Origin of the sequence: Paenibacillus aquistagni (assembly GCF_900177815.1) — a bacterium.
GTDB classification, from domain to species: Bacteria; Bacillota; Bacilli; order Paenibacillales; family Paenibacillaceae; genus Paenibacillus_B; species Paenibacillus_B aquistagni.
Map to the genome: position 1 here is coordinate 1 of NZ_FXAZ01000011.1, position 57671 is coordinate 57671.

The 57671-nt window shown below is 47.6% G+C and carries 58 protein-coding genes, 1 rRNA gene and 2 riboswitches (1 of these 61 running past the window's edge); of the genes, 55 read left to right on the plus strand and 4 right to left on the minus strand.

From position 1 onward, the window contains the following. Positions 1 to 95, plus strand: a 5S ribosomal RNA gene (gene rrf / locus B9Y93_RS23250); the annotation flags it as partial. Between the two features lie 118 nt (positions 96 to 213). Here rrf and B9Y93_RS23255 read toward each other — a convergent pair. Next, positions 214 to 1083 carry an SDR family oxidoreductase gene (locus tag B9Y93_RS23255; RefSeq protein WP_085498780.1) on the minus strand — a complete coding sequence of 290 codons (870 nt, stop codon included), beginning with the start codon at positions 1081 to 1083 and terminating at the stop codon, positions 214 to 216. A 134-nt stretch (positions 1084 to 1217) separates the two neighbouring features. Next, positions 1218 to 1742, minus strand: coding sequence for a hypothetical protein (locus tag B9Y93_RS23260; protein WP_085498783.1), 525 nt, complete (start codon positions 1740 to 1742; stop codon positions 1218 to 1220). A 232-nt stretch (positions 1743 to 1974) separates the two neighbouring features. Between B9Y93_RS23260 and B9Y93_RS23265 the strand changes: the two genes are divergently transcribed. The 10 genes from B9Y93_RS23265 to rsmI all read left to right on the plus strand — a co-directional run bounded on the left by B9Y93_RS23265 (position 1975) and on the right by rsmI (position 9663). After that, on the plus strand, positions 1975 to 2160 hold the full coding sequence (locus B9Y93_RS23265) for a sigma factor G inhibitor Gin (RefSeq protein WP_085498901.1): 186 nt from the start codon (positions 1975 to 1977) through the stop codon (positions 2158 to 2160). Between the two features lie 271 nt (positions 2161 to 2431). Beyond that, positions 2432 to 4075: an aminotransferase class I/II-fold pyridoxal phosphate-dependent enzyme gene (locus tag B9Y93_RS23270; protein WP_085498785.1), complete on the plus strand. Its 1644-nt coding sequence runs from the start codon at positions 2432 to 2434 to the stop codon at positions 4073 to 4075. Positions 4076 to 4100: 25 nt separating this feature from the next. Continuing rightward, positions 4101 to 4748, plus strand: a complete 648-nt coding sequence (tmk, locus tag B9Y93_RS23275) for a dTMP kinase (RefSeq protein ID WP_244903553.1) — start codon at positions 4101 to 4103, stop codon at positions 4746 to 4748. 107 nt (positions 4749 to 4855) lie between these two features. Continuing rightward, complete coding sequence (locus tag B9Y93_RS23280) at positions 4856 to 5185, plus strand: cyclic-di-AMP receptor (RefSeq protein ID WP_085498787.1); 330 nt, start codon at positions 4856 to 4858, stop codon at positions 5183 to 5185. A 28-nt stretch (positions 5186 to 5213) separates the two neighbouring features. Beyond that, entirely contained in the window at positions 5214 to 5657 is a 444-nt protein-coding gene (locus tag B9Y93_RS23285; protein WP_085498789.1) for a YaaR family protein, read from the plus strand. Positions 5658 to 5673: 16 nt separating this feature from the next. Next, positions 5674 to 6657: a DNA polymerase III subunit delta' gene (holB, locus tag B9Y93_RS23290; protein WP_085498791.1), complete on the plus strand. Its 984-nt coding sequence runs from the start codon at positions 5674 to 5676 to the stop codon at positions 6655 to 6657. Further along, positions 6658 to 7458: a PSP1 domain-containing protein gene (locus B9Y93_RS23295; protein ID WP_085498793.1), complete on the plus strand. Its 801-nt coding sequence runs from the start codon at positions 6658 to 6660 to the stop codon at positions 7456 to 7458. It begins immediately after the preceding gene. A 36-nt stretch (positions 7459 to 7494) separates the two neighbouring features. Continuing rightward, positions 7495 to 7884, plus strand: a complete 390-nt coding sequence (locus B9Y93_RS23300; protein WP_085498795.1) for an initiation-control protein YabA — start codon at positions 7495 to 7497, stop codon at positions 7882 to 7884. A gap of 117 nt (positions 7885 to 8001) precedes the next feature. Continuing rightward, entirely contained in the window at positions 8002 to 8763 is a 762-nt protein-coding gene (locus tag B9Y93_RS23305) for a tRNA1(Val) (adenine(37)-N6)-methyltransferase (protein WP_085498797.1), read from the plus strand. Beyond that, complete coding sequence (rsmI, locus tag B9Y93_RS23310) at positions 8764 to 9663, plus strand: 16S rRNA (cytidine(1402)-2'-O)-methyltransferase (protein WP_085498800.1); 900 nt, start codon at positions 8764 to 8766, stop codon at positions 9661 to 9663. It begins immediately after the preceding gene. A gap of 241 nt (positions 9664 to 9904) precedes the next feature. Here the strand turns inward: rsmI and B9Y93_RS23315 are convergent, their stop codons facing one another. Continuing rightward, positions 9905 to 10159 (minus strand): AbrB/MazE/SpoVT family DNA-binding domain-containing protein, encoded by a 255-nt coding sequence (locus B9Y93_RS23315; RefSeq protein WP_085498802.1) that lies wholly within the window; start codon positions 10157 to 10159, stop codon positions 9905 to 9907. Positions 10160 to 10515: 356 nt separating this feature from the next. On the opposite strand from B9Y93_RS23315, the gene B9Y93_RS23320 reads away from it, so the two are divergent. From B9Y93_RS23320 to nadA, 39 genes are all read left to right on the plus strand, one after another. After that, positions 10516 to 11799 (plus strand): HD domain-containing protein, encoded by a 1284-nt coding sequence (locus B9Y93_RS23320; protein ID WP_085498805.1) that lies wholly within the window; start codon positions 10516 to 10518, stop codon positions 11797 to 11799. 38 nt (positions 11800 to 11837) lie between these two features. Further along, positions 11838 to 12605, plus strand: coding sequence for a TatD family hydrolase (locus B9Y93_RS23325; protein ID WP_085498807.1), 768 nt, complete (start codon positions 11838 to 11840; stop codon positions 12603 to 12605). A 192-nt stretch (positions 12606 to 12797) separates the two neighbouring features. Continuing rightward, a riboswitch (cyclic di-AMP (ydaO/yuaA leader) is annotated at positions 12798 to 12994 on the plus strand. Between the two features lie 301 nt (positions 12995 to 13295). Continuing rightward, positions 13296 to 14432 (plus strand): resuscitation-promoting factor, encoded by a 1137-nt coding sequence (locus tag B9Y93_RS23330; RefSeq protein ID WP_085498810.1) that lies wholly within the window; start codon positions 13296 to 13298, stop codon positions 14430 to 14432. 144 nt (positions 14433 to 14576) lie between these two features. Next, positions 14577 to 15140 (plus strand): ribonuclease M5, encoded by a 564-nt coding sequence (gene rnmV / locus B9Y93_RS23335; protein WP_085498812.1) that lies wholly within the window; start codon positions 14577 to 14579, stop codon positions 15138 to 15140. Between the two features lie 70 nt (positions 15141 to 15210). Next, positions 15211 to 16107, plus strand: coding sequence for a 16S rRNA (adenine(1518)-N(6)/adenine(1519)-N(6))-dimethyltransferase RsmA (gene rsmA, locus B9Y93_RS23340; protein ID WP_085498904.1), 897 nt, complete (start codon positions 15211 to 15213; stop codon positions 16105 to 16107). A gap of 89 nt (positions 16108 to 16196) precedes the next feature. Continuing rightward, the gene (yabG, locus tag B9Y93_RS23345; protein ID WP_085498813.1) at positions 16197 to 17105 is read left to right on the plus strand and encodes a sporulation peptidase YabG; all 909 of its coding nucleotides are present in this window, start codon (positions 16197 to 16199) and stop codon (positions 17103 to 17105) included. A 160-nt stretch (positions 17106 to 17265) separates the two neighbouring features. Then, positions 17266 to 17541, plus strand: coding sequence for a biofilm formation stimulator Veg (veg, locus tag B9Y93_RS23350; protein WP_085498815.1), 276 nt, complete (start codon positions 17266 to 17268; stop codon positions 17539 to 17541). A gap of 206 nt (positions 17542 to 17747) precedes the next feature. Beyond that, positions 17748 to 17936: a small, acid-soluble spore protein, alpha/beta type gene (locus B9Y93_RS23355; protein ID WP_085498817.1), complete on the plus strand. Its 189-nt coding sequence runs from the start codon at positions 17748 to 17750 to the stop codon at positions 17934 to 17936. Between the two features lie 247 nt (positions 17937 to 18183). Beyond that, positions 18184 to 19038, plus strand: a complete 855-nt coding sequence (gene ispE, locus B9Y93_RS23360; protein WP_085498906.1) for a 4-(cytidine 5'-diphospho)-2-C-methyl-D-erythritol kinase — start codon at positions 18184 to 18186, stop codon at positions 19036 to 19038. 141 nt (positions 19039 to 19179) lie between these two features. Next, positions 19180 to 20010 carry a pur operon repressor gene (purR, locus tag B9Y93_RS23365; protein ID WP_085498818.1) on the plus strand — a complete coding sequence of 277 codons (831 nt, stop codon included), beginning with the start codon at positions 19180 to 19182 and terminating at the stop codon, positions 20008 to 20010. A 72-nt stretch (positions 20011 to 20082) separates the two neighbouring features. Then, positions 20083 to 20466: a RidA family protein gene (locus B9Y93_RS23370; protein ID WP_085498821.1), complete on the plus strand. Its 384-nt coding sequence runs from the start codon at positions 20083 to 20085 to the stop codon at positions 20464 to 20466. A gap of 150 nt (positions 20467 to 20616) precedes the next feature. Next, positions 20617 to 20901 (plus strand): septation regulator SpoVG, encoded by a 285-nt coding sequence (gene spoVG / locus B9Y93_RS23375; RefSeq protein WP_006678208.1) that lies wholly within the window; start codon positions 20617 to 20619, stop codon positions 20899 to 20901. 120 nt (positions 20902 to 21021) lie between these two features. Continuing rightward, entirely contained in the window at positions 21022 to 22428 is a 1407-nt protein-coding gene (glmU, locus tag B9Y93_RS23380; RefSeq protein ID WP_085498822.1) for a bifunctional UDP-N-acetylglucosamine diphosphorylase/glucosamine-1-phosphate N-acetyltransferase GlmU, read from the plus strand. A gap of 109 nt (positions 22429 to 22537) precedes the next feature. Continuing rightward, positions 22538 to 23491 (plus strand): ribose-phosphate diphosphokinase, encoded by a 954-nt coding sequence (locus B9Y93_RS23385; RefSeq protein WP_085498824.1) that lies wholly within the window; start codon positions 22538 to 22540, stop codon positions 23489 to 23491. 122 nt (positions 23492 to 23613) lie between these two features. Further along, positions 23614 to 24174, plus strand: coding sequence for an aminoacyl-tRNA hydrolase (pth, locus tag B9Y93_RS23390; protein ID WP_085498826.1), 561 nt, complete (start codon positions 23614 to 23616; stop codon positions 24172 to 24174). Positions 24175 to 24251: 77 nt separating this feature from the next. After that, positions 24252 to 24482 (plus strand): anti-sigma-F factor Fin, encoded by a 231-nt coding sequence (locus B9Y93_RS23395; protein WP_085498828.1) that lies wholly within the window; start codon positions 24252 to 24254, stop codon positions 24480 to 24482. A gap of 172 nt (positions 24483 to 24654) precedes the next feature. Continuing rightward, the gene (gene mfd / locus B9Y93_RS23400; protein WP_085498830.1) at positions 24655 to 28182 is read left to right on the plus strand and encodes a transcription-repair coupling factor; all 3528 of its coding nucleotides are present in this window, start codon (positions 24655 to 24657) and stop codon (positions 28180 to 28182) included. Next, a complete protein-coding gene (locus B9Y93_RS23405; protein ID WP_085498832.1) occupies positions 28169 to 29299 on the plus strand; it encodes a peptidylprolyl isomerase in 1131 nt (376 codons plus the stop codon). Before mfd ends, B9Y93_RS23405 begins: the two co-directional genes overlap by 14 nt. 726 nt (positions 29300 to 30025) lie before the next feature. Further along, the gene (spoVT, locus tag B9Y93_RS23410) at positions 30026 to 30568 is read left to right on the plus strand and encodes a stage V sporulation protein T (protein ID WP_085498834.1); all 543 of its coding nucleotides are present in this window, start codon (positions 30026 to 30028) and stop codon (positions 30566 to 30568) included. A gap of 217 nt (positions 30569 to 30785) precedes the next feature. Continuing rightward, positions 30786 to 32408 carry a putative polysaccharide biosynthesis protein gene (locus B9Y93_RS23415; protein WP_244903554.1) on the plus strand — a complete coding sequence of 541 codons (1623 nt, stop codon included), beginning with the start codon at positions 30786 to 30788 and terminating at the stop codon, positions 32406 to 32408. A 225-nt stretch (positions 32409 to 32633) separates the two neighbouring features. Next, complete coding sequence (gene yabN, locus B9Y93_RS23420; protein ID WP_085498836.1) at positions 32634 to 34142, plus strand: bifunctional methyltransferase/pyrophosphohydrolase YabN; 1509 nt, start codon at positions 32634 to 32636, stop codon at positions 34140 to 34142. A gap of 204 nt (positions 34143 to 34346) precedes the next feature. Then, positions 34347 to 34619: an HU family DNA-binding protein gene (locus tag B9Y93_RS23425; protein WP_085498839.1), complete on the plus strand. Its 273-nt coding sequence runs from the start codon at positions 34347 to 34349 to the stop codon at positions 34617 to 34619. Continuing rightward, a complete protein-coding gene (locus B9Y93_RS23430) occupies positions 34619 to 34894 on the plus strand; it encodes an RNA-binding S4 domain-containing protein (protein WP_085498841.1) in 276 nt (91 codons plus the stop codon). The genes B9Y93_RS23425 and B9Y93_RS23430 overlap by 1 nt, the downstream gene beginning before the upstream one ends. Before the next feature lie 9 nt (positions 34895 to 34903). Further along, positions 34904 to 35101 (plus strand): hypothetical protein, encoded by a 198-nt coding sequence (locus B9Y93_RS23435; RefSeq protein WP_085498844.1) that lies wholly within the window; start codon positions 34904 to 34906, stop codon positions 35099 to 35101. 39 nt (positions 35102 to 35140) lie between these two features. Beyond that, positions 35141 to 35184: riboswitch (PreQ1 riboswitch) on the plus strand. 169 nt (positions 35185 to 35353) lie between these two features. Continuing rightward, positions 35354 to 36016, plus strand: coding sequence for a 7-cyano-7-deazaguanine synthase QueC (queC, locus tag B9Y93_RS23440; RefSeq protein ID WP_085498911.1), 663 nt, complete (start codon positions 35354 to 35356; stop codon positions 36014 to 36016). Further along, a complete protein-coding gene (queD, locus tag B9Y93_RS23445; protein WP_085498846.1) occupies positions 36013 to 36498 on the plus strand; it encodes a 6-carboxytetrahydropterin synthase QueD in 486 nt (161 codons plus the stop codon). Before queC ends, queD begins: the two co-directional genes overlap by 4 nt. Continuing rightward, positions 36495 to 37292, plus strand: coding sequence for a 7-carboxy-7-deazaguanine synthase QueE (gene queE / locus B9Y93_RS23450; protein ID WP_240968284.1), 798 nt, complete (start codon positions 36495 to 36497; stop codon positions 37290 to 37292). The genes queD and queE overlap by 4 nt, the downstream gene beginning before the upstream one ends. A gap of 205 nt (positions 37293 to 37497) precedes the next feature. Beyond that, positions 37498 to 37989: a preQ(1) synthase gene (queF, locus tag B9Y93_RS23455; protein ID WP_085498849.1), complete on the plus strand. Its 492-nt coding sequence runs from the start codon at positions 37498 to 37500 to the stop codon at positions 37987 to 37989. 104 nt (positions 37990 to 38093) lie between these two features. Then, positions 38094 to 38378, plus strand: a complete 285-nt coding sequence (gene yabP / locus B9Y93_RS23460) for a sporulation protein YabP (RefSeq protein ID WP_085498851.1) — start codon at positions 38094 to 38096, stop codon at positions 38376 to 38378. Further along, positions 38375 to 39040, plus strand: coding sequence for a spore cortex biosynthesis protein YabQ (yabQ, locus tag B9Y93_RS23465; protein WP_085498853.1), 666 nt, complete (start codon positions 38375 to 38377; stop codon positions 39038 to 39040). The genes yabP and yabQ overlap by 4 nt, the downstream gene beginning before the upstream one ends. A 16-nt stretch (positions 39041 to 39056) precedes the next feature. After that, on the plus strand, positions 39057 to 39428 hold the full coding sequence (locus B9Y93_RS23470) for an FtsB family cell division protein (RefSeq protein WP_085498855.1): 372 nt from the start codon (positions 39057 to 39059) through the stop codon (positions 39426 to 39428). A gap of 182 nt (positions 39429 to 39610) precedes the next feature. Next, on the plus strand, positions 39611 to 40081 hold the full coding sequence (locus B9Y93_RS23475; protein ID WP_085498857.1) for a S1 domain-containing RNA-binding protein: 471 nt from the start codon (positions 39611 to 39613) through the stop codon (positions 40079 to 40081). Positions 40082 to 40554: 473 nt separating this feature from the next. After that, positions 40555 to 43044: a stage II sporulation protein E gene (gene spoIIE, locus B9Y93_RS23480; protein WP_085498859.1), complete on the plus strand. Its 2490-nt coding sequence runs from the start codon at positions 40555 to 40557 to the stop codon at positions 43042 to 43044. 93 nt (positions 43045 to 43137) lie between these two features. Further along, entirely contained in the window at positions 43138 to 43923 is a 786-nt protein-coding gene (locus B9Y93_RS23485; protein ID WP_085498916.1) for a vWA domain-containing protein, read from the plus strand. Further along, positions 43907 to 44932: a serine/threonine protein kinase gene (locus B9Y93_RS23490; protein ID WP_085498862.1), complete on the plus strand. Its 1026-nt coding sequence runs from the start codon at positions 43907 to 43909 to the stop codon at positions 44930 to 44932. The genes B9Y93_RS23485 and B9Y93_RS23490 overlap by 17 nt, the downstream gene beginning before the upstream one ends. Before the next feature lie 47 nt (positions 44933 to 44979). Continuing rightward, the gene (gene tilS / locus B9Y93_RS23495; protein WP_085498865.1) at positions 44980 to 46515 is read left to right on the plus strand and encodes a tRNA lysidine(34) synthetase TilS; all 1536 of its coding nucleotides are present in this window, start codon (positions 44980 to 44982) and stop codon (positions 46513 to 46515) included. A gap of 104 nt (positions 46516 to 46619) precedes the next feature. Beyond that, the gene (gene hpt, locus B9Y93_RS23500; RefSeq protein ID WP_085498867.1) at positions 46620 to 47168 is read left to right on the plus strand and encodes a hypoxanthine phosphoribosyltransferase; all 549 of its coding nucleotides are present in this window, start codon (positions 46620 to 46622) and stop codon (positions 47166 to 47168) included. 91 nt (positions 47169 to 47259) lie between these two features. Further along, positions 47260 to 49383 (plus strand): ATP-dependent zinc metalloprotease FtsH, encoded by a 2124-nt coding sequence (gene ftsH / locus B9Y93_RS23505; RefSeq protein ID WP_085498869.1) that lies wholly within the window; start codon positions 47260 to 47262, stop codon positions 49381 to 49383. A gap of 353 nt (positions 49384 to 49736) precedes the next feature. After that, complete coding sequence (gene nadA, locus B9Y93_RS23510) at positions 49737 to 50681, plus strand: quinolinate synthase NadA (protein WP_085498871.1); 945 nt, start codon at positions 49737 to 49739, stop codon at positions 50679 to 50681. Between the two features lie 125 nt (positions 50682 to 50806). Here the strand turns inward: nadA and B9Y93_RS23515 are convergent, their stop codons facing one another. Beyond that, a complete protein-coding gene (locus tag B9Y93_RS23515) occupies positions 50807 to 52528 on the minus strand; it encodes a methyl-accepting chemotaxis protein (protein WP_085498873.1) in 1722 nt (573 codons plus the stop codon). 461 nt (positions 52529 to 52989) lie between these two features. Here B9Y93_RS23515 and nadB point away from each other — a divergent pair, with 461 nt between their 5' ends. From nadB to B9Y93_RS23540, 5 genes are all read left to right on the plus strand, one after another. Further along, on the plus strand, positions 52990 to 54606 hold the full coding sequence (nadB, locus tag B9Y93_RS23520; protein ID WP_085498876.1) for an L-aspartate oxidase: 1617 nt from the start codon (positions 52990 to 52992) through the stop codon (positions 54604 to 54606). After that, on the plus strand, positions 54599 to 55471 hold the full coding sequence (gene nadC / locus B9Y93_RS23525; protein ID WP_088549950.1) for a carboxylating nicotinate-nucleotide diphosphorylase: 873 nt from the start codon (positions 54599 to 54601) through the stop codon (positions 55469 to 55471). The genes nadB and nadC overlap by 8 nt, the downstream gene beginning before the upstream one ends. Further along, entirely contained in the window at positions 55468 to 56241 is a 774-nt protein-coding gene (locus B9Y93_RS23530) for a type III pantothenate kinase (protein ID WP_085498879.1), read from the plus strand. Before nadC ends, B9Y93_RS23530 begins: the two co-directional genes overlap by 4 nt. A gap of 56 nt (positions 56242 to 56297) precedes the next feature. Beyond that, positions 56298 to 57221, plus strand: coding sequence for an Hsp33 family molecular chaperone HslO (gene hslO, locus B9Y93_RS23535; RefSeq protein WP_085498881.1), 924 nt, complete (start codon positions 56298 to 56300; stop codon positions 57219 to 57221). Positions 57222 to 57421: 200 nt separating this feature from the next. Continuing rightward, positions 57422 to 57671 carry the 5' portion of a peptidylprolyl isomerase gene (locus B9Y93_RS23540; protein WP_085498883.1) on the plus strand. The gene runs 695 nt beyond the window's last position, so the window shows 250 of its 945 coding nt (coding positions 1-250); its start codon is at positions 57422 to 57424; its stop codon lies beyond the right edge, outside the window.

The following is a 57671-nucleotide window of genomic DNA, read 5'->3' on the forward strand; positions in this document are numbered from 1 at the left end:
TTCCACGCGTACCCATCCCGAACACGACCGTTAAGCCTTTCAGCGCCGATGGTACTTGGACCGCAGGGTCCTGGGAGAGTAGGACGTTGCCAAGCAAGAATTGCCCACTGACAACAGTCAGTGGGTTTTTCTTTGTGCTTATTTAATTCGATATTGAGTTCATGCAATGTGGTTATCTTATTCGATTACTTGTCTCCTGAGGATGAAACGGATTTAACCATTTACAACTTCTCCGCCGTTAATATGAATCATCTGACCCGTAACGTAAGAAGAATCCTGACAAGCAAGATATACATAAGCAGGAGCCAGTTCTTCAGGTTGTCCGGGCCGCTTCATAGGAACATCACTTCCAAACTGGCTTACTTGATTCGCTTCTGCAGTAGACGGGATTAAAGGTGTCCAGATTGGTCCTGGAGCAACGCCGTTTACGCGAACACCATCTTTAACGAGGTTGGCCGACAAGGACCGCGTGAACGCTACAATAGCCCCTTTTGTCGCTGAGTAATCCAGCAGGTTTGCACTTCCTTTATAGGCGGTTACCGATGCCGTATTAATAATGACACCTTTATGCTGTCTTAATTGAGACATAGCAGCTTTTACCATATAGAACATGGCAAATATGTTTGTGCGGAACGTTCGCTCTAGCTGTGCGGAGGAGATATCCTCAATTCGCTGCTTAGGCTGCTGCTCTGCTGCGTTATTTACCAAAATATCGATATGGCCAAGCTGCTGTACGGTTTCCTCTACGATCTGCTGGCATATTGATTCTTCACCTATATCTCCTGGAAACAATATACAATTCACGCCATGCTCCTCAACTGCAGCCTTCGTGAGTGCTGCATCTTTATCTTCATTTAGATAGGAGATGGCCACATGAGCTCTTTCCTTAGCAAAGGCAACCGCTACTGCTCTGCCGATCCCACTGTCTCCTCCCGTAATTAAGGCTACTTTGTTATGTAATTTGCCTCCAGGATGATAGGCATCGCCTTGAAACTTTGGTTGAGGATTCATGTCTGACTCAATACCCGGCTGTTGGTTTTGATGTTGAGGAGGCACGGTTTGCGTCTTTTGTTGCGATGTCATATGAAGCACTCCTTTTTAACTTGGCACATTAATATCTGATATCTCTACCAAACAATGTTGAGATAAGACCGTTAAGGCTAACATGCCCATTAACAACAAAATCCACCCTGCCAAAATCGGGTGGATTCGGATATTTATGCTTTGTAGATGAGACATTGCTGCGGTTGGATCTTCAACAGCTTATCATCAGGGATTGACAGGACCGCAATCAAGACATACAAGCGGGGAATGAGAAGCCAGATATGCCAGAACACAAATTGCAAACTGAAGCTGATTGGCAGCCATGGCGTTAGAATTAAAATAATGACAAAGCCGATCAGCAGGGTATGCAGATTCACCTTGCGCATATACCGATCGCTGATGTACTGTTGAGGCAGTGGAAGAAATCCGATCCAAGGAAGCTTCATCTGAAAGCCCCAGCGTTTCTTATACGTATAGCGGTCCATAATAAATATAGAACGTGCAATGACGTAGTGAATCCAGATCACGATTGTCCATGCTAAGAAGGCATATATCAAGCCCATAATCGAACTGGACCAAACTGCTGCAGCAACCCCAATAACCGCCAGAGCCAAGTATATCCCCAAAATGAACCTATTAAAATGAATTTTGCGTAGCAGCTGGTAATGGTAGAAGGTTCGTTCTGTGCGCGCTGGCATGAGATGTTGCTCCTCTCTCTTGAGTACCTCAGTAAACTATATATCGGCTTCGCAGAAAAGAGAATGAAGATGGGGGTTCAGAAAAATAAAGCGATTCCCTTATGTACATACACCTGCCCATTGACATGAGCATATGCTACAGCAACTATTTGAAAATAATCTATGAAACAAGGTATAGGCATTCTATGAAATGGACATACTAGTTTAAAACAGGAGTAAAGGCGGGATGGTCATGGAACATGATGCAAAGCAGCAGTGTATTGTGTGCAATGAGGAGAAGGCCGAAGGCATTGTCGTTGTTGACCAATTTATATGTTTGGATTGTGAGCAGGAAATGGTTCATACCGATGTAAAGGATGCAAAGTATCCCTTTTTTATTGATCAGCTGAAGCGCTTGTGGATGAAGCTTCATGCCTAGAAGAGGCGTGAATGCCGCTCTCGAAGGACATCCATCATATTGACAGAATCTAATGGGATTGGAACCCATGTTTATTATTGTTATCTAAATTTTTTTAAAATAAACCTTGCTCCATTTATGAAAATGAAATAGCTTAGAGCCCTTAGGGGCTCTTTTTGGCATAGAAGCATATCGGGGTTGAATATTAGGGGCCCCTCTGTGATTAGACACTGAATCTGTCTTTCATTTTCGGTACAATAAGGTCATAACGGAAACAGAATGAGGATGAAGCATGAACGATAAACGAATGACAGCACCGCTTATGGATGCCCTTGAACAATACAAGCATAAGAAGCAAGCTTCTATGCATGTCCCTGGGCATAAGAATGGAGCAAGCTACCGGCAATGGGCAGCATGTACAACAGGCAAAGCTAAAGAGCGATATGACGCTTTCGCCAGCTTCCTGGCATATGATGTAACCGAGGTGGACGGTACAGATGATCTGCATCAGCCCGAAGGTGCGATTCAAGAAGCGCAGGAACTGGCAGCAGCGTGCTTTGGAGCGGAGGAAACCCACTTTCTTATCGGGGGGAGCACAGTAGGCAATCTTGCGGCCATTCTTACTTGCTGCACAAAACAAAATGATCTTGTCATCGTACAGCGCAACGTACACAAATCCATATTAAATGGCCTACGCATGGCCGGAGCCAGAGCGGTATTTATTAGTGGGAGAGAAGACAAGAGGACGGGGCTTATTAGCGGTCCCCCGGTAGAAGTCATTCGAGAAGCTTTAGAGCGTTATCCAATGGCAAAGGCAGTGATTGTATGCAATCCGAATTATTATGGCATGGGCATTGATCTTAAGCCAGTGGCTGAAGTGGTGCATCATTATGGCGTACCGTTGATTGTGGATGAAGCGCATGGTGCTCATTATGGCCTGCATCCGCAATTGCCTCACTCTGCATTGCAGACAGGAGCGGACCTCGTGATTCAGTCGACGCATAAGATGCTAACCAGCATGACCATGAGCGCAATGCTGCATGTACAGGGAGACCGAGTGGATCGTCAACGGCTCAAAAAAATGCTGACGATGCTCCAAAGCTCCAGTCCGTCCTACCCTTTAATGGCCTCATTGGATCTTACACGCTATTGGATTGACCAGCGGGGCAGCACATGGCTGGAGAGCGGACTGTACGCCGCAGAGCAAGTAAGGCAAGCGGCAAAGCAGTCCCCGATGTGGGGGATTCTCGATGTTAGCGACGATTCGGAAGCGAGCGCTCGCGGCAAAAGTACATCGGGATACTCTTCGGGATTTGATACCTTGGACCCCTTCAAACTTGTCTTGTGGGACAAGATAGGGCGGTTAAGCGGCTACGAATTGTTGGACAAGCTGCAGTCAGCCGGAGTGGTTGCGGAGATGGCGGATCCTGTGCATGTCGTATTAATTATGACCTTGTCAGATACAACAGAAGAGGCGGATCGAGTCATACGGTGCCTTAAGCAGGTTGAACAGGAGCAATGCCTTCATGATTTCGCCTCACCATCCTCGATTGAACATACGGAAGATTTATGTGCGCCGTACCGCTCATGTCAAGATATGTTACAATCAAGTGAAGCTGTTTATGACATGAAAGATCAGTCGGTATTCGCTCAGCTTACGATCTCAGAGCCCGTTCGATTCACCCTGTTCGAGGAGGATCGTCAGGTGATCACGCTTCCTGTGGAGCAGATTGAGGGCTATGAGGCCGCTGAAGCGGTTGTACCGTATCCGCCTGGCATTCCAATCATTATTCAGGGAGAACGGTTAACCGCTCGTCATATCACCCTGCTGCAGCAGCTGGCTGCGGCAGGGGCTAAATGCCAAGAGGTGACGGACAAGCATCTTCGTACGTTAAAAGTATGCGCATCACCACATAACAGCCAAGGGGATAGCTGAGGAACCTAGAAGGGATAGATGGAATATGATGTCTACAACCGGGACATTTATCACGTTTGAAGGAGGCGAGGGTGCAGGGAAGACGACAGCGATTAACTTGCTTGCAGAGAGGCTTAAGGAGCTCGGCGTGAAGGTGCTCGTTACGAGGGAGCCTGGAGGCATACCAATCGCAGAGCGCATCCGAGAAGTCATCTTGGATACGAGCCATACATCCATGGACCCGCGCACGGAAGCGCTGTTGTATGCAGCAGCAAGAAGACAGCATCTTGTCGAAAAGGTTATACCTGCGCTTAATCAGGGTAATATCGTATTATGTGATCGCTTTGTTGACAGCAGCCTTGTCTATCAGGGTTTTGCAAGAGGCCTCGGCATGGATGCCGTGGAAGAGATTAATGCTTTTGCCATTCAGGATACGATGCCAGAGCTTACTTTCTGGTTTGATATTAATCCTGTCATTGGACTCGCCCGAATTACCTCCAATGATGGCCGAGAGCTTAACCGTCTCGATCAGGAATCCATGTCCTTTCATTTGAAGGTGCGAGAAGGGTATGCCCGATTAGCGAAGAAGCATCCTGAGCGTATTGTTTGCATAGATGCTGCGGTCAGCACAGAGGAGATCGTAAAGCAAATGATAGACATTTTGCGTGAAAAAACAAGGATTTTGGACATTTGATGTATAATTAAAGGGGTAGCATTGTTTTTTAATGAATCCTATATGTTCACAAAGAAAAATCGAGAATTTCGGTGACATCACCCATATAACATGAGGAGGAATACGGCATGAAACTCATAGTAGCCATTGTACAGGACAAGGATAGCAATCGTTTGAGTCATGCATTGGTTAAAGCCGAATACCGCGCGACCAAACTCGCGAGTACTGGTGGATTCCTACGTGCAGGCAACACGACCTTTATGATTGGTGTTGATGACGAGCAAGTGGATGATGTGCTTGAACTTATTCGCACGAACTGCAAAGTAAGAGATCAGTTGGTGACGCCAGTGACGCCAATGAGCGGCTCCACAGATTCCTATATTCCACTTCCTGTAGAGGTGCAGGTAGGCGGAGCAACCGTATTTGTAATGCCAGTTGATCGATTTGAACATTTTTGAATCCATTGATAAGGACAGGTGATGATCGGTGAAGATTAATCCGGGCTTTCGCCCATTAGGACCGGACTTGCGTGTGGGCGATTCCGTGGCGAAGCCGGTCACAACAAAGTCATTTGCAGATATGATGCAGCAGCAGGATCGCAATGCCTCGAATGAGCAGCTCCAGCAGCGGCTCCATGAGATACATCAACAGGGAGAACGGTTAGCAAAATCGATGACCGTTCGTGAGCTTCATCTCTACAAGACGATGGTGAAGCGCTTCTTGGAGGATACCGTTCGCCGTGGAGTAGGAATCAAAGATACTCGCGGCTGGGACCGCCGTGGACGCAGCAGACGATATCGCCTGGTCGAGGAGATTGATGAGGTATTGCTTGCGCTTGCTGATGAATTGCTTCAGACTGAGCAGGGAAAGATTGATTTGCTGAACAAGGTTGGGGAAATACGCGGAATGCTGATTAACTTAACCTTCTAGAAAGGTAACGGTGAATATGTCGTTTCAACGCATTCTTGGCCAGCAGCAGGCTAAGAAGATTCTACAGCACGGATTAAGGGCCAATAAGATCTCCCATGCCTATCTATTCAGCGGGCCGGTTGGGACAGGCAAGCTGCAAACCGCTATGACCTTCGCTAAGGCGTTATTTTGTGAGCGGCTTGAAGATGATTGCTGTGACGAATGCCTGTCCTGCCGGAAGATCAACCATGGCAACCATGCTGATGTCCAAATCATAGAGCCTGAGGGACAATCCATTAAGATTGATCAGATTCGGGAACTACAACGTGAGTTCTCTTATCGTTCAGCCTCCTCAGATGCCCGCAAGATATATATTATGAAGCAGGCTGACAAGATGACGGTGCAAGCGGCCAACAGCCTGCTCAAATTTTTAGAAGAACCGACAAGTCCGACGGTTGCCATACTGCTTGCCGATAACGGACAGGCCATGCTCCCAACCATCATTTCTCGCTCCCAATGGGTACCTTTTACACCTCTTCATTCAAGTCAAATCTGCGATAAACTCACTGAAGAGGGCGTATCTCTAACCTTAGCGCGTGCTGCGGTTCAAATCGTGAACGGATTGGATGCCAGCAGGGAATTGTGCCAACAGAATTGGTTTGCAGAACTAAGAAACGTAATGATACAATTAGGTAAGGAGACTGGGGGAAGTGTGTCCTCAGCTCTTGTGATGGCACAGCAGAATGTATTCAAGACGGAACTGGCTGAGCATGTGGACATGCTCTTCCGCTTATTCCATCTCTGGTTTAGAGATATGTTGAACTACCAATTGAACCGACAGGACAGTCTCGTGTTCATCGATCAGCAGGAATTGATGAGCAAGATGGCGTGGACAAGGACAGCCGAAGGCTGGGTGTCATGCATGCAGCTTGCCCTGGAGGCGGAGAAGCGCATGCGTGCAAATGTCAGTCCTCAGCTTGTACTGGAGCAGTTTCTAGTTGGCGTGCAAGGAGGTACTTAATTGTATAATGTAGTCGGCGTCCGTTTTAAGAGAGCGGGCAAAATCTATTATTTCGACCCGGTCGATTGGCCGGTCCAGAAGGACCAGCATGTGATCGTCGAAACGGCGCGCGGCATCGAATACGGCAAAGTCGTCATCGGGCCCAAGACGGTCGGCGAACATGATGTGGTGCTTCCGTTGAAGAAAGTCATTCGGATAGCCACAGATGTTGACGGGCAGCTCGTAGAGAATAACCGCCAAGCGGCAAAGGATGCCCTTGGTGTTTGTTTGGACAAGATTCGATCTCATCAATTGAAGATGAAGCTTGTCGATGTTGAGTATACGTTTGATCGCAATAAGATTATTTTTTATTTTACAGCTGAAGGTAGAGTAGATTTCCGTGAGCTGGTTAAAGATCTGGCCAGTGTGTTTCGCACTCGTATTGAGCTTAGACAGATTGGTGTACGAGATGAAGCGAAGATGCTTGGTGGGATTGGCCCTTGTGGAAGGGTACTGTGCTGCTCCTCTTGGCTCGGTGATTTTGAACCTGTATCGATCAAGATGGCGAAAGACCAGAATTTGTCCCTTAACCCAACCAAAATATCAGGACTTTGCGGCCGTTTAATGTGCTGTTTGAAATATGAGCATGATAACTATGAGAGCGTGAAAGAAGAACTGCCATCTGTGGGCAAGCTTGTCGTTACCTCTTACGGAGAAGGCAAAGTTGTAGGCCTGAACAACGGAGAACGGAAAGTGCATGTACAGCTGTTTGAACTTGGTAAAGTGAAGGAATTGCTATTTGACGATGTAGTCGTGAAATAGTTATTACGACATCCGTATGGACTCTGGGGTGGGAACTTGGAGAAGAAAAATATATTTTCACAATTTCATGAGCTAGAAGCGAATATGGGAGACCTTCACCAAGAAATCGGCACGCTCAAGCTGGTTGTTAAGGAACTGCTGGAGGAGAATCAGCGGCTAATGATGGAGAATCAGCAGCTGCGTAGAGTGCTCCAACAGGAGAATCCATTGCAAGAGCAGCAGTCCGAGACGCAAGCCAAGAGCGAGCAGGATTCACAAGAAGCTGAGGAGGCGTCAGAGGGCATACAGCCAGACAACCCGGTTGGTGAAGGTTATGACAACTTGGCTCGACTGTATCATGAAGGATTTCATATTTGCAATGTGTATTATGGTCATTTAAGAACAGAAGGAGACTGCTTGTTTTGTCTCTCCTTCCTGAATAAATAACAGCTGCCGTAGGCGAGGGACCTGCTTCCTTGTCTACGGCTTTGTCATATTTATTGTGAAAAACAGGGCGATTTGCACGCGAGCGAAGTGCAGTGATATAAAGGAGACTATATTTGGATGACAAAGGTAACCTTACAACCGGCTGAGCGTCTGGATGATCTGCTGACGCATGAGCTGAAGATTATTCAAAGCGAGGAAGTATTTAGTTTCTCCATGGATGCCGTACTGTTGGCTAGATTCCCGAAGGTCCCCGCAAGAGGACGCATTCTTGATCTGTGTACAGGCAATGGGGTGATTCCTCTTTTGTTGACAACACGGACCGGGGCCGACATTGATGGAGTAGAGATCCAGCCGCGGCTTGCAGATATGGCTAAGCGCAGTGTGGCGTTTAATGCATTAACGGAGCGGGTCCATATTATTCAAGGCGATCTCAAATCATTTGTGCCAGAAGGCAGCAGACCTTATTACGATCTAATCACGGTAAATCCTCCTTATATGCCGCTTACAGCAGGAGATATCAAGGAGAACGAGCATATCGCAATGGCAAGGCATGAGCTGGGCTGTACGCTTGAGGATGTTCTTCATACTTGCGCAAGGCTTACACGTACAGGAGGGAGAGTAGCTATGGTTCATCGCGCCTCGCGGCTTGTCGATATTATGAGCTTGATGCGTCATTATCGGATAGAGCCAAAGCGGATTCGCTTCGTTCATCCGAAGGAAGGGGCGGAAGCCAATATGGTTCTCATCGAAGGCATTCGGGATGGGAAGCCAGACGTCCGTTTGCTGCCTCCCTTAATCGTTTATAATAACAATAACGAGTACTGCAAGGAATTAATGGATATATACTATGGAGAACAATCGGAATTGGGGAATCAATAGATGATGTGGAATGTGCAGAACAGTTATGAGGAAGTTGTGCGCGACAGGACGACGGGCAAGCTCTATCTTGTTGCGACTCCAATCGGCAACCTTGAGGATATGACCTATCGAGCCGTTCGAATCCTACAAGAGGTTGAGATTATTGCCGCAGAGGATACGAGAGAGACGAGAAAGCTCTTATCCCATTTTGATATCCAAGGAAAAAAACTTTACAGTCATCATGAGCATAATAAATGGTCAAGCGGTCCAGAATTGGTACGGCTCATGGAAGAAGGACAATCGATTGCACTCGTATCAGATGCAGGGCTGCCTGCCATTTCTGATCCCGGTGCAGAGCTGGTGCGCTTATCCATTGATGCGGGCATTAAGGTCATTCCGATACCTGGGGCTAATGCAGCGCTAAGCGCATTGATTGCCTCAGGGCTTGGCACAGAGCGATTCTTATTTGTAGGCTTCCTGCCGAGGGACCGCAAGCGAATGGATGATGCGCTGGAATCGTTCAGACTGGAATCTGGCAGCTGCTTGCTCTATGAATCGCCGCATCGTGTTGTGAAGACCCTAGAACGGATGCTGGAGGTGCTAGGTGATCGCCAGGTTGTGCTGGCAAGAGAAATAACCAAACGCTATGAACAGTTTGTGCGCGGCTCCATAACGGAATGCCTGGCTTATTTGCAGGATCATGCTCCGCTTGGAGAATGTGTCTTGGTTGTCGAGGGCATGTCCGAGGAGTTGAGGCTTCAAGAGCCTGATGCGCTTTGGTGGAACAGCTATTCGGTAAAAGAACATGTTGAGCATTATGAACAGCAGCAGGGTCTAACACATAAGGAAGCGATGAAGGCAGCAGCGAAGGATCGAGGAGTATCGAGGAGAGATATTTATCAAGAGCTTCTAGCGGAGTAGGAACGTCTATGTTTACAGTATTTTTAGAAAAGTTTTAGAATGTTGTGTTCAAATATAAGACAGAGCTGTTGGATAATAATAAATAGAGATAAGGGAGAAGCGGTCCAGCCCTCCCTCTATTTCGCATGATATAAGTAAAAAAAAGACCTTTATGGTTGGGTTCAGAACCATAAAGGCAAAGGAAGATATGAAAAAGGTTAGAATTAACAGATGTAAGTAAAATTATTATAACCTATTTTTCTTATTTTGTCACAGGTTGTGGGATTTCTGAAATGCAATCGTAACAAACAATTTTTCCTTTGAAGTATGTAACATTTTCTGCATTGCCGCAGAAGATACAAGCTGGCTCATATTTCTTGAGCATGATGCGCTCGCCGTCTACGTAAATTTCAAGTGCGTCTTTCTCTCCGATGCCTAGTGTGCGGCGTAATTCAATCGGAATAACGACACGACCAAGCTCGTCAACTTTACGGACGATACCTGTAGATTTCATCATAAATCATCGCTCTCCTCTTTATAAGCTCAAATATGTCATGATTCGACAAAATTCTATGTTTGCTGGTATATATCGTACCAACCATTCCCATATTCGTCAACTACTAAAAGTGTACAAATCGGTGCTAATTTATGGTTGTTTTCATAGAATGTGCTTGTTTTTAGGCATTTTCTGTGCTTTATTCAGGTAAGAACTATCATGTTTGAACAACAGTGGAAGTTTTTATCAAGGATTAATAGCAAGAATAGCCAGTATATGTTTATTCGACAAAGCTGCCGTTCGTGTCGGAAATTTGTCGAATTGGTAATCGAATATGAACATATATTCAATATTTTTACAAGGTTAGGAGGGGGATTATGCTTTTAAGGGAAGAGAAGGTGTTTAAAGACCCTATTCATAATTATGTCCATGTGCAAGATCGCACGATATGGGACCTCATTAATACGAGGGAATTCCAGCGGCTTCGGCGCATTCGCCAGCTAGGAACGTCGTATTTAACGTTCCATGGGGCTGAGCACAGCCGCTTCTCTCATTCACTTGGCGTCTATGAGATTACAAGGCGGATTATCTCTCAGTTCGAGCGTCATCATCTGGAGGAATGGGCAGTGGAGGATCGCCTTGTTGCTCTTTGCGCAGCATTGCTTCACGATGTGGGGCATGGTCCTTTCTCCCATTCTATAGAGGATGCTTTTCAAGTTCATCATGAGGATTGGACCTGCCGCATCCTATTAGAAGACACCCATATTCGGGCAGTGCTGGAACAAGTCAGTCCTGATTTCCCAGAACAGGTGGCTTCAGTCATTCAGAAGACGCATCCGCATCCCATTGTCGTCAACTTGGTATCAGGACCTCTCGATGCTGACAGGATGGATTATTTGCTAAGAGACGCGTATTATACAGGCGTTCATTACGGGACGTTCGATCTTGATCGCATTCTTCGGGTGCTTAGGCCTTATCAAGGGCGAGTTGTTGTCAAAGAAAGTGGCATGCATGCGGTAGAGCACTATTTAATGAGCCGTTATCAAATGTATTGGCAAGTCTATTTTCATCCTGTGACAAGGAGCTCTGAGCTGCTGCTTCGCTTTATCTTCCAGCGAGCGAAGGAACTTTATGAGAGCGGATACCGCTTTCGTTATTTTCTGCCGCCGTTAGAGGCATTGTTTGAGAATCGCATGGATGCTTTAAGCTATATTCAGTTGGATGAAGCTTTTGTCCAGACGATGTTTATGCAGTGGATGAATGAAGAGGACAGTCGATTAGCTGAGCTGTGCCAGCGGTTTATGGAACGCAGGCTTTATAAATATGTTGAGGTGGATTATTTGGACGAGGAGCGCATGGAGTATCTTCGCAGACAATGGATCAATGCCGGACTTGATCCTTCGTATGATCTATGGTTTGATGTGCCGACGGATATGCCGTATGATGTGTATCGTGCAGGGGACAAGCCAACCCTTCAGCATATTATGCTGCTAAGCGATTACCAGCAGGAACTGGTGGAGTTATCTAAGAAGTCAGACATCGTGCGTTCGATCAGCGGACTTCATCGAGGGAAGCATTATATTTACTTTCCGATGGACAAGGTGAAGCAAGTCATGCCTGTACTCTCAAAGGAGACGTGCCATCTCTTAAAGTTGACATAAAGAAGAGCAACCAGGAATTCTCAAGGAGTGAATAAAGAATGATTTTTGATACTCATACTCATCTTGATAATGAAGCATTTGATGAAGATCGTGATGAGGTAATTGCACGAGCAGTGGAAGAAGGCGTCAGCCGGATGGTGAATATCGGCTTTAATCGCGAGACGATCCCGACGACGATGGCATTGGCCGAGAAGTACCCTTTTATTTATGCCGCAGTAGGGTGGCACCCTGTGGATGCAATCACCATGGAAAAGGGAGATATCGATTGGATTGCAAAGCTTACGGAGCATGAGAAGGTAGTTGCTATCGGCGAGATTGGGCTTGACTATCATTGGGACACATCTCCCAAGGATGTGCAGCAGCGCGTATTCCGTGAGCAGATCGGGCTAGCCCGCGAGCTTAATATGCCGATTATTATTCATAATCGGGAAGCCCATGAGGATATTGTCCGGATTCTGCGCGAGGAGAATGCGAAGGAAGTGGGCGGGATTATGCATGCCTTCTCTGGGAGCTGGGAGACCGCAAAGATGTGCTTGGATATGGGATTCTATATTTCTTTTGGGGGACCGGTAACGTTTAAGAACGCGAAGCAGCCAAAAGAGGTGCTGAAGCAGGTGCCAATGGACCGTTTGCTCGTTGAGACGGATTCCCCTTATCTGACACCTCATCCATTCCGAGGCAAGCGCAATGAATCCTCATATGTGCGTCTTGTTGCAGAGATGGGAGCTGGATTAAAAGACATGGATTTTGAAGAATTTTGCAAAATTACGACGTCGAATGCACTTACATGTTTTGACATACGATGAAAAACAGAGAAAAAGGCATGAAATTTTAAACTACAGCGATAATTAAATGAGTTTTATTTATGAAATGGTAAATTTCAGCTTTATTTTGGATGTTTTTCATGAATAACGGTTTTGCGGAAGTCTTTACAACTTTGTCATAAACACGATATGATTTCTCTCAGAAGTTCGAATGAACTTGAATATTGTTCCAACGAACCAGTAACGCTGAATCTTCTAGTTCATAGAAGAGCGGGGGAACCAACAGCTAATCTGCGAGTGCCGCGCAGACAGCGGAGTGTATCCTTGGGGTGAATTACGAACGATCGAGCCATGAGCCGGTCCGTTCGGATAGGGCGACTCTCAGTCCCGAATCCGACAGCTAACCTCGCAAGCGTATGGAGAGAGGTCCTCGTGTAGAGTCCTGAACATTGGAGTTTTGTTTGGGTCTAAGAAAGAAGCCACGAAAGAGATCCCTCTTGCGGTAGGCTTCTTTGTGTTTTTACGGCTTACGATCCTTGCATCCATGTGACGAGCATAATGGTTACAATGTGTTCATAGGTTGTAAGAACAGGGGGTGGCAGCAAGCAACTGGCGTTGGGGTGAAGAAGAGCATTGGGCACAGCGCTCGTTTTTCACTAAAATACTTAATAGTCGCGTCAGATGTATCATGCATAACTCTCGACGGCGGGACTATGTAAGGAGGACCGAGAAATGGGAAACCTCGTGAATAACGAACCCCATGATCCCCGATCATCCAGCAAGTCACTCGCATTAAAGTGGAAGCATGAAAATGTGCGTGTTGTTTCAGTGATTGTTGTTGTTGCTATAGCCATTACGCTTGTTAGTGTGCTGGTTGGATTTAGTTATCAAAAGAAGACGGTCGCTCTGTTCATTGATGGACAAGAGAACACGATAGAGACACGCAAGGCCACGCTTCGCGATGTTTTGGATGAGCATGCGATAGCATTAGGGGCACATGATAAAGTATCCACCTCGTTGGATACCGAGCTAGAAGATGGTGTATCGGTAAGCATTAAGCGTGCGAAGCCGGTGCAGGTCACAGTAGATGGCAAGACCAATACGTTGTATACCACCGAAGATCATGTATCTGAGGCTCTAAAGGGATTCAACGTGACTGTAAATGAATTGGATAAGATCTTCCCAGACGCAAGCACTGCCATCTCCAATGAAATGGAGATCAAGGTGGTCCGCATTACAAAAGATGTGGAGAAGCGTGAGATCAAGGTTCCTTTCCAAGTCGTCAAGCAGGCGAATGGGGATATGCTGAAAGGAACGACCAAGGTTGTCCAGCAGGGGCAAGAAGGAACAATTATTCAGAATATCGAGAATACGTATCAAGATGGCAAGCTGGTGCATTCTGAGCTCGTAGAGAAGAAGGTTCAAGCCAAGACTGTCAATAAGATTGTTGCTTACGGGACGAAGAAGAAGCCTGAGGTTCAAGTATTGTCTGCGACACCATCTTCCAAGAAGAGTGCTGCATCAGGCAGTGTGTTGAAAAATGGCATTAATTTTAAATACAAGCAAAAGCTTACGAACGTGCAGCTTACTGCGTATACGGAGGAAGCGGGTTCTCCTGGTGCAAAGACGGCATCTGGAACGAAGGTAACCGAAGGACGCACGATCGCGGTTGACCCTGATGTGGTTCCGCTTGGCTGGTGGGTATATATCGAAGGCTACGGTTTCTACCGTGCAGAGGATACAGGTGGAGCCGTTAAAGGCAAGATCATGGATATCTACTTCGATAATTCAAGCCAAGTGAAGCGCTTTGGACGCAAGAAGGGCAATACTGTATATGTGATCGGCCCAGTGAAGCCTGAGGCAAACTAACAGGCTTGACGCGGCGGATAAGCACGTAGATCATCGCTGTGTTTTTATGATATAGTAATCCATAATCAATTATGTCATGCTAAGAAGAGGGGAAGCCCTCTTCTTTTGTATTTTATTTGTAAAGTTAAGAAAGGAGCGGTTCTATTGATCCGCGAAGTAATTGTCGTCGAGGGAAGAGACGATACGGTTGCGATAAAACGAGCAGTGGAGGCAGACACCATTGAGACGGGTGGCTCTGCACTGAATGAAATGACTTTTAAGCGAATCGCGTTGGCGCAGGAGCGTCGAGGCGTCATTATATTTACCGATCCTGATTTTGCAGGAGAGCGCATTCGTAAGGCTGTCGCTCAGAGAGTGCCCGGCTGTAAACATGCGTTTATAACAAAGAAGGAGGCACTGGCTAAAGGAGATATCGGCGTGGAGAACGCCTCGCCTGAGGCGATACGGCATGCCCTCGCCAATGTACGCTCGGAGATGCCCTCTCCAGACGGACAGCCTCTTACTTGGAATGATCTTATGGACGCAGGGCTAGCGGCTCATACAGGCTCATCAGAGCGCCGTATGAAGCTTGGAGAAATATTAGGGATCGGTTATTGCAATGCAAAGCAGTTCTTGAAGCGCTGCACCGCTTTTCAAATCAGCCGTGAGGAATTTGAGCAGGCGCTGCGTGAACTCAATATGCAGCATACGCCTAATGAAGATGATTAATCGCTAGACATTACGTAAAAGCTGTACGATGTGAATGAGATTGAAGGACTATGGAAAGGCAGGAACGGCTATGAAGCAGCACAGCATGGATATCGCCACACCTTCTAGAACGAAGGAGATTATCCGTAAACATGGCTTCTCATTTAAGAAAAGCCTGGGACAAAATTTTTTGATTGATATGAATATTATGCGCCGTATTGTAGATGCGGCTGAGCTTGATGAGCACACAGGCGCGCTTGAGATTGGTCCAGGCATTGGCGCCCTAACCGAGCAGCTGGCCAAAAAAGCAAGCCGTGTCACAGCGGTGGAGATTGATAACCGGCTCATTCCGATTCTTCATGAGGTTATGGAGCCATACCCCAATGTCTCTGTTGTTCATGGGGATGTTCTGAAGGTGGATTTGCATGCGTTGTTCCAAGATCGCTTCCAGGAGGTTGAGCGTGTTAGCGTCGTAGCGAACTTGCCTTATTATGTCACAACACCGATTATGATGAAGCTTCTTGAGGAGCGTCTTCCGCTCAAGAATATTGTGGTCATGATTCAAAAGGAAGTTGCAGAACGCATGGCAGCCTCTCCTGGAGGCAAGGAATACGGCAGCCTAAGTGTAGCTGTGCAATATTACTGCGAGCCTGAGATCGTCTGTACGGTGCCTCATACGGTGTTTATCCCTCAGCCTAATGTAGAATCAGCGGTGATTCGTCTTAAGGTCCGTGAGGAGCCTCCTGTTCGCGTCAGCGATGAGGCTCTATTCTTTGAGGTTGTGCAAGCGAGCTTCGCACAGCGCCGCAAAACCTTATGGAACAATCTCAAGGCTCGATACAATCAGCTCATGGGCACTGAAGCCCTTCAGGAGGCCCTAGAGGAGGCCCAGATCGAGCCTTCACGCCGAGGGGAGACACTCTCGCTTGATGAGTATGCTCGCCTTAGCGAGGCTATTGGCGCGAGAATGGCTTCTAACGAAGCTTGAGCATATGAAAACGGGTTCCAATTGATTTTGAAGAATAACGCACCAAAACCGACTCCTGCCCATAGGATAATCGAGAGGTGATAGAGCCTATGAAGTCAGGAGATTTGGTCGTTCGCAAATCGTATGGTGGGGACATAACGTTCCGAATTGAAGGCATATACAACGACATGAGCTTGCTGAAGGGAGTAGACTATCGGCTTATTGCCGATGCCCCTTTAGAGGACTTGGTGAGCGCTTCAGACACCACCGTAAGGCGCCGCACACGCCAGGCTCAGATCAAGATGATTCAATCCGTAGAAGCCTTGGAGCTTGATCGCCGGCGCCAAAAAGAAAAAAGGCCTATGGAAGATGTGTTCCAGGGAACACAAAACGGATCGGTAAATCCCCAGGTTTCATATTTTGAAGTACCGGGAAAGGTGCTGCATTTAGACGGGGACCCCAATTATCTGCAGAAGAGCATGGCATTGTACCGCCAGCTTCGAGTTCCAGCCGAGGGGCATTATATACAGGAGAGCTCGATGGCAGAGGCTGTCTATCGTCTTCTTCCGCAAACAAGGCCTGATATTGTGGTAATCACAGGACATGATGGAGTGCTAAAACATATCAAGCACCGGGATCTGTACAGCCTGCAGAGCTACAAGAACTCTCAAAACTTTGTGAATGCCGTCAAGAACGCAAGACAATACGAGAAGCATCTCGACATGCTTACGGTAATTGCAGGCGCCTGCCAGTCTCATTTTGAGGCGCTGATCGGTGCCGGAGCCAACTTTGCAAGCAGTCCAGGACGGATTATGATCCATGCGCTGGATCCGGTCTATGTGGCTGCTAAGGCGTCTTATACCTCGATTCGAGACACGGTGAATATCGCGGATATCGCGCCTCATACAATGACGGGAACAGAAGGTTTGGGCGGTGTTGAAACGAGAGGAAGCTTCCGGGTAGGCATGCCAAAATGGAAGGATCTGTCCACGCTTCAGGTGACACCTTCCATCGTTTAATCAAAAAAATGCATAAAATACGGGATAATTGCACATTCTACAACGTTATATAAAAAATCTTATTGACATGTTTTATTGTTGATTGTTATAATAATTTATTTAATTTGACATTACCACCTCATTTGTTTTATAATGGACAAGGAAAGAGGTGGTAGTTGTAATGGCAAAAAACACTTTGCTGGAAATTCGTCGTAGTCTAGAAGCTCATGTCGGCCAGAAGATTCTGCTTCGAGCCAATGGCGGCCGCCGTAAGATGGTTGAACGTTCAGGTGTGTTGGAAGAAACCTACCCTTCTGTATTCATTGTAAAGTTAGATCAGGAGCAGAATGCTTTCAAGCGTGTCTCCTACAGCTATGCAGATATATTAACAGACGCGGTTCAAGTATCGGTCTGTGATGATAACGGCGAGATGAAGCTTGATTTCATCCGTAGTTGATCTCATTTACGAAGCAGCCTAGAGGCTGCTTTTTGTTTTTGTCTCCAATGTTCAGGCTGCCAATTGATTTTTACCTGACCTAATGACAAAGGCCCTTATGCCCTTCATGCATAGCTTATGGCTCAGCGGCACAATCTAATCATGAGCATTATCTTTACTTTGCGTTAAGGCTCATCTAATTTCAGCGCATGAGGAGGCATAAGACGATGGGAAGACGCAGACGCAGTGTGATGTCAGAAGAGCTCAAATATGAGCTTGCCAAGGAGCTGGGCTTCTATGATACGGTCCAAAAGGAAGGCTGGGGCTCGATAAGCACCAAGGATGCAGGCAACATGGTCAAAAGAGCGATTCAAATGGCTGAGCAGGCCGCGGCAAACAAGTCCTCATTCAAATGAACATGATTTTAGGTTAAATGAAAGCAGACCCATTCGTCGTTCGTGATGATGAGGTTTGCTTTTTCTATTCGCACTCGAATAGATCCGATGGGAATAGGCAATAGCTGTTGTTAACCATAAGGAGATATCGCCAGTTTGCACGTCCCTTTTTAGGGCTTGCATCGTCTGGTATCGCCCCATGACTTGCAGGAAAGAGTCTGTTATAATAACGGAAGCGATTCGTAGGGTAAAGAAGGGTGAAATGCCAGTGAAAGTATACGAGAAGGCACCTGCCAAAATAAACTTGATGCTAGACGTATTGCGTAAGCGCGAAGACGGTTATCATGAGGTCGAAATGGTTATGACCATGGTCGATCTTGCTGATCGTCTAGAGATGGAGGAGCTTCCTCGTGATACGATTATCATATCCAGCCAAGCGGGCTACATACCGTTAGATGAGAAGAACCTTGCTTTTCAAGCCGCAAAGCTGATCAAAGAGCGTTATCAGGTGAAGCAGGGGGTCTATATTCATTTGGATAAAAAAATCCCCGTTGCTGCTGGACTAGCTGGCGGCAGCAGTGATGCAGCTGCAGCGCTTCGCGGACTGAACCGGCTGTGGGGCTTAAATATTCCGGAGTCCGAGCTCTTGACGCTTGGAGCTGAGCTTGGCTCAGACGTGCCTTTCTGTGTAACAGGCGGTACAGCTATAGCGACAGGGCGAGGAGAGAAGCTTGAGCATATCATCAACCCTCCTCAATGCTGGGTGGTGCTGGCCAAGCCGCCGATCAATGTATCGACGGCAGATGTGTATGGGAGGCTTCGCGCGAATGAGATTAAGGCTCACCCATCGGCATCGGCGATGAAAGAGGCGATCGAGGCTCAATCCTTTACGGACATCTGTGATCGTCTAGGCAATGTTCTTGAAGATGTTACCTTGCCGCTGCATCCTGAGGTGCAGCAGTTGAAGGAAGCGATGATTCGCCTTGGGGCAGATGGCGTCTTAATGTCTGGAAGCGGCCCAACGGTATTTGGCCTCGTATCCAAAGAATCGAAGATTGCTAGAATCTATAACGGGCTTAGGGGCTTCTGCAAAGAAGTATATGCGGTCCGAATGCTGACATAATGTTTCCATAGTCCATTATTTTCCTAGGCTATTAAGGAAGATTCACCATATTGTTACACATCTAATTGCTAAATTACGGACATTCATGTATGATGACGTGTATAATATTCGTAATACAGTGACTCTGAGTGAGGAATAATCATGAAAAAGTTAAAACGAAGTGCACGGTTGGTCGAAATGACTCAATACCTCACGTTAAATCCACATACACTTATTCCACTTACCACATTTGTTGAACGTTACGGCGCTGCCAAATCGTCCATTAGCGAGGACTTGGCAATCATTAAGGAAGTATGTGAAGGTGAGGAAACAGGGGAACTGCTGACGCTAGCAGGCGCAGCAGGCGGAGTAAAGTATATACCAAAATATCCTTCCCACAAAGCATTGCCGCTAATTGAGCAAATTGGCGAGCAGCTAAAGCAGCCGGATCGCATGCTTCCCGGCGGCTATTACTACATCACAGATTTGCTTGGACAACCTGGATTGATGAATGATATCGGTCGCATGTTCGCTTCGGCGTTCGCTGATTCCGACATCGACTGTGTCATGACGGTTGAGACAAAAGGCATTCCTATCGCTTACGCTACCGCAGCGCATCTTAATCTGCCTGTTGTGCTGGTTCGCCGTGACCATGTGGTAACGGAAGGATCGGCTGTGAGCATCAATTACGTATCGGGATCCCATAAGAGCATTCATACAATGACGCTTGCTCGCCGAGCACTTAAAGAGCGCTCTAGAGTGCTTCTCGTCGACGATTTTATGCGTGCAGGCGGCACCTTTAAGGGAATGATGGATCTCTTGCATGAGTTTGATGCAACCGTAGCAGGTGTTGGGGTATTGGTGGAATCCGAAGATGTTTCTAACGAGGAACGTCTAGTTCAAGATTACGTATCCTTAATTCGAGTAGAGACCGTAGATGCACGCTCGAAGCAAATGTCAGTCAAGCCAGGGAATTACTTCGATCACATGTAAGGCATGCATCATGGACGGAAGATGATCATGAAGAAGTTGCAGGTCAAAAATATCTAATAGGGGTGTTCGATGATGAGTACAGCCATTCAAAAAGTAGCAACCTTGGAAGCGCCGCAAGCGATTGGTCCTTATTCACAAGCGATTGTATACGGAGACCTCGTTCTGACTTCTGGCCAGATTCCATTAACGCCCGCAGGAGAAGTAGTAGAAGGCGGCATGGAAGCACAAACGCATCAAGTGCTCACAAATCTGATTGCGGTGCTGAAGGAAGCAGGGACATCCCTTGATCGCGTGCTTAAGGCGACCGTATTTTTGAAAGACATGAACCAATTCGCTGAAATGAACCAAGTATTTGAGTCTTACTTTGGCGATCATAAGCCTGCTCGTTCTACGATTGAGGTTGCACGCCTGCCGAAGGATGTACTTGTCGAAATTGAACTCATTGCAGCGAAGTAAATCAGAATATGTCGAAACCTATCAGCACTCCAGACAAATTAAATAAAAATTCAAAAAAAAGTTGATAAGTTGGCAAAATAAAGAAGGATTTTATATGCGCGTGTGGAATTATACACCAAGTCTCGATGGAAAAAGGTGGTGAACACACACGTGCAAATTACTGATGTTAGACTCCGCCGCGTCAACACTGAGGGCAGAATGAAGGCAATCGCATCGATCACTATCGATAACGAATTCGTCGTTCATGATATCCGTGTTATTGACGGCAACAACGGCATGTTCGTCGCGATGCCGAGCAAGCGTACGCCTGATGGCGAATTCCGTGATATTGCCCATCCAATTTCATCCGCTACACGCGAGAAGATTCAGGCAGCTGTATTGTCTGAATACGAGCGTGCAGCGACTGAAGAAGAGGTTATTGAAGAGGGCGCTTAATTGTTTTTGCAATACGATGGGGTTACAAAGAAAGGGAGCCAAACATGGGGGCTCTCTTTTCTTTTTGTCCATAATGAGATATATTCTAGTATGGAGTAGAGAAGCAGGAGGTCGGATGCGGTGAAGAGAATGGCCATCGTGTTAGCAGCGGGTCAAGGAAAACGTATGAAGTCCAAGCTATACAAAGTTCTACATCCCGTTTGTGGTACACCAATGGTTGGACATGTGCTCAATCAACTGGAGCAAGTCCATGTCGAGCGTACCGTTACTGTAGTTGGACATGGTGCTGAGGCAGTAAAGGCATATTTAGGAGACCGTTCAGAATTTGTGCTTCAAGAACAACAACTGGGCACCGGGCATGCTGTGAAGCAGGCCAAGGCACTGCTAAGCGAAGAGCAGGGCACCACTATCGTGATCTGTGGAGATACGCCACTTGTCACATCAGACACACTAATGCAGTTGATGAAGCTTCATGAGTCTACACAAGCTTCGGCGACGATTTTGACGGCTGAACTGGATCAACCTTTCGGCTATGGCCGATTAATTCGTACTAACGATGGTTCGGTCTTGAAAATTGTCGAGCAAAAAGATGCCACGGAGCAGGAACAGTGTGTTCGTGAGATCAACACGGGTACCTACTGCTTTGACAATGCCAAGCTATTCGCAGCTCTAGAGAAGATTACCAATGACAATGCTCAGAACGAATATTATCTGACGGATGTAATTAGCATTCTTCAAGCTCAGGGCGACAAGATCCAGGCTTATTGCACGCAGGATCAGGCAGAATATATTGGCGTGAACGATCGAATGGCTCTGTCTGAGGCAGAACGTATGATGCGTGAGCGAATCAATAAGCAGCACATGGTGAATGGTGTAACGATTATTGATCCTGCCAACACGTATATTGAGGCAGGCGTCACCATAGGCGCCGATACCGTATTGGAGCCAGGCACGATTCTTCGTGGTGAGACAACAATCGGAGAGGACTGCCATATTGGTCCTCATACGGAACTCATTGATTGTACAGTGGATCAAGGCGCAGCCGTTGCTCATTCGGTTATGCAAGAGGCGGTTGTAGGGGCGAACAGTTCCGTTGGACCGTTTGCTTACTTGCGTCCGGGGGCCAACATAGGACAAGACGTCAAGATTGGCGACTTCGTTGAGATTAAAAATGCTACGATTGGCGATCAATCCAAAGTATCTCATCTGAGCTACGTCGGTGATGCCAAAGTTGGAAACAATGTCAACATCGGCTGTGGAGCAATAACGGTCAATTATGACGGTTATAATAAATCCATTACCGAGATTGGCGATAATGCGTTTATTGGCAGCAATGTCAATCTGATCGCGCCTATTCAGGTCGGCCAAGGCGCATATGTTGTAGCTGGCTCCACCATCACGCAGCATGTCAATGATGATGATGTGGCCATTGCCCGCGGCAGACAAGAGAACAAACCTGGCTATGCGCCGAAGCTTCGGGCAAGAGCCAAGGCTAAGAAAGAACGAGAAGCTAGACAACAGGACTAATACGGTACATGCATGCAATTGGATGGTCGTATAATGATGTTTTTACCAACATTTTATAATGATAAACAATGATGAACATGAACCAGCACACGGAGGGTTAACAACTATTATGACGTATTGTGATTCCAAGCTGAAAATATTCACTTGTAACTCCAATCCGAAATTAGCACAGCAAATTGCAGATTATATCGGGGTTCCGCTTGGTGACTCAGTCACAAAGCAATTCAGTGATGGCGAGATTCAAATCAACCTGTCAGAGAGCGTTCGCGGCTGCGACGTTTATGTGGTACAGTCCACCTGTGATCCAGTCAACGACAACTTGATGGAGCTGCTTGTTATGGTAGATGCGTTAAAGCGTGCATCTGCAAAGAGCATCAATGTCGTGATTCCTTATTACGGTTATGCTAGACAAGACCGCAAGGCGCGTTCGCGTGATCCGATCACAGCGAAGCTGGTTGCCAATCTGATTGAGACCGCAGGGGCTCATCGTGTTATCACGATGGACCTTCATGCGACTCAGATTCAGGGCTTCTTCGATATTCCAGTCGATCACATGCTAGGTGTGCCGATTCTAGCTCAATATTTCCGTTCTAAGAAGATACAGGACGTTGTCGTTGTATCTCCTGACCATGGTGGCGTGGTACGCGCTCGCAAGCTTGCGGACTTCTTGAATGCGCCGCTTGCGATTATTGACAAGCGTCGTCCAGAGCCGAATGTAAGTGAAGTTATGAATATTATCGGTGATATCAAAGGCAAGACAGCGATTATTATCGATGACATTATTGATACTGCCGGTACAATCGTGCTTGGTGCTAATGCTTTGGTGGAAGCAGGCGTCAAAGAGGTATACGCATGCTGCACGCATGCGGTATTGTCTGGTCCAGCTATGCAGCGTCTAGAAGACTCTCCGTTTAAAGAAGTCGTTATCACGGATACCATTCCAGTGAAGCATGAGAATCCATCAGCCAAGCTGCGCACCTTGTCTGTGGCACCGCTTCTTGGCGAAGCGATTATCCGTGTTCATGAAGAATTGTCGATCAGCAAGCTGTTCGAAATTGAATAAATCAGAACATCCATGCGGAGCCTAGCTCCTATACGAGAAGGGTTACATCAGCAAGCACCTGTGCTTCAGATGTAGCCCTTATCGGCATTTTGATGAGAAAGCGAAGGGAGGCGGGCATTGAAGTGAAATGGATTGTGGGTCTTGGTAACCCTGGATTAAAATATGAAACAACAAGACATAACATTGGATTTATGGCGATTGACGAGCTGGCTCGGCGCCATAACATACAAGTAAGGGACAGCAAATGCAAAGCACTGATCGGTGAAGGAAGAATTGGAGCCGAGAAGATTGTTTTGATTAAACCGATGACGTATATGAATCTGTCTGGCGAATCGGTGCGCGCCTATATGGATTATTTCAAAGCATCCCTTGAAGATTTTGTTGTGCTTTATGATGATATGGATACAGAGCTTGGCAAGATCCGACTTCGTTTTCAAGGCAGCTCAGGGGGACATAACGGAATGAAGTCGATTATTCAGCATACAGGAACACAGAGCTTCCAGCGGGTGAGAATGGGGATATCTCGTCCTGCTCCAGGCCGTGACATTGTTGATTATGTGCTGCAGGACTTCGCCAAAGGCGAACGTGAGCTGCTGAAGCAGTCCATTGAGCGAACTGCGGATGCGGTAGAGTTTTTCATGGCAAACACCTTTGAGCAGACGATGGCCAAGTTCAACGGCTGATATATGGGAGTGGTTGGCTAATCATGGTGTGATGCGGGCATACTAGACGGTATATAACTTCACGAGGAGGCATATACATGTCTGTGAATTATGTCTGCAAGCACTGTCACACGTTAATTGGACGCATTGATGAGCCGTCTATCGACAGAAATAGACTTGGTTTTGACCTGCTTACAAGAGATGAACAGGATCAATATGTTCAAGAACATGATAACGGGGATATCACGGTTCGGATGACCTGCGATTATTGTTTGCAAGCGTATCAGCACAATCCAGAGCTGGCCGGGCTTGCTACACCATTGCAGTAATCGGTGATATGTTCCATTGTGAAAGCATGTTCACGGTGATTGTTGATAAGCCTTGGCTTGTTAGCCGAGGCTTATTTGAAATATTAGGATCTATATCATTTCATGGATTATTCCATAACAAAGGAACTATTTTATCTCTATCATGTGTTGGGAAGAAAGAGGTGCCCTAAACTTGTTAAATGCATTGATGCAAGCTTTATCAGAAGAGCGAGATATTGACTCGATCGCAGCCGGTGTGAAGAGCGGATTGAAGGAGCAGCTTGTATCAGGATTATCTGGATCTTCGCGTCAGGTGATGATGGCGGCCCTCGCTCACAAGCTTGAGCGCCCGGTGCTGATCGTTACCCACAATATGTTCTCCGCGCAAAAGGCCATGGAGGATCTGCAGGAATGCTTATCGCAAGAGCAAGTTGTCTTATATCCGGCAAACGAGCTGGTAGCTGCTGAGGCTGCCATATCAAGCCCGGAAGTGGTCGCTCAGCGTATTGATGCGCTGACACGTCTTGCTAAAGGCTTCCGCGGGGTAGTTGTAACGCCATACGCTGGTCTGCGCCGCTACCTTCCTTCAAGAGATGTAATGGCTGATGCGGAGCTGCAGCTTAAGGTGGACGATGAATTCCCGCTAGAAGCGTTCTTAACCCGTATGGTGGCGCTAGGTTATGAGCGTGTGGAACGGGTAGAGTCCAAGGGCGAGATGAGTGTACGCGGCGGCATTGTAGATATTTATCCTTATACCTCCATGAGTGCTTATCGCTTGGAGTGGTTTGACGATGTCATCGATTCGATTCGTTCGTTCGACCCTGCCGATCAGCGTTCGATCGATAAGGTGGAGCATTTGATTATCACGCCAGCTAAGGATATGCCGGTTACAGAGGAACGTTTCCGAGCTGGTGCAGATGCTGCATATGAATTATTGGAAAGCCAGCTTGGCAGGATGAGTGATCGTCAAGCAAAAGATCGACTGCGTCAGGAAATTGAGGCTGAGATCGAGCGGCTCCGTCAGGCTGTCTATTTTACTGACCTTTATAAATATATTTCGGTGTTGTACCCAGAAAAAGAAACGCTGTATGACTATATGCCGAAGGATACTCTATTAATTATTGACGAGCCAGCGCGTGTGCTAGAGACCGCGAAGCAGCTGGAGCGTGATGAGGCGGAATGGAACACGCATTTGCTTCAGCACGGTAAGATGCTCCCTTCCCTTCCGCTTGGCCGCACTTCTGATGAGACGCTTCTTAATCGTCCATTCCAAACGATCTATATGGCTTTGTTTTTACGTCAGGTGCCACATTCGCACCCGCAAAACATTGTGAACGTCATGTGCCGTTCGATGCAGAATTTCCATGGACAGATGAATGTGATGAAGTCAGAGATGGAGCGCTGGAAAAAGGGCAATGCTAATGTGATTATTCTAGCAAATGGTGATGAGCGGGTTGAGAGAGTAAGGCGGGTTCTGCAGGATTATCAGATACCTGAGCCAACCATTATTAACGGCAATCTGCAGAGTGGGTTTGAGCTTCCATCGATTCATTTGGTGGTCATCACCGAAAGCGAGATGTTCTCGTCTAAGCAGCGCAAGTCCATTCGCCGAACGGATGTGAAGGCAGATAATGCGGAGCGCATTCGCAGCTATACCGAGCTTAAAGTGGGCGATTATGTCGTTCACCAGAATCACGGAATCGGTAAATATATGGGGATCGGCACGCTTGAGATTAATGGGATTCATAAAGACTACCTGCATATCTTATATGCGGGCGGGGATAAGCTGTCCGTTCCCGTTGATCAGCTGCACCTCATTCAGAAATATGTAAGCTCTGAGGATAAAGAGCCAAAAGTATACAAGCTTGGCGGCACAGAATGGACCAAGGTGAAGAATAAGGTTCGCTCTTCTGTCAAGGACATTGCCGATGATCTCATTAAGCTCTATGCGGCCAGACAGGCTTCTGTCGGATATGCCTTCGAGAAGGACACGGCAGAGCAGCGTGAGTTCGAGGATTTATTTCCTTATGATGAGACAAGAGATCAGCTTCGTGCGATTGAAGAGATCAAAAAGGACATGGAAATTCCGCGTCCGATGGATCGTCTATTGTGCGGGGATGTAGGTTATGGCAAGACAGAAGTGGCGATTCGGGCTGCTTTTAAATCAGTTATTGAAGGAAAGCAGGTCGCTGTGCTTGTGCCGACAACGATTCTTGCCCAGCAGCATTATGAGACCTTCCGCGAGCGATTTGTGGATTATCCGTTCAATATTCATGTCATGAGCCGCTTCCGTACTCGCAAGGAACAGAATGAGACGATCAAGGGCGTAAAGTCTGGAGTCGTCGATATTGTCATTGGCACACATCGTCTTTTGTCGCAGGATATGGTCTTTAAGGATCTGGGACTGTTGATTGTGGACGAGGAGCAGCGCTTTGGCGTAACCCATAAGGAAAAGCTGAAACGGTTAAAGACCAATGTCGATGTTCTGACCCTGACTGCGACGCCAATTCCACGTACGCTTCATATGTCCATGCTGGGCGTTCGGGACTTGTCGGTCATCGAAACACCGCCTGAGAATCGCTTCCCTGTTCAGACGTATGTGCTGGAGCATAGCGATACCTTGATTCGTGAGGCGGTTGAGCGCGAGCTTGCCCGAGGAGGGCAGGTGTATTTCTTGTTTAACCGTGTACAAGGCATACATCAAATCGCAGAGCATATTAAGATGCTGGTTCCTGAGGCGAGGGTAACGGTTGCGCATGGTCAGATGTCTGAGCAGGAGCTTGAGACCGCTATCCTCGACTTCCTTGATGGCGAGCATGATGTGCTCGTAAGCACCAGCATCATCGAGACTGGTGTCGATATTCCCAATGTGAACACCCTTATTGTGCAGGATGCGGATAAAATGGGCTTGTCCCAGCTGTATCAGCTGCGCGGCCGTGTAGGGCGTTCTAATCGCATTGCTTACGCTTATTTCATGTATCAGCGTGATAAGGTGTTAAATGAGGTGGCAGAGAAGCGTCTGCAATCCATCAAGGAGTTCACAGAGCTTGGCTCAGGCTTCAAGATTGCGATGAGGGACTTGTCCATTCGCGGCGCAGGCAACCTGTTAGGGGCGGAGCAGCATGGCTTTATCGCCTCCGTCGGCTTTGACCTGTATTCACAGATGCTGGCCGAGGAAGTGCAGAAGCGCAAAGCAGAGATGGATGGCAAGGTTATGGAGGATGAGCAAACATGGACAACGGTGATCGACTTGAACATCGACGCCTATTTGCCTGCCGATTATATTTATGATAGTATTCAGAAGATCGAGATCTATAAAAAAGTAGCGGGTCTATCCTCTCTTGAAGAAGTAGAGGAGCTGCGTGATGAGCTGATCGATCGCTTCGGAGAACCTCCGCTAGCCGTGCTGCAGCTCTTGGCAGTATCCCGTCTTAAGTGGTACGCGAAGCAGTACGGGTTTGAAGCGCTTACGCAGCGAGGCGATGAGGTGACTATGAAGGTTTATCCTCAGGCTGAATCAGGTCTTGATCGTAAAAAGCTGGCCATGCTCGCTGCCAAAATAGACAGACGATTCTCGATTGACCGCAATGTCAACGGTCCTATCAAATTAAATGCACGCGGTCTCGATGCTATGCAGCTGCTAATGAAGCTAGAGGAATTCATGCAAGGGGCGAAGGATGCCATCAAATCGAAGGGAGAATTGCAAGATGTTGCAAAATAAAAAGGGCTCTTGGAAAGTAAGCCTTGTGGCACTGATGCTGGTGCTGGCGCTTTCCGTCGTTGCTGCTTGCGGCAATAAGAACAGCAGCGAACCAGCGGATAACAGCCCGGTGGTTGCTACCTATGAAGGTGGTACAGTGACTCAGAATCAATTCGATAAAGAACTGGCCAACATGCTGTTCTTCTATCCGAGCTATCAGCAAATGATCGAAATGGACGAGTTCCGTCAATATTTCATCAAGCAGCAGATTGCTTATCTGTACCTTGAAGATAAAGCAACAGATGATGCGAAGAAAGAAGGCAAGAAAGAAGCCGAGGATCAAATGGCTGCCATCAAGAAACAAGTTGGCGATGATGAGTTCAAAAAGATGCTGGAAGCGCAGAAGCTCTCCGAGCAGGATGTGTTGAACTACATGACACGCATCATGACCGTTGTTGCTGATTACAATGCTAAAGTAACAGACGAGCAAATGAAGGCTCAATTTGAAAAAGATAAAAACAATATGACAACGGCATCTGTTCGTCATATCTTGATCGGATTCACAGATCCTGAAGGCAAAGAGCGCAAGAAAGAAGATGCGCTTAAGCTGGCTCAAGACGTTCAAGCACGCTTGAAGAAGGGCGAAGACTTCGCGAAGCTTGCGAAGGAATATTCCGAAGATCCAGGATCTAAAGAAAACGGCGGATTGTATGAAGATGCAGCTGTAGGCGAATGGGTTGAGCAGTTCCGCGATGCGGCGCTTACGCTTACGCTTAACGAAATCTCCGACCCAGTAGAGACTTCTTATGGCTACCATGTCATGAAGGTAGAAAAACGTACGGAAAAGACGTTCGATACGCTTACTGATGACGAGAAGAAGCAAATTCGCAGCACAGTGGCTTCTGAGGAAATGAACAAATTCATGGACGCAGAGCTTAAGAAGATCGTCAAGGATGAAGACATTAAGCTTCCAGCTGTGAAGAAGGAAGAAGACAAGCAGGATGACTCTACATCTACAGAAGGAGACAAGTCCCAAGAATCGGACAAGTCCTCGGATGCAGATAAGTCACAAGATACAAACAAACAAGAATCAACGGATAAGCAAACGGACGAGAAGCCTGCTGACGATAAAAAATAAGAGCGGCAATCGGTTGTCATCCACGCGGTTAATCGCCACCTATTTGGTGGGATTAGCCGCTTTTTTGGCCTGTTTTGAAAGAAAATCTTTTCTATATCACCCATTTAATTGCAAATTATGACATTGCCGATAGAAAAATGAGCCTGACAATAGTATTCAACTGTCACTTTTTCGTTTGACATGATTTAGACATATGTAAAGTGCATAACATATGTTCGTCATGGAAGCACTACTGCTTGTTTACAATAGACAAATACGAGGATAATTCCTTATGGTTGAGCGATTTTCATGAAAGATATATGATGTAATTACGGCTTGTTAGGCTTCCATTGGAGGTAAATCCTTCAGCAAGTTGTCGCACTAAAATGAGGCAAAATTGGTAAAACCTTTGGAAAAGGCTATACATATTTCTCCAGAATGAGTAAGATGCTAAATGATAGGAGCTTCTAATAATGCATCATCTGAGCTAATCATTTTCACGATTTTTCATTAAAATTGGGGAAAATGTGAAAATTTTTAGAAAACGGGGTAGAAAAATGTCGCTTAGTGTCGAAAAATGTGATTTTTTTTGCAACTTGGATGGGTTTACCTTCGTATTATGTGATGTATAAGATGTTGGGAGCAGATGAATACTATGGGCACGGTTCTAAAATCCAACGTATGGCTCCTAAATCAACATAATTTAGTTAGTCTTCAAATTAATCTCAAGAAAGCGGGGCAACATACATGAAAGCTACTGGTATTGTTCGTCGTATTGATGACCTAGGTCGAGTTGTAATTCCAAAAGAAATCCGTCGCACTTTGCGAATTCGCGAGGGAGATCCACTCGAGATCTTTGTAGACCGTGATGGAGAAGTCATCTTGAAGAAGTATTCCCCAATCGGAGAGCTTGGCGACTTCGCTAAGGAATATGCGGAATCCTTGTATGAGAGCACAGGACATGTTACTTTGATTTCTGACCGTGACACTGTTATTGCAGTTGCAGGCGGCTCCAAAAAAGAATTTTTGGAAAAGCAAATCGGCATGCTGCTCGAAAACTGTATGGAAAATCGCAAGACCATCGTAGAAACGAATGCGGGCTCTTATGAAATCGTAAAAGACGGTGTGGATACTTGGTCTTCCTTCGTTGTTGCACCAATTGTTTCTGGTGGAGATCCAATCGGAACCGTAGTTATGCTTAACAAAGACGAAGCAACAAAAATGGGTCAATTGGAGCAAAAAATGTCCGAGACAGCTGCTGGCTTCTTAGGCAAGCAAATGGAACAATAAGAACCTCAACTTGAGGAAAAAGAGAAACTCCTTGTCTTTACTCCTGCTGCACTGCGGCGGCGTAAAGACAAGGAGTTTTTTGATGTTGTCAGTGTTTCATTGTGTGCTTTGCATCCTGGTTAGAATAGTGGCAACATTAGAGACATGCATGCCGCAGATGCTGTGATATAATACTTAGCGTATTTGCAAGCTAAGGAATGGTAAGGCGGGATACCAAATGAGGGAATATGAGCTAAAGCCCAATAAGGGGGCTTCCTCGGAGCTTCTTCATGGAGCAATGCTGCTTGGTCTCGCGTCTATTTTGTCGAAGATCATCGGCACTTTTCAAAAAATACCTCTTCAAAATATAGGCGGGGATGGCGTATTTGGCATTTATAATGCGGTCTATCCCTTTTATGTTCTGCTGTCCACTGCGGCAGCCGCTGGCATCCCTATCGCGATATCACGGCTTGTCGCAAGTCAGGAGACAAGTGGTGAGCATGGAGGCACAAGAGAGCTGCTGCTCGCTGCGCTGATCCTGGTAGAGATTATCGGCATGGCAGGCTTTATCGCGATGTATACTCAAGCGGAGCAGCTTGCCGCTTGGATCGGCAACACGCATACGATCCCTGCTATTCAGGCATCATCGTATGCCTTGCTCGTGATCCCTCTTGCAGCTGTACTACGGGGCTATGAGCAGGGACAGGGAAGAATGGCTTCGTCTGCGATCTCTCAAGTTGTGGAGCAATTCGCGCGCGTTACCGTTATGGTTGTGCTGCTTATTATGCTGACTAATCAATCAGCAGCCGATGAAGTGATTGCAGCAGGTGCTGTATTTGGCTCATTTGCTGGCGGCGTTGTGGGTTTAATCTTGCTTGCGCTGATGATGTACGCAAGAGGGCCGATACGATGCAGAGCTAGCCAGAGAGTCAGCTTGCGTTCATTGCTGATCTGGATGAAGCGAATCGCTTGGACGGCCATCCCAATCTGCCTAGGTGCACTTGTGACGCCGATGGTGAATGTGGTTGATGTATTCACTGTTCCACGCATGCTGCTCTATGAGGGCTGGACGGAAGCCGAGGCCATGATGGAATATGGCTTGTACTCGCGTGCACTGCCCCTGACGCAGCTGATCACATTAACAGCAGGGTCTTTGGTCGTAGGCTTGGTGCCCGCGATTGCAGCTGCTTGGAAGCGAGGAGGCGTGCATGAGACCCAAGGGATAATTAGAGGCAGTATCCAGACTGCTTTGCTGCTTGGGAGCGCCGCAGCAGTAGGGCTTATCGTCTTGTCGAAGCCTATAAATATTGCGTTGTACACAAACAATGAAGGAAGCACAGCCTTTGTCCTGCTGTCCTTTACGGCTCTGGCGGGCACGCTACAGGTCGTTTCTGCTGCGCTGCTGCAAGGGATGGGAGCACTGCGAGCCCCTGTTGTTCATTTGCTCGTTGCTGCAGTGCTTAAGCTTGTGCTTAACATTATGCTCGTTCCGAATTTAGGGATCGACGGAGCCGGCTGGTCCGCGATCATAGCCTTATCGGCCGCCGCCGCACTTAATATGGCAAGCCTTGCTCAACAAGCTGGCTTGGGCTGGTCCGCATGGCTCAGGCATCCTCTGCGATTAGCATTGTCCCTGCTTGGAATGGGAGTAATGGCATGGCTTAGCTCTGCCGTGGTAATGAGCATTCTTGGAGATGGACGCTTTGCAGCTGTCCTGGCAACAGCGGCAGCAATCCCTGCTGGGGTAACGGTATTCACCTTGCTTGCCATGCGGCTTCGCATTATAGAACCAGAGGAGTGGGCGATTATACCTAAGCTTGGGTGGAGACTTGAAGCGATGGCGTGGCGCCTGCAGCGGTAAGAGAATGCTCGATGCCTGTAAGAGGAGTTGTCATCCATTGGCGGCTAAAGAGAACTTTGGAAATGCATGTGGAGGAAGCAGTGCTAAGCAGGCATCCTCCTTGCTCCCGATTACGGATGAACTCGCATTTATCAGATTTTAGGTATAGACTAGGAAGAAGATGGGTATGCTCATGGAGGTTTATCCTGTTGATTTGAATATCCAGCCTAAGGAGGCTATTTCATAATGAGTGGCAAGATTGTCGTAATGGGTCTTGGCTCTGGCGATCCAGGCCAATTGACGCTTAAGGTATGGAATCGACTGCAAGGCGCCAAGCATCTATATGTGCGAACGGAGCATCATCCTGTCATGGATCTGCTTCGAGACCATCAGATTCGTTATACGAGCTTTGACAAGGTGTATGAGGCGCATGACAGCTTCCCTGAGGTGTATGCAGCTATTGCACGGCAGCTCCTTGCGCTGGCCAAAGATGAAGCAGAAGAGATTGTATATGCGGTGCCAGGGCATCCGATGGTCGCAGAATCTACAGTCAGCCTGCTGCGCGAGCAGTGCGAGAAGGAGCAGGTTGGTCTTGAGATTATTGGCGGTGAGAGCTTTATTGACGAGACATTCACCCGCTTTGGATTTGACCCGATAGATGGGTTTCAACTGCTCGATGCTTCGACGATCAACCCTGCCGTGCTGTCTCCCCAGTTGCACATCGTGATTGGACAAGTGTATGATACGTTTACGGCATCTGATGTGAAGCTAAGCTTGATGGAGATGTATCCAGATGATTATGAGGTCGTTGTCGGCCATGCGCTTGGTGTACAAGGGATGGAGCAAATCATCCGCGTGCCTTTGTATGAGCTTGACCGTGTCGAAGGTTACGGCAACCTATCCTTGATCTGGGTGCCCCGCACAGAGGATGATCGTGTTCGCAATCGCACATTTGCAAGACTGCATGAGATTGTGGCAACCTTAAGAAGCCCGGAAGGCTGTCCTTGGGATCGGGAACAGACTCATCAATCTCTTCGCAAGTATCTGATCGAAGAAACTTACGAAGTGCTTGAGACGATTGATGATGATGATGTGGAGGGCATGCAGGAGGAGCTTGGAGACCTGCTGCTGCAGATCATGCTTCACTCGCAGATGGAAGAAGAGACAGGCACCTTCAATGTCTATGACGTTGTACAGGGGCTGAATGAGAAGCTCTTATTCCGCCATCCGCATGTATTTGGGGACAGCACGGCTAAAGACGCCGAAGCTGCGCTTAAGAACTGGGAGCAGATGAAGGCGAAGGAGAAGCAGTTGAAAGGCGAAGCGTCAAAACGGCCATCGGTACTTGATGGCGTTCCTAGAGAGCTGCCGGCTCTGATGAAAGCCTATAAATATCAGAAAAAGGCAGGAAAAGTAGGATTTGACTGGGACCGTGTGGAAGATGTACTTGACAAAGTAGCTGAAGAATTGCAAGAATTGCGAGAGGCGATCATTGATGGTCAGGCACAAGGAAAGGAAGAACAGGCACTGGAGCATGCGCAGAAGGAGTTAGGTGATCTGCTGTTTGCCGCAGTGAATGTATCCCGATTTATCGATGTCGATCCAGAGGAAGCTCTGGTGATGACCAATCATAAATTTGTGCAAAGATTCCGATATATCGAAGAACAGCTTCGTATAAACGGCAAATCTTTTGACCAGACTGATTTACTAGAAATGGAGCAGTGGTGGCAGGAATCGAAGCGGTTCACGCCTTGATGCAGCAGGACGCAACCACGATCATACACAATTTTCGTCAAAATTATAAAAAGTGATCGTCCTAAGAAGGAATTTCCTCATCGAGCAAGAATACATAAAACGCAAGATTCCTTGAGTTATGTATCTATGCGGGCGACTGCGATATTCTAGTCGTACACTGACAGCTCTATTAAATTTGATGAAAAGAATTAGGAGGCCAATAGAATGAATAAGACAGATTTGATCAACAACATTGCAGAGAAAAGCGGTTTGACTAAGAAAGACGTAGAAACAGTATTGAACGGTTTCTTCGGTGAAGTAACAGATGCTTTGACAAAAGGCGACAAAGTTCAATTGATCGGCTTCGGTACATTCGAAACTCGCAAACGCGCTGGTCGTACAGGCCGCAACCCTCAAACAGGTAAAACAATCGAGATTCCTGAGTCTGTTGTACCTGCATTCAAAGCAGGCAACAAGCTTAAAGAAGCAGTAAAATAATGCGCCTCGATAAATTCTTGAAGGTGTCGCGACTCATCAAGCGCCGCACGGTGGCAAAAGATGTGTCCGGACAAGGGCGCGTCATACTGAACGGGCGCGAGGCGAAGCCAAGCAGTACGGTGAAGGTCGGAGACGAGATCACTGTGCAATTTGGCCAGAAGCTCGTGACGGTTCGCGTTGAGCGACTTCAGGAAACAACGAAGAAGGAAGAGGCTCAAGGCATGTATACGCTGCTGAGAGAAGAACCAATTCCGAAGCAAGAGTTTGAATGGTAATTATTCTATGTGAACAAACAAGCGCTCAAGCTGCACACGTTGCAGCTCGGGCGCTTTTTTATTATTGTGCAAGCCTCATTGAAGGCCGGGTGGCAGGACCTGAAGGTGAATATTGGGTTTGCGCAGGGTCTAGCGTCACGGGCGGAGCAATATGCTATACTAATAGACGTGTTCATCCAGCTTGTTAAGACCATGAAGCCGTGGTGAACATCAATGACAATATCATACATTCCGCATGCTTGTTGTGCGGGAGAGGTTCGCAATCTCCCTCTATAAAAAACTAAGGTCTACGGCACTCTTATTCATTGATGCTTTATCGGCGCATGCCAAAAAAGCAAGATGGAGATGTCGTATTTGAAGTTGCCTATAGTTGATAGAGGGGATGCACATAATGTGACATCCCCTTTTTTGTGTATACGAGAGCCACAAGAAGCGGGAGTGGAAAGGATGAGGAGCATGATGAAGCAAGAAAAAGCCGTTGTTGTATTCAGTGGCGGCCAAGACAGCACGACTTGTTTATTCTGGGCATTAGAACGATTTGCCCATGTGGAGGCGATCTCGTTCGATTATGGTCAGCGTCACCGTACTGAGCTTGAACATGCCAGCCGAATTGCGGAGGAGCTTCACATCCCGCATTGCATACTTGATATGTCCTTGCTCAATCAATTGGCGCCTAATGCGCTGACAAGAGCAGATATGGAGATCAAGGAGGAGGAAGGGAAGCTTCCGAATACGTTCGTGGACGGACGGAATATGGTGTTCTTCACCTTTGCTGCCATCTATGCGAAGCAGATGGGTGCACGGCACATTGTAGTTGGCGTTTGTGAAACAGACTTCAGCGGTTATCCGGATTGCCGAGATGTGTTTATAAAGTCGCTTGATGTGACCTTGAACCTCGCGATGGACTACCCCTTTGTCATTCATACGCCACTCATGTGGTTGGACAAAGCTGCAACATGGAAGCTTGCAGATGAGCTTGGCGCGCTTTCCTTCGTCAGGGAAAAAACCGTTACTTGCTATAACGGGATCGCAGGGGATGGGTGCGGAGAATGTCCTGCCTGCAGGCTTCGCATGGCAGGTCTGGAGAAATATTTGCTAGAGCGAGAAGAGGTGCAGCAGTGAGACAACCAGGGCCATTTCAAATCGTAGAGAAGCTGCAGCGCTATGGCACGGATATCGAAGCAAACGAGCTGCGCTATCATCGTAAGCGCGTGATGGTCAGCAAGGCATTCACCTTTGATGCAGCGCATCATCTTCATGCGTATGAAGGCAAATGCAAAAACCTCCATGGACATACGTACAAGGTCGTATTTGGCATCAGCGGCTATGTGGACGAGATTGGGCTGACTCTGGACTTTGGCGAGATCAAGACGCTGTGGAAGGATCGCATGGAGCCGTATCTCGACCATCGCTACTTGAATGACACCCTGCCCCCAATGAATACAACAGCCGAAAATATGGTGGTCTGGATCTATGAGCAGATGGAAAGCGCGTTGAAGGACTCGGAGTCATCTAAGGCATTGGGCTGCCGTGTGGAATTCGTAAGGCTGTACGAGACGCCTACAGGCTACGCAGAGGCAAGACGGGAGTGGATGATGGAATGAGCCATAAGAACGGCATGAACAGCGTATTAGCGCGTTGTGATGCGTCTCAAGCGCATTCTCACACTCCTCACACGCAGCGGATTCCGGTGCTGGAGGTGTTTGGGCCTACCGTTCAAGGAGAAGGCGCGCTCGTGGGGCAAAAGACCATGTTCGTGCGTACAGCGGGCTGTGACTATCGCTGCAGCTGGTGCGACTCCGCCTTCACGTGGGATGGCAGCGCTAAGGATGAGATTCAGCTGTTGACGGCAGAGGAGATCTTCTTGCGTCTGGAGTCGCTGGCTGCAGGGCGCTATTCGCATGTAACGCTCTCAGGGGGCAATCCTGCTCTGCTTCCATCCTTAGGGGAGCTTGTTAAGCTGCTCAAGCAAAAGGGGATTCGTACGGCAGTAGAAACGCAAGGAACCAAGTGGCAGCCGTGGCTTGCAGAGATTGATGATGTTACAGTATCGCCTAAGCCGCCGAGTTCGGGCATGACAACAGATGATGACAAGCTCGAAGAGCTTATGAACCGTCTATGCAAGGCGGATACTTCCGTCTGCTTGAAGGTGGTTGTCTTTGATGAAGCAGATCTTCAGTATGCCGTTGACATGCACGAACGGTATGCTGGAATACCGTTTGTCCTGCAGACGGGCAATCCTGATGTTGCTTCTGCAAACGATGATGAGTTGATCAAAGGGTTGTTGAAGCGCTATGAGTGGCTGATTGAGCAGGCTGCTGCAGAACCGCGCTTGAATGACGCCAAGGTGCTGCCTCAGCTCCACACGCTGGTATGGGGTAATAAGCGCGGCGTATAGCTTCTTTGACGAAGCGGATCATTGGTCGGTTAATCGATCCAGAAGCTGGCCCTAAGATGAGCATGTACTGCATTTGTAGGAGATTCGCTGTGGAAGCTTGTACGGAATCCCATGATGTATAAATGCCATTGCTTCAGAATGATGGCTGTGAATCGTTCAATCGTTTCATTTTGAGATTAATGATCATAAAAAAGGAGAGGTTAAGATGGCAGGACGTTCGCAAGAGGAGCTGCCGCTGACCCACTTGGGACAGCAGACCAGCTACAAATCAACCTATGCCCCTGAGGTGCTGGAGGCTTTTCCGAACAAGCATCCTTATCGGGATTACTTTATAAAGTTCAATTGTCCGGAATTTACAAGCCTGTGTCCGATGACAGGGCAGCCTGACTTTGCCACGATGTACATCAGCTATATCGCGGATCAAAAGTGTGTGGAAAGCAAATCCCTGAAGCTGTATTTATTCAGCTTCCGCAATCAAGGGGACTTTCATGAGGATTGTGTCAATATCATTATGAATGACCTTATCGAACTGCTTGATCCGCGTTATATCGAGGTGTGGGGCAAGTTTACGCCACGCGGCGGGATATCCATCGATCCGTATTGCAACTATGGGAAACCAGGAACAGTGTATGAAGACATGGCTCGTCAGCGGCTCATGCAGCATGATCTATATCCGGAGAAGGTGGACAATCGCTAAAGCGAAAGATAAGGGCTATATCAGATGTCAAAATAACTTTATTTCGAAGTTCTATTAGCATGCCTCTCCCTCATATCTATTGGTGAGAAGGAGGGGTACATGCTATGAACGAGATGAATAAGCCTGTGAAGCGACAAGAGATGAAGATGATGAATCGCAAAGTGCTGGAGATCAGCGGCATCAACAGCGTAGAAAGCTTCGACAGCGAGGAATTTCTGCTGGAGACCGAATGCGGCTACCTGACGATTCGCGGGCAGAATCTGCATATTAAGAATATGAATCTTGAACAAGGCATCGTAGCGATTGAAGGCTTGGTCAACTCCCTGACCTATCTGGACGGCAACCAGCAAAGCAAATCAAAGAGTTTTTTTGGGAAGCTGTTTAAATGAGCCATCTAAGCCTGTACAGCCAGTGGATGACGTTATTCTTCATGACGGTCAGTGGTGCTACGCTAGGCGTCGTCTATGACAGCTACCGAGTCGTCGCGCATCAGCTGCGCTTTCCAAGATGGAGTCTTCCGCTGTTTGATGTCGTTTATTGGCTTGCCGCGACATGGTTCGTGTTCCAAATGCTAGTGAAAGGCAATCAGGGAGAGCTTCGATTCTATATATTCTTAGGCCTTGCTATTGGCGCATATGCGTATTATTTGCTGCTCAGCAAGGCAACAGTCAGCATTGCGACCTGGATCGTACAAGCTGCAAAAGCCGTCGTAACCTTTCTTCTACGCACACTATATGTCGTCATCATCGTTCCGATTAAGACTTTGGGCCTGTTTTTGCTTGCTATCGCTCGTTTTGTGCTTCGTATCGCTATATTCCTCGGTAAACTTGTGCTAAAATGTACTCAGCCGCTCTGGTGGCTTGTACGCTGGCTGTTTGCACCATTGGTCGTGCCGCTTTGGAATCGATGGGGCATGACTGAACGCGTCGTTCGATGGTGGACAGGTCTCTTGAGGCGGATACAAGCTGTTTCAGATGGGTACAAGCGGGTAAAGAACCAATGGCGTGTTCTCTTGAATAAGATATGGAAGTGGATTCGCCCTACCAAATAAGCAAGGAGGTTAACGGATGTCTAGATCTAGACCCGAGGCGCAATGGAGAGCTGAACGTCAGGCTGAACTTCTCTCAGCTCCGAAGACGAATAACAAAGCCCCTGTTGCTCGAAAAAGCACAAGGCGGCGAATTCAGCTGTGGCTTGCTTTTGTTGTGGTCTTTAGTGGTTGGGGAGTCTACACATACGTTGGCCAGATGCTCAAGATGCAGGACTTGCAGCAGGAATTCTCCGCGCAAGAGGAAGTTCACTCCAAAACCCTGCAGAAGCGCGATGAGCTTCAGAACAAAGTGAATAAGCTGAATACGGAGGAATATCTTCTGGATATTGCAAGAAGCAAAGGAATGCTTAGGCCAGATGAAATTCTTATCCGCAAACAAGATGAATAGGCTCAAAAGCGGGACAGCCGTCAGTTGACCAAAGCTCTCCTGCTACAGTATAATCACCACATAAGCAGTGTAATCGACCTGAATAAATGCCGTCGTTTTCTTTCTTCAGAGGACTACGGCGATTTTGCAGTTGTTCAGTGCCTTACGCCGTTTAACTATTTAAGGGAGGAACGTTTTATTTTATGACAATTGAAGTGGGCATCAAGTTAGAAGGCAAAGTGACAGGTATTACGCATTTCGGAGCGTTTGTGGATCTGTCGGGAGGTGTCACGGGACTCGTTCACATCTCTGAGATTGCCGATAACTACGTCAAGGACGTCAATGATCATCTAAAAATTGACGACGTCGTCACCGTCAAAGTTATTAATGTTGACAAAGACGGTAAGATCGGCTTGTCTATTAAGCAAGCTGTTGATAAGCCTGCATCCGAGCAAAGACCGCAACGTGGGCCTCGTCCGGATCGACCAGGTAGCAGAGATGGAGGCAAACCGGGATTTGGGAATCGAGATCGTGGAGGACGTAAATCATCGTATAACGCCCCTTCTTTTGAGGATAAAATGTCACGTTTCCTTAAAGACAGTGAAGAGCGCATCTCCTCGTTAAAAAAGAACACAGAAGGCAAGCGCGGTGGACGCGGCGCACGCCGGATGTAACGATCTGATCGCTCTAGTAGACGTAGGAATATTCAAAGCTGCACAACGGCTCATCCGTTGGTGCAGCTTTTTTGCTATTTATAGCGCCTTAACGCGAATTGTCCAGCATTCGCCAGCGTGCAGCATAAGCGCGGCTCACAAACTGACAACGTCTGAGATTGCAAGGCTATGACTTCTATTTTTGTCGTTGCCAAAGAAAGTTACGACAACATCCCCCTAATAATCGTATGCTTCAAGCCATTTCTAATCTTAATCCAGCCCAAGCATGTTCGAAATTATGACAATGAACAGGCGCCGCACGCTGTGAGCGATTACGCTTGTCCCTTGCCCCACGCCGCTTCGCCTCTCTCCTGACAAAACCAAAATACCTGTCGGAAAGTTTTTTTACAGCCTAACGATATTCTGACAAACCTTTCCTTTTCATGCTCCTATAATAAGAGGCACAAGAAACTGAGAATAGGTGGTGCTTGGTCATGAATAAGGTAATTCCTTTTCCTAAACCAATGTGGAATGAAGATAAGGAGGAACGCGAAATGGACAAAGGGGCAAAGAAATGGAGATACGAGCGCTTTAAGCAGTTGATCGGAACGCGTAAGTGGACCATTTTGTTCATGTGCGTGGGTTTCTTATTAGGACGAGCTGTCATTCTGCAGGACTTGTTCCCGTTTGCTTCCGCGTTCTTTGCGGTCATGTATTTCACTAGACGGGATCTTGCCGTATGGATTGGAACCTCATTGCTGGCAGGAAGCTTGTTCGCTTCTGAACCGACGACCTTAATGATTGCCATGCAGCTGCTTATTATTATTTTGATGCACCGCGGACTGCAGGCCTATGAGAAGAGCGAGATTAATTTTGCGCCCTTTATGGTTTTCTTCGCCAATCTAGCCGTTCATCTCTTTACAACGCTAATGAGCAGCCAGCTCACCTGGTATGCCGTGCTGATGGATGCCACCGATGCGATATTAGGCCTGGTGCTGACGTTAGTGTTTGTACAAGCACTGCCCGTGCTTACGCTGCATAAGCGCAATTACACGCTCAAATCCGAAGAGCTCGTCTGCTTGTTTATTCTGCTTGCCTGCATGATGACAGGTGCTGTGGGCTGGATTGTTCAGGGACTACAGGTTGACCATGTGCTCTCTCGCTATATGGTCATGCTGTTCGCTATCGTTGGGGGTGCTCCCCTTGGAGCTGCTGTCGGGGTAATTCTAGGCCTTATTCTAAGCTTGGCAGAGCCGCATTCCATGCTTCAGCTTAGCTTGCTTGCCTTTGCGGGCCTTCTGGCAGGGCTTATGAAGGATGGCAAGCGGTGGGCAGTTGCCTTCGGAATGCTGCTTGGCACCGCGATCCTATCGGTCTATCTAGGTCCTGTGGAACACGTGCTTGCTTCAACCTGGGAGACGATTGCTGCGGCTGTGCTATTTCTTCTTACTCCGCGTGTCATTATGAACACGCTGGCCAAATATATTCCGGGCACAAACGAGCATGTGAAGTCTCAACATGATTATGCGAGGAGAGTTCGAGATATGACTGCCGACCGCGTCAAGCAGTTCTCGGAGCTGTTCCGCCAGCTGTCGGCAAGCTTTGGGCAGATGGCAGGCGCGGGAGAGCTTAAGAGAAAGGAGGAAGACTATCATTCAATCCTTGGAGCCGTCTGTGAAAAGACGTGCGGGGGCTGTGCCAAACAGCATTCCTGCTGGAGCAATCGCTACTTGCAAACCGTGACATGGATGAATGAAATGATGGAGGCGGTGGAGGAGCAGCCTGATTTTAAAGAACGGCAAATCTCAAAGAAATGGAAGGATTCCTGTACCAAGACGCCGCAGGTGCTTGCTGCTATGAAGGAGCAGCTAGAACGCTATCATCAGGACCTGAACTGGCGCAAGCAAATTTATGACAGCCGCACGTTTGTATCGGAGCAGCTTGCGGGTGTATCGAAGGTTATGGATGACCTTGTAAAGGAGATTAACCGAGAAGGCCGGCAAATGTTTCTGCAGGAGGAGCAGATTCGGCAAGCCATTGAGGAGCTCGGTCTGTCGGTGAATCGAGTTGACGTACTATCCTTGGAGAAGGGACATGTGGAAATAGAGCTCGTGCATTCCTTTACCGAAGGTTATGATGAATGCCGCAAGCTGATTGCACCGCTATTATCCGATATTTTGGGAGAGCAAATATCGGTCAGGGAGGAGAACCAAGCGGAGGAGCACAGCGGACAAGGCGTGGTGACCTTTGTATCGGCAAAATCATTCGAGGTTCATGTTGGAATGGCGTGGGCCGCCAAAGGGGGAGATGTCCTATCGGGAGACAGCTATCATGCACAGGAGATGGCAGGGGGAAAGTATGCAATTGCTTTGAGCGATGGTATGGGCAATGGAGAACGAGCGAACATGGAAAGCCGAACGGCGCTTACGCTGCTCTCGCAGCTCCTCCAATCTGGGATGGATGAGAAGCTTGCCATACAGTCTGTCAACTCGCTTCTTATGGTTCGATCGCCCGACGAAGTCTATGCGACCGTGGATCTGGCGATTGTAGACCTCTATACGGCTAAGACGACCATGATGAAGAGCGGATCGACGCCAAGCTTTATTAAGAGCGGCAAGGAGGTGCAGCCTATTGCAATAGGCAATTTGCCTTTAGGCATTATTCAGGATATTGATGTAGAGTCGATTCATATGAATTTAAGGCCAGGCGATCTATTGATTATGATGACAGATGGGGTGTATGATGCTCCGGGCCCTGCAGCAAATAAAGATTTATGGTTGAAGCGTCTAATTGGGGAGTTGGACACGGATGACCCGCAGGCGATTGCCGACTTGCTGCTGGATACGGTAATTCGGCAGGCCCAGGGGAAAATTGAGGATGACATGTCTGTCATTGTGACCCGCGTGGATCGGTATATTCCGGAGTGGACGACGCTGAACTGGACGTCAAGGGAGCACACCGAACGTCCGCTTACAGTAAGCTGAGGAGAATGAACAATCTATCGGTTAAACCCTTCCAAATCAGGGAATACTAGAACTAGATTCTAGATTCATGATGAAGGAGGGTTTCTTTTTATGTTGAAGCAAATCTTGTTAATTACGGATGGATGTTCGAATGTGGGGATCCAACCAGCTGCGGCTGCAGCCGAGGCTTATGCTGCTGGAATTATGGTCAATGTCATAGGTATTATTGATGAAGGAACGATCGGTCAGTACGGCCAAGCAGAAATTGAGGACATCGCCAGAATGGGCGGGGGCATGAGCCGAATTGTCAATGCACGTGAGCTATCCTATACGATCCAGATGATGACCCGCAAGACGGTTATGGATACGATTCATCTGGCCGTCAATCGTGAATTGAAGCATATTTTGCAGCAGGAATCCGAACAGGAGGGCGCTAATAATTATAGCTTGTCGGATTTGCCGCCTGCCAAACGCGGGGAAGTGGTGCAGGTTATGGATCAGATGAGTGAGGAAATGGATCTTAGAGTTGCTCTGCTGATTGACGCAAGCGCTAGCATGAAGCCGAAGCTCGCGGCTGTAGAGGAAGCGATACGAGATTTAATGTTAAGCTTAAAGGCTAGAAGAGGGACAAGCGAGCTTGCGGTATTTCACTTTCCTGGCTCACATGAGGAAGAGCCTGCAGTAATGGATTTGGACTGGGCAGCCGATATGGATCGTGTAAAGAAATTATTTTCCCGTATGCAGATGAGAGGGACAACCCCAACGGGCCCTGCGCTGCTGCATGTGGTAGACTATTATCAATATAATAGTAGAAACAAGCCGGAGGATTCAGAAGTGAATCCGCCGATCGCATATAAAGAAACAGGAACAGGCGGGGTGTGGAGTGACTACATCGTTTAGGCAGGCGAAAGGCCGCAAGCAGGACAAGCGGTCCATCGGGCTTATGCCCGGGGATCGCGTGATTGGAAAATGGAATAGCCATATCTATCGAATTGTTCGCTTGCTTGGTCAAGGCGCTAACGGTGTCGTTTATTTGGTGCACCAAGAAGGAGGACCCCATAAGTCAGGCAAGCAGGCAGGCTATGCCCTGAAGATGGGCTTTGAAACGATGGAGCTCCAATCGGAGATTAACGCCCTGCAAGTGCTGGAATCGCTAAAAGTGAGAAAGGCAGGGCCTTCATTCAACCAAAAAGAGAAATATTTCATAGAGTCCGATGACGCTGATGTCAACGGCACGATCTATCCGTTTTATATTATGCAGTATGTCCAAGGGAAGACGCTGTCAAAGTTTTTAATGAAGCAAGGCAGGGACTGGGTTGGTCTTATTGGCGAGAAGCTGCTTTTGAAGCTGGGTTATCTGCATCAGCATCAATTCGTATTTGGAGATTTGAAGCCTGATAATGTCATGGTCGGGCCCTATGGCGAAGTGAGCTTGATCGACTACGGAGGATTAACGAAAGAAGGGGACAGCATTCGTCAATTTACAGAGTGGTATGATCGAGGATATTGGCATGCCGGCACAAGAAAGGCAGACTTCCATTATGATCTGTTCGCCTTTGCCGTCATGTTCATCCATATGCTGAGCAGCGGCAAGCTGCATCAGCAGGTGGCGAGCACGCTTCCTCAGTTGAGAGAGCGGGAGCATTTGCTTGCGATTGCCTCCCAGTGCAAGGTGTTAGAACCGTACCAGCCCTGGCTTCGACGTGCTATTCATCAACGCTTCACCTCAACAGAAGAAGCGATACATGAATGGAAGCGCATAAGCAGCATATGGTCTCGTTCTGCTGCATCGCCAACAAGACCTACTCCGAATTGGCTTCAATGGTCATTTTTCGCCTCCGCCCTGCTGCTCTTCATCAGCCTCATCTTTATGATGCTTAACTCGAGTCCCGGTTTCGGTATAAAATAGTGAGTAACAACATTAGATACGGGTTAAATAAACTAGGAGGCATCATCATGGTACAAGCTGGACAACCAAACAAGGGACAAAATTGGCAGCATTGGGTGCATGAAACGTACAGGCAGGCACAATATGGCCAGCTTCTTCATGGCAAAACAATGGTGGTGGCTGTTTCCGGTGGTCCTGACTCCATGCTGCTCATGCATTGGCTGGCGGAGGTGCGCCATTTGCAGGACAATCCCATGCAGATTATTGTGGCGCATGTCCATCATGGTTTTCGCCTGGAGGAATCGCAGCAGGAGGCTTTGTTGGTGAAGCAAGCCGCTGAAGAACTGGGCCTTATCTTTGAAATGACGCAGGTCGATTCACCAGGTTATGCAAAAAAACATCACCTGAACCCCCAGGCTGCAGCACGCGAGCTTCGATATGCGTTCTTAAAGAGCGTAGCCAACAAATACAATAGTCCTGCGATTGCATTAGCCCATCATGCTGACGATCAAGCTGAGACCGTCCTGATGCATATGCTCCGTGGGGCGGGAAGTAGTGGGCTTCGAGGGATATCATGGATTAGGGAAGAAGAGGGAATACGCTATGTTAGGCCCTTTCTCCATGTCCGCAAGCAGGAGCTGGTTGCCTGGTGCCAGACGAGGGGCATTGCTTACGCATTGGACAGCAGCAATCAGAAGCGGGCATACTTGCGCAATCGCCTAAGGCTCGATATCATGCCCCTGCTGGAGCAGGAAAACCCTCGGATTACGGAGGCTCTTGTACAGCTGGCAGAGACGATGGCAGCCGAGGACGATTGGCAGCAGCAGCACACGGATGAGCTGTTTCGCTCGCATGTTCATTCTTTTGGTGTGGAAGTGAAAGAAGACACGGGGGCATTGGAAGGCACGCTAAAACAACAGTACCTGCGCTTTGCAATGCAATACACAGCAGGATGCTTGATGAAGAGGGACGTGTTCTTATCCGTACATGTTGCTTTACAACGCAGATTGATTAAACTAATATTAAATTATCTCTTTCTGGAAGCTGAGCAGGCTGACTTTTCTACCATTGAGCGCTTGCGTCTTAGGATCACAGAACCGAAGACGACATGGCGCGAAGAGGCAGGCAATAAGGTCATTGCCATAAGAGAGTACGACCATATTGCTTGGTTGTCTGGAAGAAGAGATGGAGCGGAGCCCGCGTCAGTTCAGTGCCATATTGAGCGAGGGAGCGGAGAAATGTTCTACTCCAGTTATCCAAGCAAGATCGTATGGAATGAAATGGCGGTGCGTCAGATGGAACCTGACTTTCTCGGGGATAAGTTTGATGCCATGTTCGATGCGGACGCGATTCAGTGGCCGATCAGCGTGCGGACGAGAAGGCAAGGAGATCGAATGCGTGTGAAAGGATTAAATGGCAGCAAAAAGGTGCAAGATATGTTCGTTGATGCCAAAGTACCCTCTTCACTTCGTGATGCCATGCCGATCGTTGAGGACGCAAGCGGGCAGATCCTATGGCTGCCTGGCATAAGAAGATCGGATATTGCCCTGATTGGACCGGCAACTCGCTCAGTCGTACATATCAGATTTGAGCCCGTTTCCTGAGTCTTTGCATGAATGGATGATGGAGTGGGAGATGATCTGCAGCTTTTTTACACATAGGCATTATTCATAACAAGAGTTAGTACTTATTCTAGGAGGTCCCATCATTGCATAACGACATTGAGAAGGTAGTATTTTCGGAAGAACAGATTGCAGCTCGAGTAAAGGAGTTGGGTGAGGAACTTAGCCGAGACTATGCAGGGAAGAAGCCGCTTGTCATCTGCGTATTGAAAGGCGCATTTATCTTCATGGCGGATCTTGTAAAGTGTATGGACGTACCTGTCGAGCTGGACTTTATGGCCGTATCGAGCTACGGTGCTTCGACGAAGTCATCTGGGGTTGTCCGTATTATTAAGGATTTGGATGTATCGGTTGAAGGCAGAGACGTATTAATTGTAGAAGATATTATTGATACAGGTCTCACCTTGAGCTATCTCATTGAGGTTCTGCAAGGCCGCAAGGCGAATGATGTTAAGGTTGTGACCTTGTTCGATAAGCCAGCACGCCGTACAACGAGCATGGAAGCAAACTACAAGGGATTTGTTCTTCCAGATGAGTTCATTGTAGGTTATGGACTTGACTTTGCAGAGCAATATCGCAATCTCCCATATATTGGGGTGTTAAAACCTGAGATTTATACAGATGATGCTAAATAGCACGTATAATTACCGATAGTAAGCCGATGAAGTTGAGTTGGTAAGACGTGCTATGATACAATATTTTCGTGTCTTTGAGAGGAGGTAGGGGATGAATCGGTTCATCAAGAATTCTGGTTTTTATCTGATTCTTTTTTTAGTTGTGGTTGGGATTGTCCAATTCATCGGAAACGGCAATGAAGCCACAGATACCCCAAGATATGACCAGTTTCGTAAAGAGCTCGCAGCCAACAATATTGATACCATTAAGATGCAATACGAAGGCCGAGCCTATTTAGTAGTGGGTAAATATAAGGATCAGCCGGCTGATGCTAAATCTCTTGACTTCGTAACGTATATTCCCGATACAAGTCCAGCCGTTCAAGAGGTCATGGATGCAAGCAAGTCCAATCCTGACTTGAAGTTTACCATGGATAAGATGAAGGAGCAGAGCCTTTGGCTTACGCTATTGACCTCCTTTGTTCCTTTCATTATTATGTTCATCCTGTTCTTCTTCTTCTTTAATCAAGCGCAAGGTGGCGGCGGCAAAGTTATGAACTTCGGCAAGAGCCGCGCCCGCTTGTACAATGAAGAGAAGAAGCGCGTCACATTTGAGGATGTGGCAGGTGCGGATGAAGAGAAGCAAGAGCTTGTTGAGATCGTAGAGTTTCTTAAAGATCCTCGCAAGTTTGCAGCACTTGGTGCTCGTATTCCAAAAGGGGTATTGCTAAGCGGCCCTCCAGGAACAGGTAAAACACTCCTTGCCCGTGCTGTTGCAGGCGAGGCCGGCGTACCATTCTTCAGCATTTCCGGTTCGGACTTTGTTGAGATGTTTGTCGGTGTTGGTGCGTCCCGTGTTCGCGACTTGTTCGAGAATGCGAAGAAGAATGCACCTTGTATTATTTTTATCGATGAGATCGATGCTGTCGGTCGTCAGCGTGGTGCCGGATTAGGCGGCGGACATGACGAGCGCGAGCAGACACTCAACCAATTGCTTGTTGAGATGGATGGTTTTGGTGCGAATGAAGGGATCATCATCATCGCTGCAACGAACCGTCCGGACATTCTTGACCCGGCACTCCTTCGTCCAGGCCGCTTCGACCGTCAGATTACGGTTGACCGTCCAGATGTGAAGGGCCGTGAGTCGGTGCTTAAGGTTCATGCTCGCAATAAACCGCTTAATAAGGATGTTAAGCTGAGTACAATTGCGAAGCGTACAACTGGATTTACTGGCGCAGACCTAGAGAACTTGCTTAATGAAGCAGCCCTTCTTGCTGCTCGCAAAAACCATAAAGACATTACGATGCAGGATGTCGATGAAGCGATTGACCGCGTTATCGTCGGTACCGAGAAGAGAAGCCGCATGATCAGCGATCGAGAGAAGCGCATCGTTGCTTATCACGAAGCTGGACATACCATTATCGGCTACTTCCTAGAGCATGCGGATACGGTTCATAAAGTAACGATCGTCCCTCGTGGCCGCGCTGGCGGCTATGTGATCATGCTTCCGAAGGAAGACCGCATGATTGTTACGAAGCAAGAGCTTCTTGACAAAGTAACAGGACTCTTGGGTGGACGCGTTGCCGAGGAGATCTTCATCGGCGAGATTGGCACTGGTGCTTATAGCGACTTCCAACAAGCAACCCGCATTGTGCGCAGCATGATTATGGAATACGGAATGAGCGAGAAGCTTGGACCGCTTCAATTCGGTGCTCGCCAAGGAGAAGTGTTCCTGGGTCGTGACCTTGGTCATGAACAGAATTACTCCGATGCGATTGCTTATGAGATCGACCAAGAGATGCAAAGCATCATCAATGATTGCTATGACCGTGCTCGCGAGCTGTTGACGAAGCATATGAAAGAGGTACACTTGATTGCCAATACCTTGCTTGAGAAGGAAACACTCGAGCTTGAACAGATCAAGCAATTGATCGATACAGGCAAGATCAGTGAAGAAGCCCCTGCCAATGACAAGACAGAGACTCGCGGTTCGGAGACGCAGCCGGTAGAGAACACAGGAGAGGTAAAGGTGAATCTGGTAAGCAAGCCAGAGAAGCTTGGACCAACTGCTTGGGACTCTAACGATCAGCCGTCAGAACAGCCAAAAGAGGAATCCTCCACAGAGGCCCGTACTGATGAGCAAGCTCAGAACGAAGAAAAGGCGGAGACGAAGCCAGAACATGGCGATACGCCTGAAGAGCCTGCTTCAAAAGATGAGGATAAGAAAGACCAATAAAAGAGTTATGCTCTTATAGGTATGAGAGCGTGCATAGTGTGCGCTCTCGACCTTTTTCAAGAAACCCTGTCTTTTTATGGACAAGGGTTTCTTTTGTTGTTATGGCTTATATAGGCCAAAAAGAGCCAATTATGGGCTGTATCGAAAACGTTACATGTTACAAGAAAAGAATGTGAAACTTATTCAGCACGTAATGGGCCTATAGCGATTTCACGCAAAACATGGTTCTAATTTCCATCAATCCGCTAATAGCTGCTTATAATCGAACAGAATGCGCGTATTTGTGAATTGACACACGTAACCCCCTTGTGTAAATTAAGTGGTAACGAGTTGGGGGAGAGGGGACTAAGATCGTGCAATTAGAAGCACTTGCATTAGCGCGCAAGGAAGAACAGAATCGTGAATTGCGAGAAAGACTGGAGCAGCTGAAGAAGGAGCGTAATGCAATTATTCTTGCGCACTATTATCAGCGTGATGAGATTCAAGAGGTAGCTGACTTCAGAGGAGACTCCTTCCTGCTAGCCCAGAAAGCGGCGGAGACGGATGCAGAAGTGATTGTATTCTGTGGGGTGCACTTCATGGGGGAGAGTGCGAAGATCTTGGCCCCGAACAAGACGGTCATCATACCGGATGAACGTGCCGGCTGCCCGATGGCGGATATGGTGAACGTAGAAGGCTTGCGCAAGCTTAAGGCGCAGCATCCGAATGCTAAGGTGGTTACCTATATTAACTCATCTGCCGAGATCAAAGCAGAGACTGATATCTGCTGTACCTCTTCTAATGCTGTCAAGGTTATTGAATCGTTGGATGCGGAGGAGATCATCTGGGTGCCGGATAAGAACCTTGGGCATTATGTTCAAGAGAAGACGGGCAAGAATCTCATCATCTGGGAAGGGTATTGCAACACCCATGATATGCTGACGGTAAAGGATGTTGTAGAGATGAAGGCCAAATATCCGAACGCGGCCTTTGTCGTGCACCCAGAGTGCCGTCCAGAGGTGGTCGCGATGGGAGACTTTGTTGGAAGCACAACCGCACTTATCGATTATTGCAAAAATTCTGCGCACACCGAGTTTATCGTGGGAACAGAAGATGGCACAGGCTATCAGCTTCGCAAGGACAGTCCGAATAAGGCATTCCATTTTGCGACCAAGTATCTCGTATGCCCGAATATGAAAGTCAACAACTTAAAGAAGCTTGTTAAATGTCTAGAGACCATGCAGCCGCAGATCTATGTTCCGCCTCAAGTTGCGGAGCGTGCGAAGCTGTCTCTGGAGCGCATGCTGCAGGTAAAATAAAGAGCGCTTATCTCATTTTATAAATGAACGTACAAAGGAGACCGTGCATGATGCGCACAGTCTCCTTTGTGTTTTGGCTGGTGCTTAATAGCAGCAGCGCCGGAATGGAAGAGCCACATTCAGGATCAAATACTAAAACGGCTGGCAGCCTGCTGCAAATCTTCAGCAAGATGTGCAAGGTGTTGAGAGGAGGATTGGACTTCTTCCATGGAAGCAAGCTGTTCCTCGGTGCTTGAAGCTACATCTTCAATATTTTGCGTCATTTGCTCAATAGAGCTCTTAATATGGAAGGCTGTTGCGTTCATCTGATCAGAACCTGCTGAGATCTCTTCCATCGTGGCAGATACATCCTCTAAGTGAGCAGCTACACTATTAATGGATTCTTCGATCTCATAGAATTGAGTGCCTGCATGCTGAACGAGATTAATGCCTGTATCAAATTCCTGCTGAACCATTCTCATCGTTTGGATAACGTTTTGGTTATCCTTCTGGATGGTGGAGACGAGCTGATTAATCTCGTCAGCGGATTGGGCCGACTCATCGGCCAGCTTGCGAACCTCGCTTGCCACAACGGCAAAGCCTCGTCCATGCTCGCCTGCTCTTGCAGCCTCAATCGAGGCATTCAATGCGAGCAGTCCGGTTTGGGCGGCAATATTCGATACGACAGCATTCATATTGCCGATATGATTCGTTTGCACTTGAAGCTGATTGAGCACTTCTTCAAGCTGTACAAGTTTGCTCTGCAGCTGATTCATTTGCTGCGAGGCTTGTTGGACAATGCCGTTTCCTTCATTGGCTACTTTAACAGATGCCGAGGCCTTCTCGGATACATCTAGCGTGTTGGTCATCACGTTTTGCATGGCGGTATTCATATCGCCAATCGTATTCGTCGCCTCGTTGATTGTCTGATTCTGCAGCTTTGTTTCTTTGGTAAGTCCTTCAATGGCCTGTACAATTTTTTCTGTGACCGCACTGGTCTCCTGAGAGCTTGCGCTTAATTGTTGCGAGGAGGCCGCGACCAAGTCCGTCGAATGGTACACTTGTCCGATCAGCTCTCGTAACGATCTCGCCATTGTATTGTAGGAGTTCGTAAGTTGTCCCATCTCGTCCAATGACTGGTGCGTGCCTTCGGCTGTGAAATCTCCGCTGCCTGCACGATCCATCAATTGCTGAATATGCTTAACCGGTCCTACAATAGCGCGTGTTATCGGTATAATCAGTGCGCCGCCAATAAGGAACGAGATGAGAATAACAATGCTGCTCAAAATAATCGTTCCGCGGTATACGGACTCATTGCTATGATTTAGTTCATCTGCTTGATTGTTGATGTATTGTCCGATTTCTTCGGCTTTTTCATTGACCAGATCACTAGTAACCGCAAACTTGCCAAAGACGGCACTTAACGCCTCGTCCTTACCTTGCTCACTGTTAATCTTTTTAATATTCATGATCTCGTCCTTGAAGAAGGTAAACATTTTGCGGAAGGGATCCACCTGTTCCTTCTCCCACTGGCTGACTGCATTTTGTTCCCAAGACTTGATGTTCGCTTCCATATTGCTTAAGCGCTCATCAATCTCTTTTTCAAGAACAGGCTTTTTGGATGAATCGTAAGTAAGGAGCATTTCCAATAAGAAACCGTATGTAGCACGAGTGTCAGTGCGAATCTGACCCATCTCGCGGATCGTTTGTGATTGATCATACATTTTTTCAGCACTATCTTGGATCTGACCTTGGGCGTAGAAGGATACAGCCCCTATCAAAAGCGTAAACACTAAACCTAATGATCCAATAAGAATGAGCTTGGATTGAATAGGCAAATTCCTTAATTTCCAACGTTGAAGGTTCATGTTGATTCTCCCTTGTGATATAGATAAAATATGGCTCTATTCTAATGTATCGTTTATTTTCGATTGATTTTGTTTAGCTGTAAGTAAAATATTTTTAAATTTTTTCATCTTTTTTCATATACGCCTCATTTATTTCCATGATTATCTATCCGTTCATGATATTGCGTCCTTTTGCAGATGCTCCTATTCCATGAAATCGACATTTACTCCGATCATAATTTTTAATCGGATGAAAGGATGGATGAGGATATATTTTTAATGCGGAAAGAAGCGGAAGTATGTATTCCTGTCGGGTTTTGTGCTATGTTACAGTGTAGTATAATACATGTTCGGGATCATATTTATTGGTTTGTCATGACAAGCAAGCTGCCTAGTGCGTGATGATACGTGCGGATGGGGCTTCTTTTGACTATTTTCGGATCATGTGAACATCAGATTGCCACATTAAGGGGTGGGCTGGGATGATACCTCCATATTTAATTGATTTTTCACTGCAGGACTTGCCTTTGGTAGAGACCGATGTCATTGTGGTTGGCTCTGGCATTGCCGGCTTGTATACGGCTATTCAGGCAAGCCGCCATCAACGCGTCATGCTGATCAGCAAAAAGTCTTTATTTGAGAGCAATACGCGCTATGCCCAAGGAGGGATAGCGGCAGTTATCGCTGAAGATGATTCACCTGATTATCATTTGCAGGATACGCTGATTGCTGGGGCAGGACTCTGTGCGGAGGAGGCGGTCCATGCTCTAGTCCACGAAGGTCCGGATGGGGTAAGGCAGCTTATGCAGATGGGTGCCGAGTTTGACCAAGTGAATGGCGAACTGGCCTTAACGATGGAGGGAGCCCATAGCCATCGACGCATTCTGCATGCGCATGGCGATGCGACAGGCTATGAGATTGTGCGTGCGCTGGCTGAGTATGTGAAGACTTGTTCAAACATTACGCTTTGGGATGATCATTTTGCGATTGATCTTGTGACCATTGATGAGGAGTGTCGAGGCGTACTTGTGCAGCGTCCGGATGGTGAACGTGTGTATGTCACAGGAAAGGCGACGGTACTGTGTACTGGCGGAGGAGGACAGCTGTATCGTTATACGACCAACCCGGACGTAGCGACAGCTGATGGAGTAGCGATGGCTTATCGCGCAGGCGCGATCATTCAGGATATGGAATTTATTCAATTCCATCCGACTTCACTGTGCTATCCTGGCGCGCCGCGATTCCTGATCTCGGAAGCTGTTCGGGGAGAGGGAGCTGTCCTTCGGAATATAAAGGGCGAGCGCTTCATGGAGCAATATCATCATCAATTGGAACTTGCGCCGCGAGACATTGTGGCTAGAGCTATAGTAAGCGAGATGGAGAAGACGAAGTCTACCTTTGTGTATCTTGATATAACCCATGAGAGTGAAGAACAGGTGAAGACACGGTTTCCAACTATTTATGAGACCTGCTTGCGGTATGGCTTGGATCTGTCGAGTGATTGGATTCCAGTTGCTCCAGCTGCGCATTACATGATGGGTGGAGTGAAGACAGACCTGAATGGAGAAACCAATATTAATCGATTATTTGCCTGTGGAGAAACATCTTCTACAGGTGTCCACGGGGCCAATCGATTAGCAAGCAATTCATTATCGGAGGCGATTGTGTTTGGCCGCCGCATTGTAGAGCGTATCAACATGCTTGCGCCGCTGACAGAACCAGTTCCTCATCTTGCTGTGGATGAGAACCGGCACGAATTGCCGATTCAAGCTGTGGTAGAGCGCCGTTTGAAGCTGCAGAAGGTGATGGTGCGATATGTCGGTGTTCGCCGTGATGATCCGGGCCTTAAAAAGGCAATGGACGAGCTGCATCGCCAAATAGGCTTCTTTTCATGCCGTTTGTCTCGCAAAGAGGAGTATGAATTCGCGAATCTGCTCACTTGTGCAATGATGGTAGCAAGATCAGCCAATTGGCGAGAGGAAAGCCGAGGCGCGCATTACCGAGAGGATTATCCGGAACGCAACGATGCCGAGTGGAGCAAGCATACGCTGCTGCACCACAAGCATGGCATAACAGAGGAGCTGATTCATCATGTTTAATATAGATCGTCGATTGTTAAACGAGCAGCTTGCTGCATGGTTAAAAGAAGATGTTGGCACAGGCGATGTGACAACGGCCTTTACCATTCCAGCAGGCCATCAATCAAAGGGTATTATTCATGCTAAGGAAGAGGGCGTCATCGCCGGTATTCCAGTGGCTAAAGCGGTATTTGAGCTTGTTGATCCGGACATTGTCTTCTCCGCTTATGTGGAGGAAGGCAGTATCGTATCCAAAGGCACTGTTCTTATTGAGGTGGAGGGCAGCACACACAGTATTCTTACTGGCGAGCGCTTGGCGCTGAATTTGATGCAGCGCTTGTCTGGTATTGCTACCAAGACGAAGCAATATGCAGCAACGATTGCCGATCTGCCGACTGAGCTTGTCGATACGCGCAAGACGACTCCCGGCCATCGGGCACTGGAGAAGTATGCAGTTCGAGTAGGGGGAGGCAAGAATCATCGCTTCGGCCTCTATGATGCGGTCATGATTAAGGATAATCATATTAAGGGAGCAGGCGGGATTACAGAGGCTGTAGCACGGGCTCGCCGTCATATTCCGTATACGATGAAGGTAGAAGTAGAGACGGAATCCATGGAGCAGGTCAAGGAGGCGCTTCAGGCAGGCGCTGACATTATTATGCTTGATAACATGCCTGCTGCGGCTATGGCTGAGGCAGTGACGTGGATCAGAAGCCAAGCGCCGCATGTGCTGATTGAGGCATCCGGCGGCATTACACTTGATACGATTCGGGAGAAGGCGCTGGCTGGTATCGATGTCATCTCCGTGGGAAGCCTGACCTATTCTTTCCAAGCGCTTGATATCAGCTTGGACCTGAATGAGAAGAAAGGAGCTAGTGGCTCGTGATTTTTGTAATAGATGTTGGCAATACCAATATTGTACTTGGGCTATATAAAGATGAAACACTCATTCACCATTGGCGCCTTGCGACCAATCGCCAGGCAACGTCGGATGAGTACGGCGTGATGGTTCATAATCTGCTCTCGATGGCGCGCTTGTCTGTAGAGGACATTGAAGGCGTCATTATATCTTCTGTCGTACCTCCCATTATTCGTACGATGGAGCAGCTATCTGAGCAGTATTTGAGTCAGAAGCCGCTGATTGTTGGACCTGGCATCAAGACAGGGCTCAATATTCGTTACGATAACCCGCGGGAGGTTGGTGCGGATCGTATCGTTAATGCGGTAGCAGCCATAGAGCGCTATGGGATTGGAAGTCCGCTCGTTATTGTCGATTTTGGAACGGCAACGACGTTTGATGTTATTGATGAAAAGGGAAACTATATGGGAGGGGCTATCGTCCCTGGCATCGGCATCTCCACGGAAGCTTTGTACCAGCGTGCTGCGAAGCTGCCACGCATTGAGCTTACGAAACCCAAGAGTGTGATTGGGCGCAATACGATCCATTCCATGCAAGCAGGAATCATCTTCGGCTATGCAGGCCAAGTGGACGGCATTGTCGACCGGATTGAACGCGAGCTCGGGACGAAGCCGCGCGTCATTGCTACAGGAGGCCTGGCGGAGTTGATTGGAACCGAGTCCCGTCGAATCGAGGAGACAAACGCAAACCTGACGCTGGAAGGGTTATTGTTGATCTATAAACGAAATAAATCGTAACCATTTCTAAAAAAGAACGTCTAATTAATATGGAAGCAATGGGAGGCATATACACCATGGCAACAGATAACAAAGAGCATCAATCAACGGAAAGAGAGCCTCGGGCGGATATGCTTGTCCGCGGTACAGCAATGGGCGGCCAAGTTCGCGTATTTGCTGTTCGCACAACGCATCTTGTCGATGAGCTGCAGAAGAGACACCAGAGCTACCCAACAGCTACAGCAGCACTTGGGCGTACCGTAACTGCAGCCGCGATGATGGGAGCAATGCTTAAAGGAGAAGAGAAATTAACTGTTCAAGTGAAGGGTGACGGTCCGATCGGGCAAATTATTGCTGATGCCAACGCTCATGGAGAGGTGCGCGGCTGTGTAACGCATCCTCAGGTTCATCTAGCCAGCAACAATGAAGGCAAGCTGGATGTAGCAGGAGCCGTTGGGCGCGAAGGGTTCATTCACGTGACGAAGGATCTCGGCATGAAGGAGCCTTATCATGGAAGTTCTCCGATTATCTCGGGCGAGCTCGGTGAAGACTTCACGTATTACTTTGCCTTATCGGAGCAGACCCCTTCTGCAGTTGGACTAGGCGTTCTTGTAGATGTGGATAGTTCGGTCATTCACGCCGGAGGGTTTATTATTCAGCTTCTCCCTGGCTTGACGGATGATCAGATTACAAAGATCGAACAGTCGCTTAGCAATCTCCCACCGATCACAGCATTGCTTGACCAAGGCTTGGAGCTCGAAGAGCTGCTTGACTGGATTGTAGAAGATGTGCAAGTCATGGAGCATCTGCCAATTGTATTCCGCTGCCAGTGCTCAAAAGAACGTGTCGAACAAACACTGATCAGTCTTGGAGAAGGGGAGCTTCAAGCGATGATCGAGGAGGATGGCAAAGCTGAGGTAGTCTGCCATTTTTGCAATGAGACCTATGCTTTTGACCGAGAACAGCTGCAATCTCTTATCGATCAGATGAATGATAAATAAGGAATAATCCGCAAGGATAACGAGACTCGCACATTCGAGAAGCTTGAAGCGGCCAATGGATAGGTTAACAGGTTGCACACTTCATTCCATTCGCTTCTGCTGCTTGCTTCCCTCCTAGTCTCGGCCTTACCTATTCAAAGTACGAGAAGAGATAGCGATTAGATGCTCGGGGGAATTCACTAACGTAAGGGTTGTACAAGATGACCAAAGAAGTAAAGAGCCTGTGGGGCTGTATCCTCGTACTTTTTATTTGTGTAATCATACTAGGGACGATGTTGATTATGGGCGTAGGGCTGCCGCATTCTACATCACTGAATCCAGCACCTGAGTCGAAAGACAGCAAGCCTGTTGCTTCGATTGGAGATCAACTCATCACTCATCAAGAGTGGGTTAAGGAGTTGGAGAGGCAATATGGGAGTCTGGTTCTTGATCGCATGCTGTCGAATAAAG

What these genes read in the sequence shown, in the direction of transcription:
- B9Y93_RS23255 (WP_085498780.1), bottom strand. Translation starts at nt 1,083, where the DNA reads ATGACATCGCAACAAAAGACGCAAACCGTGCCTCCTCAACATCAAAAC.
- B9Y93_RS23260 (WP_085498783.1), bottom strand. Translation starts at nt 1,742, where the DNA reads ATGCCAGCGCGCACAGAACGAACCTTCTACCATTACCAGCTGCTACGC.
- B9Y93_RS23265 (WP_085498901.1), top strand. Translation starts at nt 1,975, where the DNA reads ATGGAACATGATGCAAAGCAGCAGTGTATTGTGTGCAATGAGGAGAAG.
- B9Y93_RS23270 (WP_085498785.1), top strand. Translation starts at nt 2,432, where the DNA reads ATGAACGATAAACGAATGACAGCACCGCTTATGGATGCCCTTGAACAA.
- tmk (WP_244903553.1), top strand. Translation starts at nt 4,101, where the DNA reads ATGATGTCTACAACCGGGACATTTATCACGTTTGAAGGAGGCGAGGGT.
- B9Y93_RS23280 (WP_085498787.1), top strand. Translation starts at nt 4,856, where the DNA reads ATGAAACTCATAGTAGCCATTGTACAGGACAAGGATAGCAATCGTTTG.
- holB (WP_085498791.1), top strand. Translation starts at nt 5,674, where the DNA reads ATGTCGTTTCAACGCATTCTTGGCCAGCAGCAGGCTAAGAAGATTCTA.
- B9Y93_RS23305 (WP_085498797.1), top strand. Translation starts at nt 8,002, where the DNA reads ATGACAAAGGTAACCTTACAACCGGCTGAGCGTCTGGATGATCTGCTG.
- rsmI (WP_085498800.1), top strand. Translation starts at nt 8,764, where the DNA reads ATGATGTGGAATGTGCAGAACAGTTATGAGGAAGTTGTGCGCGACAGG.
- B9Y93_RS23315 (WP_085498802.1), bottom strand. Translation starts at nt 10,159, where the DNA reads ATGATGAAATCTACAGGTATCGTCCGTAAAGTTGACGAGCTTGGTCGT.
- B9Y93_RS23320 (WP_085498805.1), top strand. Translation starts at nt 10,516, where the DNA reads ATGCTTTTAAGGGAAGAGAAGGTGTTTAAAGACCCTATTCATAATTAT.
- B9Y93_RS23325 (WP_085498807.1), top strand. Translation starts at nt 11,838, where the DNA reads ATGATTTTTGATACTCATACTCATCTTGATAATGAAGCATTTGATGAA.
- B9Y93_RS23330 (WP_085498810.1), top strand. Translation starts at nt 13,296, where the DNA reads ATGGGAAACCTCGTGAATAACGAACCCCATGATCCCCGATCATCCAGC.
- rsmA (WP_085498904.1), top strand. Translation starts at nt 15,211, where the DNA reads ATGAAGCAGCACAGCATGGATATCGCCACACCTTCTAGAACGAAGGAG.
- yabG (WP_085498813.1), top strand. Translation starts at nt 16,197, where the DNA reads ATGAAGTCAGGAGATTTGGTCGTTCGCAAATCGTATGGTGGGGACATA.
- veg (WP_085498815.1), top strand. Translation starts at nt 17,266, where the DNA reads ATGGCAAAAAACACTTTGCTGGAAATTCGTCGTAGTCTAGAAGCTCAT.
- B9Y93_RS23355 (WP_085498817.1), top strand. Translation starts at nt 17,748, where the DNA reads ATGGGAAGACGCAGACGCAGTGTGATGTCAGAAGAGCTCAAATATGAG.
- purR (WP_085498818.1), top strand. Translation starts at nt 19,180, where the DNA reads ATGAAAAAGTTAAAACGAAGTGCACGGTTGGTCGAAATGACTCAATAC.
- B9Y93_RS23370 (WP_085498821.1), top strand. Translation starts at nt 20,083, where the DNA reads ATGAGTACAGCCATTCAAAAAGTAGCAACCTTGGAAGCGCCGCAAGCG.
- B9Y93_RS23385 (WP_085498824.1), top strand. Translation starts at nt 22,538, where the DNA reads ATGACGTATTGTGATTCCAAGCTGAAAATATTCACTTGTAACTCCAAT.
- B9Y93_RS23395 (WP_085498828.1), top strand. Translation starts at nt 24,252, where the DNA reads ATGTCTGTGAATTATGTCTGCAAGCACTGTCACACGTTAATTGGACGC.
- B9Y93_RS23405 (WP_085498832.1), top strand. Translation starts at nt 28,169, where the DNA reads ATGTTGCAAAATAAAAAGGGCTCTTGGAAAGTAAGCCTTGTGGCACTG.
- spoVT (WP_085498834.1), top strand. Translation starts at nt 30,026, where the DNA reads ATGAAAGCTACTGGTATTGTTCGTCGTATTGATGACCTAGGTCGAGTT.
- B9Y93_RS23415 (WP_244903554.1), top strand. Translation starts at nt 30,786, where the DNA reads ATGAGGGAATATGAGCTAAAGCCCAATAAGGGGGCTTCCTCGGAGCTT.
- yabN (WP_085498836.1), top strand. Translation starts at nt 32,634, where the DNA reads ATGAGTGGCAAGATTGTCGTAATGGGTCTTGGCTCTGGCGATCCAGGC.
- B9Y93_RS23425 (WP_085498839.1), top strand. Translation starts at nt 34,347, where the DNA reads ATGAATAAGACAGATTTGATCAACAACATTGCAGAGAAAAGCGGTTTG.
- B9Y93_RS23430 (WP_085498841.1), top strand. Translation starts at nt 34,619, where the DNA reads ATGCGCCTCGATAAATTCTTGAAGGTGTCGCGACTCATCAAGCGCCGC.
- queC (WP_085498911.1), top strand. Translation starts at nt 35,354, where the DNA reads ATGAAGCAAGAAAAAGCCGTTGTTGTATTCAGTGGCGGCCAAGACAGC.
- queE (WP_240968284.1), top strand. Translation starts at nt 36,495, where the DNA reads ATGAGCCATAAGAACGGCATGAACAGCGTATTAGCGCGTTGTGATGCG.
- queF (WP_085498849.1), top strand. Translation starts at nt 37,498, where the DNA reads ATGGCAGGACGTTCGCAAGAGGAGCTGCCGCTGACCCACTTGGGACAG.
- yabP (WP_085498851.1), top strand. Translation starts at nt 38,094, where the DNA reads ATGAACGAGATGAATAAGCCTGTGAAGCGACAAGAGATGAAGATGATG.
- yabQ (WP_085498853.1), top strand. Translation starts at nt 38,375, where the DNA reads ATGAGCCATCTAAGCCTGTACAGCCAGTGGATGACGTTATTCTTCATG.
- B9Y93_RS23470 (WP_085498855.1), top strand. Translation starts at nt 39,057, where the DNA reads ATGTCTAGATCTAGACCCGAGGCGCAATGGAGAGCTGAACGTCAGGCT.
- B9Y93_RS23475 (WP_085498857.1), top strand. Translation starts at nt 39,611, where the DNA reads ATGACAATTGAAGTGGGCATCAAGTTAGAAGGCAAAGTGACAGGTATT.
- spoIIE (WP_085498859.1), top strand. Translation starts at nt 40,555, where the DNA reads ATGAATAAGGTAATTCCTTTTCCTAAACCAATGTGGAATGAAGATAAG.
- tilS (WP_085498865.1), top strand. Translation starts at nt 44,980, where the DNA reads ATGGTACAAGCTGGACAACCAAACAAGGGACAAAATTGGCAGCATTGG.
- ftsH (WP_085498869.1), top strand. Translation starts at nt 47,260, where the DNA reads ATGAATCGGTTCATCAAGAATTCTGGTTTTTATCTGATTCTTTTTTTA.
- B9Y93_RS23515 (WP_085498873.1), bottom strand. Translation starts at nt 52,528, where the DNA reads ATGAACCTTCAACGTTGGAAATTAAGGAATTTGCCTATTCAATCCAAG.
- nadB (WP_085498876.1), top strand. Translation starts at nt 52,990, where the DNA reads ATGATACCTCCATATTTAATTGATTTTTCACTGCAGGACTTGCCTTTG.
- nadC (WP_088549950.1), top strand. Translation starts at nt 54,599, where the DNA reads ATGTTTAATATAGATCGTCGATTGTTAAACGAGCAGCTTGCTGCATGG.
- hslO (WP_085498881.1), top strand. Translation starts at nt 56,298, where the DNA reads ATGGCAACAGATAACAAAGAGCATCAATCAACGGAAAGAGAGCCTCGG.